Annotated in this window: 56 protein-coding genes and 4 tRNA genes (1 of these 60 only partly in view); 37 read left to right on the plus strand and 23 right to left on the minus strand. The window is 64.4% G+C overall.

The window, feature by feature from the left end; translation table 11 throughout:
• Positions 1-119 (plus strand): integrase core domain-containing protein (locus E3T50_RS12115; protein ID WP_166784290.1); only part of this gene is annotated, 119 nt, incomplete at its 5' end.
• Here E3T50_RS12115 and E3T50_RS16860 read toward each other — a convergent pair.
• The 4 genes from E3T50_RS16860 to E3T50_RS16790 form a co-directional block, all read right to left on the minus strand.
• A complete protein-coding gene (locus E3T50_RS16860) occupies positions 116-514 on the minus strand; it encodes an FUSC family protein (RefSeq protein WP_338145361.1) in 399 nt (132 codons plus the stop codon). The genes E3T50_RS12115 and E3T50_RS16860 overlap by 4 nt on opposite strands.
• A 212-nt stretch (positions 515-726) precedes the next feature.
• Positions 727-1,173 carry a hypothetical protein gene (locus E3T50_RS16865; protein WP_338145362.1) on the minus strand — a complete coding sequence of 149 codons (447 nt, stop codon included), beginning with the start codon at positions 1,171-1,173 and terminating at the stop codon, positions 727-729.
• A 163-nt stretch (positions 1,174-1,336) separates the two neighbouring features.
• Positions 1,337-1,786, minus strand: coding sequence for a LysR substrate-binding domain-containing protein (locus E3T50_RS16785; RefSeq protein WP_277612668.1), 450 nt, complete (start codon positions 1,784-1,786; stop codon positions 1,337-1,339).
• Positions 1,699-2,082 (minus strand): LysR family transcriptional regulator, encoded by a 384-nt coding sequence (locus tag E3T50_RS16790; RefSeq protein WP_277612667.1) that lies wholly within the window; start codon positions 2,080-2,082, stop codon positions 1,699-1,701. Before E3T50_RS16790 ends, E3T50_RS16785 begins: the two co-directional genes overlap by 88 nt.
• Before the next feature lie 134 nt (positions 2,083-2,216).
• On the opposite strand from E3T50_RS16790, the gene E3T50_RS12130 reads away from it, so the two are divergent.
• On the plus strand, positions 2,217-3,689 hold the full coding sequence (locus E3T50_RS12130; RefSeq protein ID WP_241990901.1) for an amino acid ABC transporter substrate-binding protein/permease: 1,473 nt from the start codon (positions 2,217-2,219) through the stop codon (positions 3,687-3,689).
• Positions 3,686-4,450 (plus strand): amino acid ABC transporter ATP-binding protein, encoded by a 765-nt coding sequence (locus tag E3T50_RS12135; protein WP_134552208.1) that lies wholly within the window; start codon positions 3,686-3,688, stop codon positions 4,448-4,450. Before E3T50_RS12130 ends, E3T50_RS12135 begins: the two co-directional genes overlap by 4 nt.
• A gap of 25 nt (positions 4,451-4,475) precedes the next feature.
• On the opposite strand, the gene E3T50_RS12140 is transcribed toward E3T50_RS12135, so the two are convergent.
• The 4 genes from E3T50_RS12140 to E3T50_RS12155 all read right to left on the minus strand — a co-directional run bounded on the left by E3T50_RS12140 (position 4,476) and on the right by E3T50_RS12155 (position 8,923).
• Positions 4,476-5,519 carry an FUSC family protein gene (locus tag E3T50_RS12140; protein ID WP_134552210.1) on the minus strand — a complete coding sequence of 348 codons (1,044 nt, stop codon included), beginning with the start codon at positions 5,517-5,519 and terminating at the stop codon, positions 4,476-4,478.
• Between the two features lie 195 nt (positions 5,520-5,714).
• Complete coding sequence (locus E3T50_RS12145) at positions 5,715-7,373, minus strand: tripartite tricarboxylate transporter permease (protein WP_134552212.1); 1,659 nt, start codon at positions 7,371-7,373, stop codon at positions 5,715-5,717.
• On the minus strand, positions 7,374-7,901 hold the full coding sequence (locus E3T50_RS12150) for a tripartite tricarboxylate transporter TctB family protein (RefSeq protein WP_134552213.1): 528 nt from the start codon (positions 7,899-7,901) through the stop codon (positions 7,374-7,376).
• Positions 7,902-7,903: 2 nt separating this feature from the next.
• Complete coding sequence (locus tag E3T50_RS12155) at positions 7,904-8,923, minus strand: Bug family tripartite tricarboxylate transporter substrate binding protein (protein ID WP_134552215.1); 1,020 nt, start codon at positions 8,921-8,923, stop codon at positions 7,904-7,906.
• A 196-nt stretch (positions 8,924-9,119) separates the two neighbouring features.
• Between E3T50_RS12155 and E3T50_RS12160 the strand changes: the two genes are divergently transcribed.
• Positions 9,120-10,811, plus strand: coding sequence for a sensor histidine kinase (locus E3T50_RS12160; protein ID WP_134552217.1), 1,692 nt, complete (start codon positions 9,120-9,122; stop codon positions 10,809-10,811).
• A complete protein-coding gene (locus E3T50_RS12165; RefSeq protein WP_134552219.1) occupies positions 10,804-11,490 on the plus strand; it encodes a response regulator in 687 nt (228 codons plus the stop codon). Before E3T50_RS12160 ends, E3T50_RS12165 begins: the two co-directional genes overlap by 8 nt.
• Here E3T50_RS12165 and sepH read toward each other — a convergent pair whose 3' ends face one another.
• Positions 11,491-12,630, minus strand: a complete 1,140-nt coding sequence (gene sepH, locus E3T50_RS12170; RefSeq protein WP_134552221.1) for a septation protein SepH — start codon at positions 12,628-12,630, stop codon at positions 11,491-11,493. It abuts the gene before it with no gap.
• Positions 12,631-12,830: 200 nt separating this feature from the next.
• Here sepH and E3T50_RS12175 point away from each other — a divergent pair, with 200 nt between their 5' ends.
• Complete coding sequence (locus E3T50_RS12175; protein WP_092112645.1) at positions 12,831-13,124, plus strand: DUF4193 domain-containing protein; 294 nt, start codon at positions 12,831-12,833, stop codon at positions 13,122-13,124.
• A 31-nt stretch (positions 13,125-13,155) separates the two neighbouring features.
• Here the strand turns inward: E3T50_RS12175 and E3T50_RS12180 are convergent, their stop codons facing one another.
• The gene (locus E3T50_RS12180) at positions 13,156-13,608 is read right to left on the minus strand and encodes a DUF3093 domain-containing protein (protein ID WP_134459089.1); all 453 of its coding nucleotides are present in this window, start codon (positions 13,606-13,608) and stop codon (positions 13,156-13,158) included.
• A gap of 38 nt (positions 13,609-13,646) precedes the next feature.
• On the opposite strand from E3T50_RS12180, the gene dut reads away from it, so the two are divergent.
• From dut to dxs, 5 genes are all read left to right on the plus strand, one after another.
• Entirely contained in the window at positions 13,647-14,168 is a 522-nt protein-coding gene (gene dut / locus E3T50_RS12185) for a dUTP diphosphatase (RefSeq protein WP_134552223.1), read from the plus strand.
• A gap of 35 nt (positions 14,169-14,203) precedes the next feature.
• Positions 14,204-14,794, plus strand: coding sequence for a DUF3710 domain-containing protein (locus E3T50_RS12190; RefSeq protein ID WP_134459432.1), 591 nt, complete (start codon positions 14,204-14,206; stop codon positions 14,792-14,794).
• A gap of 7 nt (positions 14,795-14,801) precedes the next feature.
• Positions 14,802-15,623: a DUF3159 domain-containing protein gene (locus E3T50_RS12195; RefSeq protein WP_134552225.1), complete on the plus strand. Its 822-nt coding sequence runs from the start codon at positions 14,802-14,804 to the stop codon at positions 15,621-15,623.
• A gap of 210 nt (positions 15,624-15,833) precedes the next feature.
• On the plus strand, positions 15,834-18,680 hold the full coding sequence (locus E3T50_RS12200) for an aconitate hydratase (protein WP_134552227.1): 2,847 nt from the start codon (positions 15,834-15,836) through the stop codon (positions 18,678-18,680).
• Positions 18,681-18,795: 115 nt separating this feature from the next.
• Positions 18,796-20,745 carry a 1-deoxy-D-xylulose-5-phosphate synthase gene (gene dxs / locus E3T50_RS12205; RefSeq protein ID WP_134552229.1) on the plus strand — a complete coding sequence of 650 codons (1,950 nt, stop codon included), beginning with the start codon at positions 18,796-18,798 and terminating at the stop codon, positions 20,743-20,745.
• A 61-nt stretch (positions 20,746-20,806) separates the two neighbouring features.
• On the opposite strand, the gene E3T50_RS12210 is transcribed toward dxs, so the two are convergent.
• The 4 genes from E3T50_RS12210 to E3T50_RS12225 form a co-directional block, all read right to left on the minus strand.
• Entirely contained in the window at positions 20,807-22,972 is a 2,166-nt protein-coding gene (locus E3T50_RS12210; protein WP_134552231.1) for a 3-hydroxyacyl-CoA dehydrogenase NAD-binding domain-containing protein, read from the minus strand.
• Positions 22,969-24,174: a thiolase family protein gene (locus E3T50_RS12215; protein WP_134552233.1), complete on the minus strand. Its 1,206-nt coding sequence runs from the start codon at positions 24,172-24,174 to the stop codon at positions 22,969-22,971. Before E3T50_RS12215 ends, E3T50_RS12210 begins: the two co-directional genes overlap by 4 nt.
• 118 nt (positions 24,175-24,292) lie before the next feature.
• Positions 24,293-25,519: an HRDC domain-containing protein gene (locus E3T50_RS12220; protein WP_134552234.1), complete on the minus strand. Its 1,227-nt coding sequence runs from the start codon at positions 25,517-25,519 to the stop codon at positions 24,293-24,295.
• Positions 25,512-26,102, minus strand: a complete 591-nt coding sequence (locus E3T50_RS12225) for a DUF3000 domain-containing protein (protein ID WP_134552236.1) — start codon at positions 26,100-26,102, stop codon at positions 25,512-25,514. Before E3T50_RS12225 ends, E3T50_RS12220 begins: the two co-directional genes overlap by 8 nt.
• 34 nt (positions 26,103-26,136) lie before the next feature.
• Between E3T50_RS12225 and E3T50_RS12230 the strand changes: the two genes are divergently transcribed.
• Positions 26,137-27,411, plus strand: a complete 1,275-nt coding sequence (locus E3T50_RS12230; RefSeq protein WP_134552238.1) for an alpha/beta hydrolase family protein — start codon at positions 26,137-26,139, stop codon at positions 27,409-27,411.
• Here E3T50_RS12230 and E3T50_RS12235 read toward each other — a convergent pair.
• On the minus strand, positions 27,408-27,839 hold the full coding sequence (locus E3T50_RS12235; protein ID WP_134459109.1) for a SufE family protein: 432 nt from the start codon (positions 27,837-27,839) through the stop codon (positions 27,408-27,410). The two genes, E3T50_RS12230 and E3T50_RS12235, sit on opposite strands and share 4 nt — an antisense overlap.
• Positions 27,836-28,741 (minus strand): sulfurtransferase, encoded by a 906-nt coding sequence (locus tag E3T50_RS12240; RefSeq protein ID WP_134552240.1) that lies wholly within the window; start codon positions 28,739-28,741, stop codon positions 27,836-27,838. Before E3T50_RS12240 ends, E3T50_RS12235 begins: the two co-directional genes overlap by 4 nt.
• Before the next feature lie 139 nt (positions 28,742-28,880).
• Here E3T50_RS12240 and zapE point away from each other — a divergent pair, with 139 nt between their 5' ends.
• Together zapE and E3T50_RS12250 are read left to right on the plus strand one after the other, a co-directional pair.
• A complete protein-coding gene (zapE, locus tag E3T50_RS12245) occupies positions 28,881-29,933 on the plus strand; it encodes a cell division protein ZapE (protein ID WP_134552242.1) in 1,053 nt (350 codons plus the stop codon).
• A 157-nt stretch (positions 29,934-30,090) separates the two neighbouring features.
• Entirely contained in the window at positions 30,091-31,311 is a 1,221-nt protein-coding gene (locus E3T50_RS12250; protein ID WP_134552244.1) for an ammonium transporter, read from the plus strand.
• A 136-nt stretch (positions 31,312-31,447) separates the two neighbouring features.
• Here the strand turns inward: E3T50_RS12250 and E3T50_RS12255 are convergent, their stop codons facing one another.
• Positions 31,448-32,629 (minus strand): MarP family serine protease, encoded by a 1,182-nt coding sequence (locus E3T50_RS12255; RefSeq protein ID WP_134552246.1) that lies wholly within the window; start codon positions 32,627-32,629, stop codon positions 31,448-31,450.
• Positions 32,630-32,861: 232 nt separating this feature from the next.
• Between E3T50_RS12255 and E3T50_RS12260 the strand changes: the two genes are divergently transcribed.
• Together E3T50_RS12260 and E3T50_RS12265 are read left to right on the plus strand one after the other, a co-directional pair.
• Positions 32,862-33,593, plus strand: coding sequence for a YqjF family protein (locus E3T50_RS12260; RefSeq protein WP_134552248.1), 732 nt, complete (start codon positions 32,862-32,864; stop codon positions 33,591-33,593).
• A gap of 67 nt (positions 33,594-33,660) precedes the next feature.
• Entirely contained in the window at positions 33,661-34,230 is a 570-nt protein-coding gene (locus E3T50_RS12265; protein ID WP_134552250.1) for a hypothetical protein, read from the plus strand.
• Positions 34,231-34,292: 62 nt separating this feature from the next.
• Here E3T50_RS12265 and E3T50_RS12270 read toward each other — a convergent pair whose 3' ends face one another.
• From E3T50_RS12270 to E3T50_RS12280, 3 genes are all read right to left on the minus strand, one after another.
• On the minus strand, positions 34,293-34,943 hold the full coding sequence (locus E3T50_RS12270; RefSeq protein WP_134552252.1) for an SDR family oxidoreductase: 651 nt from the start codon (positions 34,941-34,943) through the stop codon (positions 34,293-34,295).
• Between the two features lie 35 nt (positions 34,944-34,978).
• Positions 34,979-35,692, minus strand: a complete 714-nt coding sequence (locus E3T50_RS12275) for a M50 family metallopeptidase (RefSeq protein WP_134552254.1) — start codon at positions 35,690-35,692, stop codon at positions 34,979-34,981.
• Positions 35,693-35,869: 177 nt separating this feature from the next.
• Positions 35,870-35,945 (minus strand) — tRNA-Val (locus E3T50_RS12280).
• A 407-nt stretch (positions 35,946-36,352) separates the two neighbouring features.
• On the opposite strand from E3T50_RS12280, the gene E3T50_RS12285 reads away from it, so the two are divergent.
• From E3T50_RS12285 to E3T50_RS12365, 17 genes are all read left to right on the plus strand, one after another.
• Positions 36,353-36,424, plus strand: a tRNA-Gly gene (locus tag E3T50_RS12285).
• Between the two features lie 58 nt (positions 36,425-36,482).
• A tRNA-Cys gene (locus tag E3T50_RS12290) sits at positions 36,483-36,556 on the plus strand.
• Positions 36,557-36,598: 42 nt separating this feature from the next.
• Positions 36,599-36,670: transfer RNA gene (locus E3T50_RS12295), tRNA-Val, on the plus strand.
• Between the two features lie 111 nt (positions 36,671-36,781).
• Positions 36,782-36,973, plus strand: coding sequence for a DUF1918 domain-containing protein (locus E3T50_RS12300; RefSeq protein ID WP_134459127.1), 192 nt, complete (start codon positions 36,782-36,784; stop codon positions 36,971-36,973).
• A gap of 225 nt (positions 36,974-37,198) precedes the next feature.
• Positions 37,199-39,133, plus strand: coding sequence for a threonine--tRNA ligase (gene thrS / locus E3T50_RS12305; protein WP_241990906.1), 1,935 nt, complete (start codon positions 37,199-37,201; stop codon positions 39,131-39,133).
• 1 nt (position 39,134) lies between these two features.
• Entirely contained in the window at positions 39,135-39,743 is a 609-nt protein-coding gene (locus E3T50_RS12310) for an HIT family protein (RefSeq protein ID WP_134552258.1), read from the plus strand.
• Between the two features lie 95 nt (positions 39,744-39,838).
• Complete coding sequence (gene pdxS / locus E3T50_RS12315; RefSeq protein WP_134459133.1) at positions 39,839-40,741, plus strand: pyridoxal 5'-phosphate synthase lyase subunit PdxS; 903 nt, start codon at positions 39,839-39,841, stop codon at positions 40,739-40,741.
• A gap of 17 nt (positions 40,742-40,758) precedes the next feature.
• On the plus strand, positions 40,759-41,394 hold the full coding sequence (gene pdxT, locus E3T50_RS12320; protein ID WP_420898730.1) for a pyridoxal 5'-phosphate synthase glutaminase subunit PdxT: 636 nt from the start codon (positions 40,759-40,761) through the stop codon (positions 41,392-41,394).
• An 86-nt stretch (positions 41,395-41,480) separates the two neighbouring features.
• Positions 41,481-42,035, plus strand: a complete 555-nt coding sequence (locus tag E3T50_RS12325) for a DUF1697 domain-containing protein (protein ID WP_134552260.1) — start codon at positions 41,481-41,483, stop codon at positions 42,033-42,035.
• Between the two features lie 108 nt (positions 42,036-42,143).
• Complete coding sequence (locus E3T50_RS12330; protein ID WP_134459137.1) at positions 42,144-42,908, plus strand: YebC/PmpR family DNA-binding transcriptional regulator; 765 nt, start codon at positions 42,144-42,146, stop codon at positions 42,906-42,908.
• 4 nt (positions 42,909-42,912) lie between these two features.
• Positions 42,913-43,554: a crossover junction endodeoxyribonuclease RuvC gene (gene ruvC, locus E3T50_RS12335; protein WP_134552262.1), complete on the plus strand. Its 642-nt coding sequence runs from the start codon at positions 42,913-42,915 to the stop codon at positions 43,552-43,554.
• Positions 43,551-44,216, plus strand: a complete 666-nt coding sequence (ruvA, locus tag E3T50_RS12340; protein WP_134552264.1) for a Holliday junction branch migration protein RuvA — start codon at positions 43,551-43,553, stop codon at positions 44,214-44,216. Before ruvC ends, ruvA begins: the two co-directional genes overlap by 4 nt.
• Positions 44,213-45,262: a Holliday junction branch migration DNA helicase RuvB gene (ruvB, locus tag E3T50_RS12345; RefSeq protein WP_134459143.1), complete on the plus strand. Its 1,050-nt coding sequence runs from the start codon at positions 44,213-44,215 to the stop codon at positions 45,260-45,262. Before ruvA ends, ruvB begins: the two co-directional genes overlap by 4 nt.
• Before the next feature lie 114 nt (positions 45,263-45,376).
• Positions 45,377-45,763: a preprotein translocase subunit YajC gene (gene yajC / locus E3T50_RS12350; RefSeq protein ID WP_134552266.1), complete on the plus strand. Its 387-nt coding sequence runs from the start codon at positions 45,377-45,379 to the stop codon at positions 45,761-45,763.
• Between the two features lie 116 nt (positions 45,764-45,879).
• Entirely contained in the window at positions 45,880-47,601 is a 1,722-nt protein-coding gene (gene secD / locus E3T50_RS12355; RefSeq protein WP_134552268.1) for a protein translocase subunit SecD, read from the plus strand.
• Positions 47,601-48,614: a protein translocase subunit SecF gene (gene secF / locus E3T50_RS12360; protein WP_134552270.1), complete on the plus strand. Its 1,014-nt coding sequence runs from the start codon at positions 47,601-47,603 to the stop codon at positions 48,612-48,614. Before secD ends, secF begins: the two co-directional genes overlap by 1 nt.
• 172 nt (positions 48,615-48,786) lie before the next feature.
• Positions 48,787-51,042 carry a RelA/SpoT family protein gene (locus tag E3T50_RS12365; protein ID WP_134552272.1) on the plus strand — a complete coding sequence of 752 codons (2,256 nt, stop codon included), beginning with the start codon at positions 48,787-48,789 and terminating at the stop codon, positions 51,040-51,042.
• On the opposite strand, the gene E3T50_RS12370 is transcribed toward E3T50_RS12365, so the two are convergent.
• The 3 genes from E3T50_RS12370 to E3T50_RS12380 all read right to left on the minus strand — a co-directional run bounded on the left by E3T50_RS12370 (position 51,039) and on the right by E3T50_RS12380 (position 54,007).
• Complete coding sequence (locus tag E3T50_RS12370) at positions 51,039-51,644, minus strand: type IV toxin-antitoxin system AbiEi family antitoxin (RefSeq protein ID WP_166784292.1); 606 nt, start codon at positions 51,642-51,644, stop codon at positions 51,039-51,041. The two genes, E3T50_RS12365 and E3T50_RS12370, sit on opposite strands and share 4 nt — an antisense overlap.
• A 198-nt stretch (positions 51,645-51,842) precedes the next feature.
• On the minus strand, positions 51,843-53,075 hold the full coding sequence (locus E3T50_RS12375; protein ID WP_174844756.1) for a DUF349 domain-containing protein: 1,233 nt from the start codon (positions 53,073-53,075) through the stop codon (positions 51,843-51,845).
• A gap of 110 nt (positions 53,076-53,185) precedes the next feature.
• The gene (locus E3T50_RS12380; RefSeq protein WP_134552276.1) at positions 53,186-54,007 is read right to left on the minus strand and encodes a peptidylprolyl isomerase; all 822 of its coding nucleotides are present in this window, start codon (positions 54,005-54,007) and stop codon (positions 53,186-53,188) included.
• Positions 54,008-54,115: 108 nt separating this feature from the next.
• Here E3T50_RS12380 and E3T50_RS12385 point away from each other — a divergent pair, with 108 nt between their 5' ends.
• The 4 genes from E3T50_RS12385 to E3T50_RS12400 all read left to right on the plus strand — a co-directional run.
• Positions 54,116-55,456 carry a replication-associated recombination protein A gene (locus E3T50_RS12385; RefSeq protein ID WP_134459157.1) on the plus strand — a complete coding sequence of 447 codons (1,341 nt, stop codon included), beginning with the start codon at positions 54,116-54,118 and terminating at the stop codon, positions 55,454-55,456.
• 278 nt (positions 55,457-55,734) lie between these two features.
• Positions 55,735-56,364 carry a 30S ribosomal protein S4 gene (gene rpsD, locus E3T50_RS12390; protein ID WP_092107727.1) on the plus strand — a complete coding sequence of 210 codons (630 nt, stop codon included), beginning with the start codon at positions 55,735-55,737 and terminating at the stop codon, positions 56,362-56,364.
• Between the two features lie 135 nt (positions 56,365-56,499).
• Entirely contained in the window at positions 56,500-56,871 is a 372-nt protein-coding gene (locus E3T50_RS12395) for a DUF948 domain-containing protein (protein WP_134552278.1), read from the plus strand.
• Positions 56,872-57,003: 132 nt separating this feature from the next.
• Positions 57,004-57,018: the 5' end (the start) of a hypothetical protein gene (locus E3T50_RS12400; protein WP_241990903.1), read on the plus strand. The gene runs 234 nt beyond the window's last position; only the first 15 of its 249 coding nucleotides appear in the window; the start codon lies at positions 57,004-57,006; its stop codon lies beyond the right edge, outside the window.

Genomic DNA, 57,018 nt, shown 5'->3' on the forward strand with positions numbered 1-57,018 from the left:
CCCGAGCAGCAACGTACCTGGACTGGATTCATAGCTACAATCACCACAGACCCCATACCGGCATCGGCGGCAAATCACCCATCGACCGCGTTCACAACGTCAGTGGGAAGAACAACTAGGCAGACGGCGGGGTTGTCCACCGGTGCGATGCAGCTCCGGGGAGACGGTCGCGGATCAACAGGACGACGGTGATCCCGACCATGGCACCAATGAGGGTCTCCAAACCGCGGTCAGCGAGCAGGGACATCGGGTCGACCGGGTTGGCGAGTTGGGTCATCAGCAGTATCACGGGCGTGAAAAAAACGAGGGCGAGACCGTAATGGCGCACCATGAATAGTTCCGCCGGGAACTGCAAGACCATGACGAGGATAACCAGCACGGTCGTACCGGGATGCAGCAGCAGGACACCAGCCGTCAAGCCCAGACCGGCATCGGTCCCGAGTACGCGATGGATGCCTTGCTCCACCCGGCTGGGAAGATCGGCACCGGCGAGGGGAACGGCCGCAGCGGCCATGGCCCACTAGGCGTGGCCGATTCCCAGTAGTTGGCCGAGAGCACCGGCGGCTGCAACCGCGACGACATAACGAGTGGCGTGCACGCCTGCCCTGGGGAGCCATGGTCCGGAGCGCGGTTCGGCAGTGCGTCTCGCCGTGGAATCCCAGGTGCGGTTCCTGAACCAGCCGGCGAACCCGACCAGCAGGGAAAAGAGTGCGGATGCGGCGCAGATCAGCGCGGCAGCCCACAGTGGGATGACCGTGGGAATCGACGCGCAGGCCCCCAACGCAAAAAAATGCCGAAGAATGGCCCGGCGGGTCTGAGCTTTATTTTGTCGGCCACGAGTGAACCGAGTCCGGCCAGGAACGCCTCGATGGAGACCAGCCCCCAGGCCTGAATGTGAGTGATGGACAGTGCCACACCGACAGTCACCCCGGTCAGCAGTACTGCCCCAGACTGGGCCTGGTGCACCAATCGCAGCTGATGGGCTTCACCACGGCCGTACTTGCCCGTGAACGCGCCAAAAACGGCATAGATGGTCAACTCGGGGTGGCCAAAAATCAGCAGGACCAGTACCGGGACTGTGACACCCAGACCGACGCGAAGTGCCGGCCAGTGATCATTGACCGCGGGTGGGACACTGACGAGTGCGCGCACGTAGAGCAGTACCGGGCGCACGGGGTCTCACGGCCTTTCGAACAGAACGATGGTGGCGCGGCGTAGACAGCAGAACCCGGTTGGCTGGTTTCACGCCCGAATGCTGCGCTCACCCCAGTCTGTACCGCTTTGCCTGGCCGGTCCAAGACTTGAATTCAACCAGTCGATAACCAGACATTATCAATCAGCCCTCGGTGTCGCGCGCTTCGGGCACGACCGACGGAAGCCCCCGATCGAACAGCTCACCCAGGGAAAGCCGCGCTGCAACGGCCGCGAACGCCCGTGCGGTCACCGAACCAGGCGACGCCGGACTTATTGCCGCAGCGACGCGCGCGGTGGCGACGGGATCGACGAGTGGCACAATGCGGGTCCGCGATGACGGTGTGATGGTTTGCACCCACGAATGTGGCACGATGCTGGCCCATTGTTCCGTCTTCATGTGTGCGTGGAGGGACGCGATCGAATCCGTCTCTACCTGGGGCTCCATTCGAATCTGGTTCTGGCTGAAGGCATCGTCGATCACTTGTCTGCTGCGCATTTCCGTCGTCAACACAGCGAGGGGGAGCGCAGACGCCTGACGCGAGTCGAGGCCTTCGGTACGATGCCCAGCCGCAACACGCCGGTCACTCCGGATTGGACGGCCTGGACCTCCGCCTTGAAAGCGTCATGCTCCGCGAGGATTCGTTTGGCCCAAATCACCAAACGTTCACCCTCCGGCGTCAGCCCTTCAAAGGCATGACCACGATTGATCAGAGAAACATTGAGCTCCCGTTCCAATAAGTTGATTGCCGCAGAGAGGGCAGGCTGGGAAACGTTCCACTCGGCGGCCGCACGAGCGAAGTGCCGTTCCCGGGCCACAGCGACAAAATATTCGAGCTGGCGAAAACGCACAGGCTCTCCTTTCACTTTGGTAATCAGTGCGGCGTGCACCCCAAGGTAGGCTCGTTTCGACAGGGTGTGCCGCAACCGCCCTGGGGTAGATCAGCGTCGATCGGCGCGAAACAACTCTCTGGTCGCCAGGCCAAGCAGATCGCACGACAAGAAATGGTTCTCCTTTGCGCAAAATGAATATGTCCCGGGCGGGAAAGCTCTCGGTTGCCGTCACGGCGCTGCTGGCTCTCGCCGGCGGATTCGTCGGCGTCAGCGCCGCGACCGCGAGCCAGCCGAACAGCCACGTCCAGCCCCAGACAGCGGTCACCGGCGAAACCTACGTTATCGGCACCGACACTACCTTCGCACCGTTCGAGTACCGCAAAGACGGCGAACTGACCGGCATCGACATGGACTTGATTCGTGACATCGCTGCGAATCAGGGCTTCAACGTGGAGATCAAATCGCTCGGCTTCGACGCCGCGCTGCAGGCCTTGCAGTCGAACCAGGTCGACGGCGTCATCGCCGGCATGTCGATCACCGACGAGCGCAAGCTGGTTTTCGACTTCTCCGACCCGTACTTCGACTCCGGCGTGCAGATGGCTGTCGCCGACACCAACACCGAAATCACCGGCTACGCCGACCTGGCCGGCGAGACCGTCGTCGCTAAGCGGGGCAGTGAGGGCGAAACCTTCGCCAACTCGATCAAAGACGAGTACGGCTTCACCGTTAAGGCCCTCGCCGACTCGGCCACGATGTACGACGACGTCAAGGCCGGCAATTCTGTCGCCGTCTTCGATGACTACCCGGTGCTCGCCTACGGCATCAACCAGAACAACGGGCTCAAGTCGGTCACCGAGAAGGAACAGGGCAGCTCCTACGGCTTCGCTGTCAACAAGGGCCAGAACCCCGAGCTGCTGGCTGCCTTCAACACCGGTCTGGCCGAGCTGAAAAGCAACGGTGATTACCAGTCCATTCTCGACAAGTATCTGGAGCAGCCGGCGCCCGTCGCGGCATCCGGTTTCTTCGGGCTGTTGTCCGACAGTCTGCCTGCCCTCATGAAGGGCCTCGGCCTGACCCTCCTCGCGACCGGGCTGTCGATTCTGGTCGCCCTCGTCTTGGGCGTGCTGTTCGGGTTCTGCAAGGTCTCCGAGAGTCGTGTGCTGCGCGGCTTGGCGAGCATCTACGTGAGTATCTTTCGGGGCACCCCGCTGCTCGTGCAAGCATTCTTCTTCTACTTCGGCCTGCCGCAGCTCACCGGGCAGCCGATCGACGTACTCACCGCCGGTGTACTGACCCTGAGCCTCAATGCCGGTGCCTACATGACCGAGATCGTGCGCGGCGGTATCCAGTCGGTCGACCCGGGCCAGACCGAGGCTGGCCGCAGCCTCGGCCTCGGCTACGTCACGACGATGCGACGCGTCGTGCTGCCGCAGGCCGTGAAGATCATGACACCGTCATTCATCAACCAGTTCGTGATGACGCTGAAGGACACCTCTCTCCTGGCGGTGATCGGCTTCGCCGAGCTCACCTACCAGGGCCAGCAGATTTACGCCGCGAACTTTCGCACCGGTGAGACCCTGCTGATCGTGGCCGCGCTGTACTTCATCGTCATCAATTTGCTCACCATGCTCTCCAACCAGCTCGACAAGAGGTTCAACAAATGAGCAAGAACAGCGCCGGCAGCAGAATTCCCGCCGGCAGTAAAGTCAGCGTCAGGGGACTGCGCAAGTCGTTTGGCTCCAACGAGGTGCTCAAGGGACTGGACGTCGAGATCAGCGAGGGCGAGGTCGTCTGTGTCATCGGTCCGTCCGGTTCGGGCAAGTCCACGTTTCTGCGCTGCCTGAACAAACTCGACGAGCTCAGCGCTGGCACGGTCATCGTCGACGGATTCAACCTCAGCGATAAGACGGTCGACCTCAACGAGGTGCGCCAGCACATCGGCATGGTTTTTCAGCACTTCAACCTGTTCCCGCACATGACGGTACTGCAGAACATCATGCTGGCCCCGGTTGAGTTGAAGAAGCAATCCACAGCAACTGCCCGCGCCAGTGCTCTCAAACTGCTTGACCGGGTGGGTCTCGCCGAGAAAGCCGATGCCCGCCCTGCCCAGCTCTCCGGCGGCCAGAAACAGCGCGTCGCCATCGCCCGGTCGCTGGCCGTGAACCCTGACATCATGCTCTTCGACGAGGCCACAAGCGCCCTCGACCCGGAGATGGTCGGGGAAGTGCTGCAGGTCATCCGTGATCTCGCCGCCGAGGGCATGACCATGGTCGTGGTCACCCACGAGATGGGTTTCGCCCGCGAGGTCGCGGACCGGGTCATCTTCATGGCCGACGGCGTCATCGTCGAAGAGGGCACCCCGGCCGAGCTGTTCGGCAACCCGCAACAGGAACGCACCCAGGACTTCCTCTCGAAAGTGCTCTAAACGCGACCGACACGGGCGGTCAAGCTCAGGCGCGGTCGCCGACGATCTCCTCGCGCACCCGGCGCAGGTCTTCCATGAGTGAGCCGATCAGAATCCAGTGGTCCGGGTGCGGCGTCACGATGCGCAGCGGCGCGGTCAGAGCGGGCATTTCGGGTGCGGGCGGCTCCGGAAACGCCCGCAGGTCACCCTCCGCGCGGGCGAGGAGCTCCAGGTCGTGAGCGGCCCGCGCCAGCTCCCGTGAGAAGGCCTGAACGGTTGGCTCGAACTGCAGGGATGGGTCATAGTGGTCGTGCAGTGCACGAGTCATGCCGATTGCGCGAGTCACCAGAGTCGGCAGTCGTTCGATCATGTCGTGGTCGGCGTCGAGGGCCTTTCGCAGCTTGGCCTTGCGCGGGTTGAGCATGAGGCTCTCCTCTGCCTGCGCGATGGCCTTCTCCGCCGACGCGAGCATGGGGCGCAGCAGCCGGGCCTTGATCATCAACTCCATCAGGTCGATCGGGTTCTGTGGGGTGCGCAGCGCCCGGGCGATGCGGTCGAAGGTATCGGCCAGTTCACGAGCCAGTAGGCCGACGGCGTCGCGGGCGGGCGCAATCAGTACCGGGGGAACGATGAGGGCATTGATGACGAGGGCGATTCCCGCGCCGATGAACGTCTCGAAGATTCGATCGAGGGCGTACCCGGGTGTCGTGGCACCGAGGGCGAGTACGAGCATGGCACTGATGGGAATCTGGCTCGCGGAGGACGGGGACAGGCGCAGTGCCCAGGCAACGAGCAGGCTGACCATAATCGTGCCGAGCACGACCCAGCTGGACTCGCCGAGGAAGAAACCGATCGTGGAAGCGATGATGACACCGCCGATGACGCCCGCGGTGCGTTCGATCGCTCGCCCGAGGGTCTGGTTGACGCTTGGCTGCACCACGAGCAGGGCAGCGATCGCAGCAAAGATCGGCAGGTCGCTCGGTAACAGCAGCTGGGAGGCGACCCAGGCCAGGGCGACGGCGACGGCCACCTTGACGACCTGCAGCAGCGGGAGTCGTTTGGAGATGCGCAGGGCCGAGGTTAGTTTCACTGGTCAAGGGTAACCCCGGGCCGGGTAAGTCAAGCGGATGCCGGCGCATCCGCTTTCACGGTCTGCCCAATCGGCACGCCGAGAAACCGGGCCTAGTCCTGCCCGGCCCGGCCGGAGCCCTGCTGCGTTTTCGCGGCCCGAGTCCGGGCGGCGGCCGTGGCCGGGTCCTCGGACGTGGCTAACCCGATCGATGCACTACCTTCCGCGCCGCCCGGCGCTGGGTCGAACCACTCGAATCACCCGGGCGCTTCCGTCCGACGTCTGGGTTCCGAAGGCATCGAACTGCACGGTGGACCCTGCGTCGCTGGCGTAGCCATCGGTGTCATCCATGCCGCCGCCTGTCAGGGGGCCGTCGGTAGGTCCGCCGCGTCCGAAACGACGACGCAGGGCCTTGACCAGCGGCGGGCCGATCAGGAACAGCACGATCACGATGTAGACCACGACGGCAACCGGTTCGCTCACAAGCGCAGCGGGGTCGCCAGCGCTGATCTGCAGTGCGCGGCGCAGCTGGCGTTCCATCTCCGGGCCGAGGATAGCGCCGACGATGATCGGCAGCACCGGAAAACCGAAGCGCCTGGCCATGTAGCCCAGGGCGCCGAGCAGGAGCAGAATGCCGATGTTGAAGGTTTGCATTCCTGCCGCGTAGGCGCCGAGGGTTGCGAAGAACAGAATCCCCGCGTAGAGGTAGGGGCGTGGAATGCGCAGCAGCTTCGCCCAGAGCGGTGCCAGAGGCAGGTTGAGCGCGAGCAGCAGGGTGTTGCCGATGAACAGGCTCGCGATCAGGGTCCACACCAGAACAGGTTCGGTCTGGAACAGTAGCGGACCGGGGTGGATGCCGTACTGGTTGAACGCGAGGATCATCACGGCGGCTGTCGCCGTGGTGGGAAGACCGAGGGTCAGCAGCGGCACGAGCGTTCCGGCGGCCGAGGCGTTGTTGGCTGCTTCCGGCCCGGCTACGCCCTCGATGGCGCCGTGCCCAAACTGCTCGGGATGCTTGGACAGCTTCTTTTCCGTCACATAGGAAAGGAAGGTCGGGATCTCGGCGCCGCCGGCCGGGATGGCCCCGAACGGAAAGCCGATGACCGTGCCGCGCAGCCACGGCTTCCAGGAGCGCTTCCAGTCGTCCTTGCCCATCCAAGGCACACCCACCGGGATGGTTGCGGGGGTACCGTGCCGCAGGTGCGCAGCAATCCACAACGCTTCACCGACCGCGAACAGGGCGACGGCGATGACGACGACGTCGATGCCGCCGGAGAGCAGCGGCTGGCCGAACGTCAGTCGTGGCTGCCCGGTCGTGCCGTCGAGGCCGACCAAGCCGATGGTGAGGCCGATGAACAGCGAGGCGAGCCCGCGAATGCGGCTCGAGCCGAGCACGGTGCTCACCGCGATGAAAGCGAAAACCATCATGGCGAAGTACGAGGGGGCCCCGAGCCCGATAGCGATCGCCACCACGAACGGGGCGACGAAGACGAGGGCACCCGTGGCCAGGGTTCCGGCAACGAAGGAGCCGATCGCCGCCGTTGCGAGCGCTTGGGCGCCGCGGCCGGCCTTGGCCATTTTGTTACCCTCGAGCGCTGTGACGACCGAGGAAGATTCACCGGGGGTGTTGAGCAGAATCGACGTCGTCGACCCGCCGTACATGCCCCCGTAGTAGATGCCGGCGAACATGATCAGCGATCCGGTCACATCAAGCGCGTAGGTGAGTGGCAGCAGCAGGGCCACGGTCATGGCCGGTCCGATGCCGGGTAACACGCCGACGGCGGTGCCGAGCAGCACACCGATGAGGGCGAACAGAAGGTTCTGCAGGGTCAGCGCGTTGCTGAACCCCTCCATCAGCAGGGCGAGGTTGTCCATTTAGAGAATTCCCGTCAACAGGCCGGCCGGCAGGTTGATGCCGAGGCCTAATACGAAGCCGTAGAACGTGCCAACGGCGAGAAGAATGCCGATCACGAGCGCCCAGACGAAGCGGCGGGAGCCGAGCAGGAGGGCGGATCCGTAGAACAGCAGCGCACTGCCGATCACGAATCCGAGAAAGTCCATCGACAGGGCGAAGACGAGAATCAGTCCGCCGAGGCCGAAGACGGTCGGCCAGTGGGCCTGCTGAGAAAGGTCGATGTCCTCGCCGTCCTCGGCATCGGCGTGGCCGCCCCGCAGCACAGAGATCGCCAGGGCGATGGCACACAGGCCCAGGCCGATCGCGATGATCGTGGGAACGACCCGCGGTCCCATCACACCGGCATTGATGGCGGTATGACGGATGTTCGCGGTATCGACCGCGATCACGATCGCGATCACGGCGAGGAGGGCGGCGACGCCGAGCTCGGAGCGACCCTGGAGTCGGGCGCGCAGCCCGGGAGCTGCTGCTGTGCTGGGGGCGCTCATGCTTAGACCAGACCCAGGGTTTTCAGCACGTCGGCGACGCGGGCGTCCTGCTCGGTGAGGAAGGTGCTGAAGTCGTCGCCGGTCATGAAGGCGTCGGTCCAGCTGTTCTCCGTCAGGACCTGCTTCCACTCCGGGCTGTCGTGCATCTTCGTTACGGCATCGACGAGGCGAGCGATTTCGGCATCCGTCAGGCCTGGTGCGGCCAAGAGGCCGCGCCAGTTGGTGAAGACCAGGTCGATGCCCTCTTCGGTGAGGGTGGGGGCGTCAATGACCGGAACGCGCTCCTCGCTCGTGACGGCGAGCACGCGCAGGCCGCCCGACTTCACCTGTTCGAGGAACTCCCCATAACCGGAGGCCCCGAACTGCAGCTTGCCGCCGAGAATGGCCGGCAGTAGTTCGCCGCCGCCGTCATAGGGCACGTAGTTGACGGCTGTGGGGTCGATGCCGACGGCATCGGCGAGCTGCATGGGCAGCAGGTGGTCAGGGCCTCCCGGGGAGGAGCCGCCGCCGACGGCGAAGGAAGCCGGGTCGGCCTTCCAGGCGGTGACGAGATCGTCAATGGTCTTGTAGGGAGAGTCGGCGGCGACGAAGATCGCGCCGGCTTCTTCGATGAGGCCGGCGATCGGGGTCGCGTCGGCAACCTTGGCATCGCCCTCGTTGGTGTACGCGGCGCCGACGACGCCGAGCCCCATCATGAGCATGAAGTTGGCGTTGCCGGTCTCGGTGAGGGTGCGGGCCAGGCCCACGGTTCCGCCGGCGCCGGCCAGGTTGGTGACCTCGGTGCCGGAGGCCAGCCCGAGGTCGTCCATCACCTTGACCGCTGCGCGACCGGTCACGTCGTAGCCACTGCCGGGAGCGTTGGGAATCATCACCTGAAGGTTTTGGATCGGGCCCTCGTCGGTGGCCTCGGTGGTCGTGGCGCTGGTGACCCCGCAGGCGCTGAGGGCGAGTGCGACGGCACCGGCGAGAACGACGGTCCCCGCCGTGCGGCGCGTGCGCGTGGTGCGTGCTGTGATTGGCATGCTCAAATCCTCTTCGATTTTTGGCGAGCCTCTTTGCTGGCCGAATTCATCCTGCGTGGTGGGTCGGCCGGGCACAACTTGTGACTCTAGTGAACGTTGTGTAGTTTGCGGTTGCGCGCGGGGGGATTGGACAATTTCGGTTTGGCTTCACGATGAGGGAGTATCTCTTATGGCCAGAGCCGACCGAAGGGACCCGATGCCGAAACGCGAGGCGTCGTCCCGCCTGCCGACGGCGCGCCCGCGTGGGTCGGGCATCCGTTCGAGCCGCCTCAGCCTGACCCGTCAACTGTTGCTGTTTCAGTTGAGCTTGATCGCCCTCGTCCTGGTCGCCGTCACGGCCATCTCAATCGAGCAGACCCGCAGCAGCTTTGAAAGCGGCGCCCAGCGACGCATGCTGACGGTCGCCGAATACACGGCTGCCAATCCGCTCGTGCGTAGCCTGCTCGACACCGCGGCTGTGCCCCAGCAATACTCCGTTCCGGTCGAGGCTCTCCGCACCACAACCGGGGTCGACCAACTGATCGTGACGGATGCGGCCGGCCGCATCATCGCCGCACCGGCCGATCCGCGGCTGCTCACGACCGACCTGGCCATCGGGGCCACGCCAGGCGCGTCCGATGCGGCGTGGGCCGGCGTCGCGCCGATCGGCGCTCAGGACTACGTGGTCGCGCAGGTGCCGGTGCTGTCCAACTCCGGCAAGGTCGTGGGCTCGGTTGTCGCTGCCCGCCGGTTTCCGGCCGTAGCCGAACTGCTCAAGGCCGCGGCGCCGAACCTGCTCACCTTTCTCGGCGTGGCCGGGGTGCTCGGCGTCGCCGGATCGTTGCTGCTGGCGGCCCGGGTGAAACGGCAGACCCTCGGCCTGGAGCCGGAACAGATCGGCCGGCTGGTCGAGCACCGCGACGCCATGATCCACGGAATTCGGGAGGGGGTGATCTCCGTCGACACCGACGGACTCATCACGCTCGCCAACGACAGCGCACGAACCCTGCTCGGACTGCCCGCTGACGCGGAAGGACGGGCAATCGATGCGGTCGGCCTCGATGACGAGGCGGTGCGCGCGCTGCGCCAACAGGAGGTCGGCGACATCGATACCGTGTTCGTGAATCGGGGAGTGCTGCTCGTGCTCAATCGGACGCTCATTCACCCGCCCAGGTCGCGGACCGAGGTCGTCACCACCCTGCGCGACCGCACCGAACTGGTCACTCTGCAGCACGATCTCGGCAGCAGCCGGCAGGCTACCGATACGTTGCGCGCCCAAACCCACGAGTTCGCGAACCGGTTGCACACTATTTCAATGCTCATACAGCTCGGCGACACCGACGCGGCGGTGGAATACGTCGACGCCGTCACGCGCGACCGCACCGACCTCGACAACTCGGTGCTCACCCGCCTGCAAGAGCCGGCGGTCGCCGCGCTCGTGATCGCCAAGACCTCGCTTGCACGCGAACGCGGCGCCACGCTCGTGCTCACGGCCGAATCGACTCTGGCCAGGGTCGACGCTGACCTCTCCGCCGACCTCGTCACTGTGATCGGAAACCTGGTCGACAACGCCCTCGACGCCGTCACCGGAGCCCGGGAACGCGGGGTACGGCTCGACGTGCGATCCATTCCCGGTGCCGCTGCCGGTGCCGTGCGGGTGACGGTGAGTGATTCCGGGCCGGGCATCGATATCGCACTGATCGACCGGGTGTTCGAGGTTGGCGTGACGAGCAAATCGGCGCTGGGCGATACCGACGCCCACGGCTACGGACTCGCTATCGTGCGCCTCGTTGCAACGCGTCGCGGGGGATCGGTCGACTACCGGGCCGAGAACGGTGCCGTGTTCGAGGCCGTGCTCCCGATCGACGCGGCCCGGTCAGCCGAGGAGAAGGAGCACACCCGTGTGTGACGTACTCATCGTCGACGACGATTTCATGGTGGCGCGCGCGCACGAACGCATTGTGGCGCAGCAGAGCGGTTTCACCGTGGTCGGCGTTGCGGCGTCCGGGTCTGACGCGCTCGCCCAGATTGCCGACAAAGCCCCGCAGCTCGTGCTTCTCGACATGTACCTGCCCGATATGACCGGCCTCGACGTGATCCGCCGGGCGCGAGCAGCGGGGCGTGATGTGGACTTTCTCGTGCTCAGCGCCGCGCGCGAGGCCGAAATGGTCACCGCAGCGTTGCAAGGCGGCATCGTGAGCTACCTGCTGAAACCGTTCAAGATCACCGAACTGCAGTCGCGGCTGGTCGGGTACGCCGAACGACGTCGACTGCTCGGCCAAAGCGGCGACCTCAGCCAGAGCGATCTTGACCAGGCGCTGGGTCGCGCATCCGCTTGGCCGGGCACGGCGACTGTCTTCACCCTGCCGAAAGGTCTCAGTAAAGAGACGGCGGCGCTGGCTGCTGCGGCTTTGGCGGGCAGCGAACCCGACCTGGCCGCGTCGGAGTGCGCTGAACTGCTCGGCCTGTCGCGAGTCGTGGCCCGCAAATACCTCGAGTACTTCGTCGATTCCGGGCAGGCCACGGTCAGTCTGCGGTACGGGCAGACCGGCCGCCCGCAGCGTCGCTACGTCTGGCTGGCCGGCTAGTTAGCCGAGATCGTCGTCGGTACGGGCGCCGAACACGATCTCGTCCCAGCTCGGCATCGACGCCCGGCCACGCTTGGGTGTCGACCGTGCGTGGTTGCTGCGCTCCAGCGCGCGGGCGGCTTGGTTGGCCCAGGCATTACCGGTCGGCTCGGAGGTGGTGGCGGGGGCCGCACCGGACTCATCGGTGACGGCGACATCGGCCGGAGCCGCCCGACGCGGCCTCAGCTTGGCCTCTGCCATGGGTGGTTGTCCCGAAGCGGATGCCGTCGGCGTGGCCGCCGACTCCCCGCTCGACGACGCCTCCCGTTCGCCGCGTCGACGACGCAAGGATTCCAGGAGGTCGGCGGTCTCGCTCATGTTCGAGGCAGGCTCAGCTGCACGCTTGATGGCCGCTTTCGACACGGCATCATCCCGGCTCAGCGAGCGCGAGTATGGAATGGCTTCGATGTGCGGGCTGGTGTCGTTCAAAATCTCGTCCGCGAGCGATTCCTTGAAGTTGAAGGCATTGCTGTCGAAGCGCGACACGTCGGCGGCGCTCGTTTCGGCTCCGACGGCACGCAGCCGGGGGAGGAGGGAGCCCCGGAGCTCGCCCTGCTGTGACAGCGCGACGGCTTCACTCCCCACCGGAGTCAACGCGTTCTTCTTGGGTTCAAAGCCCCAGCGAGCGTCATGGTCGATTTCGTCGGCGGTGAAGGACAACTTGACGATCCAGCCGCCGCCGGGCTCTTTCCAGCTCGCCCAGCGCTCACCGGTTGCGCCGAGTGAGGCGAGGCGTTCCCGAATCACACTGCCGAAGTTGACGTTCTCGTCGATCGGGTCGGGATCGATGGCGGTATGCACCGGAACGCTCAACGCCGAAGAGACGATGTATTCCCGCTCGGCCACGACCGGACCCTCGAAACGGCGCACATACTCGAGCGATGCCCCGGTGACCGCAGCGACGTCCTCGGCGGACATGCCGGAGCGGATGTGCGCCTGCACTTCCCGCGGGGACAGCTTGGGCGCGTTGACACGTTCCGTCTGGGTTTGGCGAAGCCGGGACTGGAGAACCTCGTCGATGGCGATGCGAAATCGATCGCCATCTTCGGACGCTGCGAGCAGCGCACCGTTCTCAACCCCAATAACCTTCAATTCCTGCATGAAGACAAGCCCTCTCGCGATTACCGTTGGCTGCAAGACTGCCACGGGTTGGTGCCTTTTCGCGGGAATACGCCGGGCGTGCCGCAAGTTGTTTCTTCGTGTCCGAATGAAAAGGTTGGCGGACAGTTTGCAATTCCGTCTGGATTGTTGGAAACTGTGGCCGCCGATTTCGTTTTTCGGCGTAACTGAAATGGATGGGCATGGCAACCGATTACGACGCACCCCGAAAGACTGAAGACGACTCTGAGTCGATCGAGGCTCTCAAGGAACGTGTGCCAGACAAGATGTCCGGCAGCGTTGATGTCGACGACTCCGACAACCCCGGTGGGTTCGACCTTCCGGGCGCCGACCTGTCCGACCTGGATCTCGATGTGGTCGTCCTGCCCGCGCAGGCCGACGAGTTCACCTGCGTGAATTGCTTCCTCGTGAAGCACCGCTCGCAGATGGGCCACGAAACCAAGCTCGGCACCGTCTGCCTGGAGTGCGACTCCTAGTACTGCACGACTAGCACCAGCACGATCCGCTTTACCCCACGTTGGCCGTTCGCGATGCATTGATCGCGGCGGCCAACTCCGTTGGGTGGCGGCTGGATATGATCCAGTACGGTGCGGGGTCGGTCGCATCCACGATCGGCACACGCACAACCGGGTCGATCCAGCCGCGGATCAGCAGCCAGGCCCTGGCATCCAATCGGGGACCGCGCTCCTGAGTGGCTTCGGTCTTCACGAACGTCGTCGCCTCGCCCAGCAACCCGGTCGAGATTGTGGCGGGACCGGCGATCAACTCGCCGTTCTGCACGCGCACGACCGGCGCGGCGAGCACGAGCAGCAGTAGACATCCCCCATACAAAACAGCGGCCGTGATGATGCCCGCAAACAGGGAGATGGGCACGAGCACGAGAATGCTCGCTGGTATCACGAGGGCGGTCACGAGGAAGGCCCAGGCGTTGGGCCACAGTTTTTCGCGGTAATCAGGCATGGCTCTATTCGATCAGATATCTGCACTACCCTCGACACGTGACAGAAAGCGTCGAAGTACTGATCCAGGCATCCATCCTCCCGAACTACGCACACCCCGGGGATGCCGGGGCTGACCTGCATGCCGCCGAGGCGGTCGTGCTCGCCCCGGGAACCCGTGCACTTGTCGGTACCGGCGTGTCGATCGCCCTTCCCGATGGTTTCGCGGCGTTCGTGGTTCCCCGCAGCGGCCTGGCCGTCAAGCACGGCATCACCATTGTGAATGCTCCCGGAACAGTGGATGCCGGCTACCGCGGCGAGATCAAGGTCTCCCTGTTGAATACGGATCTAAGCGAACCTTTCAGCATTGCCGTCGGCGATCGTATCGCCCAGCTCATTGTGATGCCCGTCGCCCGTGCCTCCTTCATAACCGTCGACAAGCTGCCCGGCAGCCAGCGTGGCGAGGGCGGATTCGGCTCGACCGGCGTTCTACCACGTGCCGCAAACAGCACGCATGACAGCGCACACGATGATGCACCAGTGCCGGGCGCAAGCGCCCCGCAGACAGGAGATAACCGGTGAGTGACCTCACGAACCTGGGGGAGAACCCCGAAATCATGCCGAAGTCGGCGCCCGCAGACCGCGAGACCGAGGGACCGCTCGACGAGTCGGAGGCCAACCCGGTGCGGCCATACGTCGACCTGGGCGGAATCAAGATTCTTCCTCGCGAGGGTCTGCACCTGCGTCTCGAAATTGAAGAGGGCAGCAAGCGTGTCGTGGCTATCGGCCTCGACTTCGCTGGTTCGACCCTGCAGGTGCAGCCGTTCGCCGCGCCGCGCTCGAGCGGTCTGTGGCACGAGATTCGCGACCAGATCGCCGACCAGATCGGTAAGCAGGGCGGCACCACGACCCCTCGTGAAGGCCCGTTCGGCCCCGAACTGGTCGCCGAGATCCCCGTCGCGGCCGGCCAGGAAGCCGGTGGTGTCACCCGCCTCGCTCGCTTCATCGGTGTCGACGGCCCGCGCTGGTTCCTGCGCGGCGTGATTGCCGGTGAAGGCGCGATCGACCCCGAGGCCGCAGCGCAGATCGAAGATCTGTTCCGCAGCATCGTCGTTGTGCGCGGCGCCACGCCGATGCCGCCGCGCGACCTGATTCCCCTGCGCATGCCGGCCACGCCGGCCGGCGCGACCGAGACCACCGCGGTCTAAACAGGCCATGAGCGACACCCCCGGTCACCACAACCAGCCCGACCAGCCCGATCTGCCAGAGCAGCCAGCCGAGCGCGACCAGCCGGCCGCGGTCCAGCCGAAGGCCTCCGAGATCTTCGCCGATTCGATGGCCGGAGCGGCCCGCCGCGCCGGGTTCGGCGCAGCGACCGAAGGGGAACCGATCAGCGGCCAGGCCCTGCTGACGGCGATGGGCGGCATTCGCGGTCTGGTCGAAGCGGTGCTGCCCGGGCTGGTCTTCCTGATCACCTACTCCCTCACCATCGACCCGTCGACCGATGTGGCGATGGACCCGGTCGGCACCCTGCTGCCGTCGCTCGTGGCTCCGCTCGTGATCGGTGTGATCTTCGTGGCCCTGCGCGCCATCACCAAACAGACCATGACCCCGGCGCTGGGCGGCCTCGTCGGAACGGCCATCAGCGTCGCCCTCGCGCTGATCTCCGGCAAGCCTTCCGATTTCTTCCTGGTCGGCCTGTGGACCAACGCCGGCTATGGCGCCGCGCTGCTCGTATCGGTGCTCGTGCGCTGGCCCCTCATCGGCGTGGCCGTCGGATTCCTGATGGGCGATGGCGTCGCCTGGCGCCTCGATGCGTCCAAGCGGCGCGTACTGACCATTCTGACCCTGTGCTGGACCGGCCTCTTTCTCGGCCGCCTCGCCGTGCAACTGCCGCTCTACCTGGCCGACAACGTCGAACTCCTGGCCTCGATGAAACTGCTCATGGGTATCCCGCTCTATGCACCGCTGCTAGTTGTCTCGTGGCTGATGGTGCGTTCGGTCTATCGCAAAGCGGATGCCGCCGGCGCGGTCTGAGAGACAAATCGGGAGCGCTTCCAGGCCTGCTAGAGTTATCTTGACGTCAAGATAGTTGTGCGGTGATGCTTTGCGGCGCGACTCGATGGAAAAGGTCAGTCCCCGGCATCCGCTGGTAAGGCTTGCCTTGCTGGCACGAGGCTGCGCCAGCGCACAAGAATTGAGGATTGCCGCCGGTACCCCGTCGGCTCCCACAACGGAGAGGGCACTGTGTCGGATTCAACAAATACCGCGGTAAATAGCTTCGGAGCCAAAGACACCCTGCGCGTCGGTTCGACGGACTATGAGGTCTTTCGCCTGGACGTGGTCGACGGCTACGAAAAGCTGCCATACAGCCTCAAGGTGCTGCTGGAGAACCTGCTCCGCACCGAAGACGGAGCCAACATCACCGCCGCGCACATTCGTGCCCTTGGCGCGTGGGTACCCACCGCGGAGCCCGACACCGAGATCCAATACACGCCGGCTCGCGTCGTCATGCAGGACTTCACCGGCGTTCCCTGCATCGTCGACCTCGCTACCATGCGTGAAGCCCTCGTCGAGCTCGGCGGCGACGCCAAGAAGATCAACCCGCTCGCCCCGACCGAAATGGTCATCGACCACTCCGTCGTCGCCGACCTCTTCGGTACGAGCGACTCGTTCGAGCGCAACGTCGAGATTGAATACGAGCGCAACGGTGAGCGGTACCAGTTCCTCCGCTGGGGCCAGACCGCGTTCGACGACTTCAAGGTCGTGCCGCCGGGAACCGGCATCGTGCACCAGGTCAACATCGAATACCTCGCCCGCGTCACCATGACCCGCGAGGTCAACGGCGTGCTCCAGGCCTACCCCGACACCTGCGTCGGCACCGACTCGCACACGACCATGGTCAACGGACTCGGCGTGCTCGGCTGGGGCGTCGGCGGAATCGAAGCTGAGGCAGCGATGCTCGGCCAGTCGGTATCCATGCTCATCCCCAAGGTGGTCGGCTTCAAGCTCTCCGGCATCATCCCGGCCGGCGTCACCGCCACGGACGTCGTGCTCACCATCACGCAGATGCTCCGAGCGCACGGCGTCGTCGGAAAATTCGTCGAGTTCTACGGATCGGGCGTTGCCTCCGTGCCGCTGGCCAACCGCGCCACCATTGGCAACATGAGCCCCGAGTTCGGCTCGACAGCCGCCATGTTCCCGATCGACGATGTCACCCTTGGCTACCTGCGCCTGACCGGGCGCAGTGACGAGCAGGTCGCGCTCGTCGAGGCCTACTCCAAACTGCAGGGCCTCTGGCACAACCCCGACCAGGAGCCGATCTTCAGCGAATACCTCGAGCTCGACCTCTCCACGGTCGTTCCCTCGATCGCCGGACCGAAGCGCCCGCAGGACCGCATCATCCTCTCCGAGGCCAAGACCCAGTTCGAGCGCGACCTGGACAACTACGCCAATGCCCCCGTCTCCCTCGTGGACGCGGCAATAGAGGGTACGTTCCCCGCCTCCGACCCGATCGGCCTCACGTCACAGGACGAAGAGACCGCGCACAACCGCGCGTTTGAAAGTGGCCTGTACCGTCAGGCCAGCCACCCGACGGTATCCCACCCGCAGCCGACCGACGTCACGCTGGCGGACGGGCGTGAGTTCACGATCGACAACGGTTCCGTTGCGATCGCCGCGATCACCTCCTGCACCAACACGTCGAACCCGAGCGTCATGCTCGCGGCCGGCCTGCTGGCCCGCAACGCGAGCCTGAAGGGACTCAAGAGCAAGCCGTGGGTCAAGACCACGCTCGCCCCCGGCTCCAAGGTCGTCACCGAGTACTACGCGAAGGCCGGCCTGAACGGCTACCTCGAAGACCTCGGCTTCTATCTCGTCGGCTATGGCTGCACAACCTGCATCGGCAACTCGGGCCCGCTCGAAGATGAAATCTCCACCGCCGTGCAGGAGAACGACCTGGCCGTCACGGCCGTGCTCTCCGGAAACCGCAACTTCGAGGGACGCATCAACCCCGACGTGAAGATGAACTATTTGGCCAGCCCGCCACTCGTCATCGCCTACGCACTCGCCGGCACGATGAACTTCGACTTCGACACGGACGCCCTCGGCCAGGACACCGAGGGTAATGACGTGTTCCTCAAGGACATCTGGCCCGACGCCGACGAGGTGCAGAAGACCATCGACGAGTCCATCGACTCGAACATGTTCGAGACCCAGTACGCCGGCGTCTTCGACGGCGACGAGCGCTGGCAGTCGCTCGAAACTCCTGTCGGCGATACCTTCGCCTGGGACGCCGAGTCCACCTACGTGCGAAAGCCTCCCTACTTCGACGGCATGAGCCTGGAAACCAGCCCGGTCGTCGACATCTCCGGTGCTCGCGTGCTCGCCAAGCTCGGCGACTCCGTCACCACCGACCACATCAGCCCTGCCGGTTCGATCAAGGCTGATGGGCCCGCCGGCCGGTACCTGGCCGAGCATGGCATCGAACGTGGCGACTACAACTCCTACGGCTCGCGTCGCGGCAATCACGAGGTCATGATTCGCGGTACGTTCGCGAACATCCGACTGCGCAACCAGCTCCTCGACAACGTCGAGGGTGGCTTCACCCGCGACTTCAGCGTTGCCGGAGGCCCGAAGGCCGACATCTACGATGCCAGCCAGAACTACCAGGCCGCCAAGACCCCCCTCGTCATCTTCGGTGGCAAGGAGTACGGTTCGGGGTCCAGTCGGGACTGGGCAGCCAAGGGCACGAGCCTTCTCGGTGTCAAGGCCGTCATCGTGGAGAGCTTCGAGCGCATCCACCGCTCGAACCTCATCGGCATGGGCGTTGTGCCGCTGCAATTCCCGGTGGGTCAGAGCGCCGATTCGCTCGGCCTCGATGGTACCGAGATCGTTTCGGTCTCGGGTATCACCGAGCTGAACAACGGCAAGACCCCGAAGACCGTGCGCGTGACCTGCACTCCGAGTGAATTCTCGGCGGCAGGCAAGGCGCCGGTCGAGTTCGATGCCATCGTGCGCATCGACACCCCGGGCGAAGCCGAGTACTACCGCAACGGCGGCATCCTGCAGTACGTGCTGCGCTCGCTCGTCTAAGCCGGCACCTCGCGCGACCAACACGATACCGGCGCGTAGACTCGATCCATTCGGGTCTACGCGCCGGTTTTCGTGTGGACAGTATCGATGAATAGTGACGTGAAAGGTGTGACGGATGATCCTTCTGGAGACGATTCACGGTCCCCGGGACCTCGATGGTCTCTCGAAAGAGCAGCTGCCCCAGCTGGCCGCCGAGATCCGCTCCTTTCTGGTGCGGGAGATTTCCAAGACCGGTGGGCATTTGGGGCCAAACCTTGGCGTCGTCGAGCTGACCATCGCCATCCACCGGGTCTTTCACTCGCCGGTCGACGCGATCGTCTTCGACACCGGTCACCAGTCCTACGTGCACAAGCTGCTCACCGGGCGCCAGGATTTCAGCAAACTCCGCCAGTCCGACGGGCTCGCCGGCTACCCGCAGCGCTCCGAATCCGAGCACGACATCGTCGAGAGTTCGCACGCCTCCAGCTCGCTGTCCTGGGCTGACGGCATCTCCCGTGCTTTCGAGATGACCGGCCAGAATGATCGCCACGTCGTCGCCGTCGTCGGTGATGGCGCGCTGACCGGGGGAATGACCTGGGAAGCGCTCAACAACATCAGCGACGACAACACCCGCAAGCTCATCATCGTAGTCAACGACAACGGGCGTTCCTACGCACCGACCATCGGCGGCATGGCGCGTTTCCTCAACACCATCCGCACGAGGGCCAGCTACCGGGATGCGTACCTCACGAGCAAGGACGTGTTCGATCGCCTGGGTGCGCCCGGACGGGCCGTCTGGCGCGGTGTGCGTGGTGGCATGCACGGCTTCCTCTCCCGGGTTACCAACAATGAGGCGTTGTACTCCAACCTCGACATCAAATACATCGGCCCGATCGATGGCCATGATGTGCACGCGATGGAAGAGGCCCTCGCCCAGGCCAAGGGCTACGGTGCGCCGGTCATCGTGCACGCCATCACCCAAAAAGGCAAGGGCTACGACCCGGCCGTGCAGGACGTCGCCGACCAGTTCCACGCGGTCGGGCAGATCGACCCGGAAACCGGTGAATCCGTCGAAGAGCCGGGCGCGGCATCCTGGACCTCGGTCTTCGCCGACGAGCTGCTGAAACTGGCGATCGAGAACGAACGCATCGTGGCCATCACCGCCGCCATGCTGCGGCCGACCGGGCTGCACAAGATGGCCGAACGTTTTCCCTCCCGCGTGCACGACGTGGGAATCGCCGAACAGCACGCCGTGACCAGCGCGGCCGGGCTCGCCTTCGGCGGTCTGCACCCCGTCGTCGCGCTCTATGCGACGTTCATCAATCGAGCCTTCGACCAGGTGCTCATGGATGTCGCCCTCCACAAGGCCGGCGTCACCTTCGTGCTGGACCGTGCCGGGGTCACCGGCCCCGACGGCCCCAGCCATCACGGCATGTGGGACCTTGCAATCTTGCAGGTCGTACCCAACATTCGTCTGGCGGCGCCGCGCGACTCCGTACGCCTGCGCGAAGAACTGGCCGAGGCCGTCCAGGTTGACGACGGACCAACCGTCCTGCGCTACCCCAAAGGCACCGTCGGGCTGGAGTTCGACGCTATACGCCGCCTCGACGACGGCGTTGACGTGCTCCAGGAAGCGACCCAGCAGGACGTCCTCATCGTCACCGTCGGCCCGATGGCGGCGATGGGCCTCGACGTGGCCGACCGGCTCGCCGCGCAGGGCATCGGTGCGACGGTCGTCGACCCGCGCTGGGTCGTACCCGTGCCGCGGAGCATCATCACCCTCGCGGCCGCGCACCGCATCGTCGTCACACTCGAAGACGGAATTCGGGTCGGTGGTATCGGCACGCGCATCCGTCAAGACCTGCGCGAGGCTGGCGTCGACACGGCAGTGACCGAGCTGGGCCTACCCGATCAATTCCTCGACCACGGCAGCCGCGCCCAGATTCTTGAGCGGGCCGGCCTGACCCCGCAGGCGATCGCCCGCGACGTGGTCGCCATGGTACTCGGCAGCAAGATTCCCAACGCCCGGCCGCTGCCCGCCGATCACAGCGACACCGGCGCCATCCAGGTAACCCGCCGCGACTAGGTCCGGGTCCTAAACGCGGGCGCATGATAGATCATGGGCCCGCGTGCACCAGGTGGCCGGTTTAGCGGGTGACCGTCGGCACCGGCGCACCGATGCCGCGGATCGGTGGCGTGTGGAACGTGCCGCCGATCACTCGCGCACTCGCGCCGACGCGATCGAGGTACGGGGTGATGCCGCCCATCTGGAACGGCCAGCCGGATCCGAGGATCATGCAGAGGTCGATGTCCTCGGCCGCGTGCACGACGCCTGTCTCCAGCATCCGCTTGATCTCGTCGACCAGGCCATCTTCGACTCGCTGCAGAATCTGCTCGGCCGTCATCGGCGTGCTGCCTCCGGCGACAATTTTCAGCGCCCCCTTGTCGAAACCGGTGCGGCGACCCTTGGCGTCGCGTTCGAGGATCTTGCCGTGCTCGGCGAGCTTGTGCAGGTTGTCACTCTCGAAGAACCGGTCGGGGTACGCCGTGTGGTGCGTGTCGAGCACGTGTGCGCCCACGGTGAGGCCGACAAGCTCGAGCAGCTCGAACGGGGTCATCGGCAGCCCGAACGGCGCCACGGCGGCTTCGACGACCTCGAACGGCGTTCCGGTGTCGACGGCATGCATCGCTTCGCCGAGCAACCTGGCGAGCACGCGGTTGACCACGAAGCCGGGGGTGTCCCGGGTGATGACGGCGTTCTTGCGCAGCTTGCCGGCGATGACCATTGCCGTGGCGAGCGTCACCTCGTCGGTTTGCGGGGTGTTCACCACCTCGATGAGCGGCATGACGGCAACCGGGTTGAAGAAGTGAAACCCGACCAGGCGCTCCGGGTGCGTGAGCTTCGCACCGATCTGTTCGACTGAGAGCGACGAGGTGTTCGTGGCCAGAATCGCCTCGGGCGAGATGAACTTCTCGATCTCGGCGAACACCGACTGCTTGACCCCCAGTTCTTCGAAGACGGCCTCGATCACCCAGTCGGCGTCCGAGAACAACGACTTGTCGATCGTGCCGGTAACGAGTGCGCGCAAGCGGTTTGCCTCATCGGGGGAGATGCGGTTCTTGGTCTGGAGCGCGGCGATCTCGTCGTGAATGTACGCCACACCCTTATCGACGCGGGCCTGATCGAGGTCGGTGATGACGACGGGCACCTTCAGGCGCCGCACGAACAGCAGCGCGAACTGGCTCGCCATGAGGCCGGCGCCGATCACGCCGACCTTGGTGATCGGCCGGGCAAGTTTCTTGTCCGGCGCTCCGGCCGGCCGCTTGGCGCGCTTCTGCACGAGGTTGAAGGCGTAGATACTCGCCTGCAGCTGATCGCCGGCGATGAGGCCGGCCAGGGCCTCATCCTCGCGCTGGAAACCTTCGGCGCGAGTGCCGCTCTTGGCGGCCTGCAGCAGGTCGAGTGCCACATACGGTGACTGGGCGACCTCGCCGATGCGGTTGACGAGTATCTTGCGGGCGATGCCGACGGCCACGTCCCACTTGACGAGGCGCTCGATCTTGCCGGGCGCATTGGGCCGCGACACCTTCGCGCTGCCCGCGATGACGCCGTCGGCCCAGTCGATGGAGTCTTCGAGGAACCGCGCCGACGTGAACATGACATCCGCGATACCGAGCGCAAGGGCATCCGCTCCAGTAAGGGTGCGGTTGTTCTTGAGGGGGTTCTCGATGATGACCTTCAATGCATTCTCGATGCCGATCAGGTTGGGCAGCAGGTACGAGCCGCCCCAGCCGGGGATCAGACCGAGGAAAACCTCAGGAAGAGCGATCGCGGGCACGGCCGCGTCCACCGTGCGGTAGTTCGCGTTCAGGGCAATCTCGAGTCCGCCACCGAGCGCGAGCCCGTTGATGAACACGAACGACGGAACGCCCAGGGTGTCGAGCTTGCCGAGCGCGTGGTGGCCGAGCTGGCTGAGCAGCTTGCCCGCCGCGAGCGAGGGTATCTCGGCAACCTTGCTCAGGTCAGCTCCGGCGGCGAGGATGAACGGCTTACCGGTCACGGCCACGCCGTGAATCTCGCCGCGCGCGGCGCGAGCGGTGAGCTCGTCCATGGTGGCGGCGAACTCGAGCAGAGTGACCGGGCCGAGCGTGTTCGGTCGCGTGTGGTCGCGCCCGTTGTCGAGGGTCACCAGGGCCAGGGTGCGACCGGCGCGTAGCGGTACGTCTCGAACGTAGGAGTGCGTGACGACCTCGTCGCCGGAGATCGCCACGAGCGGGCTGAAGTCGAGGGAACTGTACTCGGTGGTCGTCATCGCTTGGCTGCCTTCTTGTTGAAGTGCGGGTTTTCCCAAATCACGGAACCGCCCTGGCCGAGGCCGATGCACATGGCGGTAAGACCGTAGCGCACCTCGGGGTGCGATTCGAACTGGCGGGCAAGCTGGTTCATCAGGCGAACGCCGGAGGAGGCGAGCGGATGCCCCAGCGCGATCGCCCCGCCGTACTCGTTGACGCGCGGGTCTTCATCATCAATGCCGAAGTGATCGAGGAAGGAGATGACCTGCACAGCGAAGGCCTCGTTGAGTTCGAACAGGCCGATGTCGGTGATCGACAGGCCGGCCTTGCGCAGCGCCTTCTCGGTGGATGGTACGGGGCCGAGGCCCATGACCTCCGGTTCTACTCCGGCAAAAGCGAAACTGGTCATGGTCATCTTCACGCCGAGGCCAAGTTCCTTGGCCGTGGCGCCGCTGGCCAGCAGACAGGCGGAGGCGCCATCGTTGAGGCCGGAAGCATTGCCGGCCGTGACCCGGCCGTGCGAACGGAACGGGGTGCGCAGGGTGCTCAGTCCCTCGAGCGTGGTGTCGGGGCGCGGTGCTTCGTCGCGGGTGGCGAGGCCCCAGCCGGATTCGCTGCGCGTGGCAACGGGAATCAGGTCGGGCTGAATGTTTCCCGCGGAGTAAGCCGCGGCCACCTTCTGCTGGCTTCGCAGCGCGAACCGGTCGGAGCGTTCCTTGGTGTACGACGGGAACCGGTCGTGAATGCGTTCGGCGGTCGCGCCCATGTTGAGGGCGTCTTCACTGACCAGCCGCTCGGACAGGAACCGCGGGTTCGGGTCGGCCCCGAAACCCATCGGGTGGCGGCCCATGTGCTCGACGCCGCCGGCGATGGCGAGATCGTAGGCACCGAAACCAATCGATGACCCCATCATGGTGACGGCAGTCATTGCCCCGGCGCACATGCGGTCAATCGCGAAACCCGGAACCGATTTCGGCAGACCGGCCAGCAGTGCCGCCGTGCGACCGAGCGTCAGACCCTGGTCACCGGTCTGTGTAGTCGCTGCGATCGCCACGTCATCGATGCGTTCCGGGGGAACGCCCGGGTTGCGTTCCATCAGCCCGATGAGGGCTTTGACCACGAGGTCATCGGCGCGGGTGTTCCAGTACATGCCTTTTTCGCCGGCGCGGCCGAATGGGGTTCGAACCCCGTCCACAAAAACGACTTCTGCTCTCTCGGCCACAATGCCTCCCATACGTATTTAGATCCGAACCCGGATCAGTATCTGATCCGGATTGGTCATTTAGGTCTGGTCCGATCCTAGGGTGGCAAGAATTGCCACCCGAATCGTTTGCCGGTTTCTACGACTCCAGATCCAACGCCGGGTCAATAATTTGTGGAACTTCTATAAATGCATCCGCTATTAATTGTGCAGTCAAGTCAATTTGCCAGCGTCGCGCCCCGAGATCGGCCAGGGCCAGCCCCACGGATGCCGCATCCGCGGGCTCCGGCGGTGACCAGGCCACCCGGCGAAGGTAGTCCGGAGTCAGCAGATTCTCCAGCGGAATCTCCCGTTCGTCCGTGACGCTCTGCAGAGCGACGCGGGCTGCCTTGTACCGCACGTCGGCCTCCGGATTTCGGTCGGCCCAGGCCCGCGGCGGAGGCAGGGTGTCATTGCTCGCCTTGAGCGCGGGCAGATCGATGGTCGCCCGGCCGCGTTGGATGGCAGCCCACCAGCGGTCGAGCTCACTGCGGCTCGCCCGACCGTTGAACTCGCGCAGGTCAGAAAGGGCTTGACGGGTCGCGGGGAGCACGCGGGCGGCGGCGAGCAGCGACGCGTCCGGAACGAGCCGTCCGGGGGAGACATCGACCTCGCGGGCAAATTCGTCGCGGGCCAGCCACAGCTCGCGGGCGACGACCAGATTGCGTTGGCTGTGCAGCGAGTGGATGCCCGACAGGCGCCGCCACGGATCAACGCGGGCAGCCTTGGCCTCCTTGGCCAGGGTTGCAGCGAATTCCTGGTCGGCAATGTCGGTCTTGTTCGATTCCAGCAGCAGGTCGACCATGCGGTCGCGCAGATCGGGCAGCAGCTCGACGTCGAGGGCTGCGTAGACCAGCCACGATTCGGGCAGCGGCCGGGTAGACCAGTTCGCGGCGGAGTGCTCCTTGGCGAGGTGGATGCCGAGCAGCTCTTCCACCACGGTACCGAGGCCGACCCGCGGAATGCCGAGCAGCCGGGCAGCGAGCTCGGTGTCGAAGATGCGTGTGGGGTCGAGCCCGACTTCCCGCAGGCAGGCGAGGTCCTGGCTGGCCGCATGCAGAATCCATTCCGCATCGGCGAGGGCATCGTTCAACTCGCTGAAGTCGCCGATTGGCGGCGGGTCGAAGAGAAACGTGCCGGCGCCGCGGCGATAAATTTGAATGAGATAAGCGCGTTGCGAATAGGTGAAACCGGATGCCCGTTCCGCGTCGACCCCGACCGGCCCGTGTCCGGCGGCCAGGGTGGCCGTCGCGGCGAGGTAGGCCTCACGAGTATCGATGACCAGGTGTTGAACGAGGGCGGGCCGATTGGATTGCGATTCAGCCACGGGCTGCTCGGCGTGCTGACAACATGCTGACTCCTTCCCCAGCCGGAGGGAGTCCGGCGAGCATGCACAGCAGCTCGCCCCACCCCTCGACGTGGGCGGTGAGATTGTGATCCAGGGGTGTCCACGACGCGCGCAGCTCAATCTGCGCACCATCTCCCTGTTTGACGAGTTCGCCAAAGCCTGACGAGATAATTTTAGTCGCCGTTCCGGAGGCCGCGGTGTACTCCGCCTTTCGGGAGTCCAGGGCATCGACCAGCCACTGCCAGGTGACCTCGGCCAGAAACGGGTCGAGCCCGATTTCCACCTCGAGCGGTGCTTGCGCGAAGCAGACCACGCGGAAGGCTCCGTTCCAGCCGTCGGGCTCATCGGGGTCGTACAACAGAATGAACCGGCCGGTACCCAGACCTGAGTCGCTGCCGTGCCGCACCGGAGCAATATTCGCGGCCAGGGCGATCGAGTACGGCGCGAGCTGGGTGGGCGCGGCAATCTCGGTGACGACTAATTCGGCCCGGCTTGTGGCGCGGCGAATGGCGGTCACTGCCGCGACAAACTCTGCGGGGAGCGATTGATCTGTTTCGGCCACGTCTGCAGACTAGAGTTTTTTCTGGGTGTTGTTCGTGAGGCACGCCGACCAGTCGGAGGTGCACGTGCACGATCCACAGCCCCCAAACGGGCGTCATACCGCTCGCTGGCGCAGTACTCAGCGCTCAGTTCTGGCACCAATCCTGGGCTTCACCGGCATCGTGATCGTTGGCTCCGCCGTGGCCCTCGTCGGTGCGGCCGGTGTGCTCGCCGCGGTCATGGCGAAGACCATCGTCACACCGCCAGCCGCACGCGCCGACGACACCCGGGTGTTCGCAGTCGACCTCGCCGAGCGCTTGGTCACCCTGCAACGCCACCGCGATTCCGTCCTCCCCGGCGAGTACAGTTTCTTCTTCAGCGCGGGTACCGGCCATGCCCGGGTCGGTGAGATCACCACGCGCACGGCGACCACCGTCACCCGGCGCATCCTCGGTGTCGACTATGGCGACCTCGCGTCCGCCCGTCGCGGCCGGTTCAGCGGCTGGCTCTACACGAGTCCCGCCGATCTCGGTTTCGGGTGGACCGAGGTCACCATTGCGACACCCGTCGGTTTGGCACCCGCCTGGTTCTTTCCAGCGGATGGCACGACAGTATCCGCAGGCAAGTGGGTGATCGAGGTGCACGGCCGGGCGGTGCGCCGCGAGGAGGCATTGCGGGCGGTGCCGGTGTTTCACGCGGCCGGCTACACATCGTTGCTCGTCTCCTATCGCAATGACGGCGATGCCCCGGCCAGCGCTGACGGCCGCTACGGCCTCGGTGACACCGAATGGCCCGATGTGGAGGCCGCGATCGACTACGCTGCCAGCCACGGGGCGAGGAGCATCGTGCTGATGGGCTGGTCGATGGGCGGTGCCGTGGTCTTGCAGGCGCTGACCCGCAGCCGACACGCAGACCTGATCGTTGGCCTCGTGCTGGAATCTCCGGTGATCGATTGGGCCGACGTCGTCCGAGCGCAGGCGTTGGACCGCAGGCTGCCGGCGCTCATCGCGCGCGGTGCTCTCGCTGTGATGGGGGCGCCCTGGGCCAAACGCGTCACCGGACAGGCCACGCCGATCGATTTTGCCCGGCTCGATTATGTCGCCAGGGCCAGTGAACTGCAGCGGCCGATTCTGCTGTTACACAGCGACAATGATGGTTTCGTGCCAGCCACCGGGTCGCGCCGACTCGCCGACCGGCGGCCCGACATTGTCACTTTCGTGGCGTTCAGCGAGGCCCGCCACACCAAACTGTGGAACTACGACCCGGATCGCTGGAATGGCGAGATCGCGGCCTGGCTCGCTGCACTGCCGACCGGCTTGCCGAAGCGCTAGGCGAGTCGCTCCCGGAGCTGACGTTTGGCCCGGCCGAGCATGGCGCTCATGCCCCGCAAGCGCAGCGGCGAGACGGCCTCGCTCAGGCCGATGGACTGCGGATAGTCGTCGGGAACGGCGAACACTTGCTGGGCGCTCAGCCCGTCGAGCCCCTGGGCGAGGATCGACGCGAACCCGCGGGTGGTGGGCGACTCGCGCGGGGCCGTCGCGTGCAGGTGGAACGCGCCCTCGGCATCCAGGTTGACGAAGATGAATACCGGCGACTGGCATTCGACCACGCGCTCGAGCAGGTCGGGATGGTCCTGGTACTCCTGCGGAAGTTCCGGCAGGTCGTTGGCGAACTCAAGCAGCAAGAGCAGGCGATCCTTCTGCTCGAGGGCAAGGAAATCCTCCTGGATTTCCGCCAGCTGGGAGGGAAGAACGCTCATCGGCGCGGCACCGGAGCGGCACCGGGTGCGGTACCGACCGCAATCGGCACGGCGACGGCGTTGCCCCATTCGGTCCAGGATCCGTCGTAGTTGCGCACATTGTCGAAGCCGAGCAGGTGGGTCAGCACAAACCAGGTGTGACTGGACCGCTCGCCGATGCGGCAGTAGGCGATCACGTTGTCGCCGTCGGCCAGACCAGCCTCCCCGCGATAGATGTCGTCCAGTTCGGTGCGCGTCTTGAAAGTGGAGTCGGTGGCTGCGGCCCGGGCCCACGGCACCGACGCGGCGGTAGGAATGTGGCCGCCGCGGAGGGCGCCCTCCTCGGGGTAGGCGGGCATCGTCGTGCGGGCCCCGCTATATTCTTCGTCGGAGCGCACATCGATGAGCGGATTGCCGAAGTGGGCGAGAACGTCGCTCTTGAAGGCGCGAATCGGGGCGTCGTTGCGCGGGGTCTCCGGGTAATCCGTGGGGGTGACGGGGGAGACGTCCGTTGTCAGTTCACGCTCCTCGGCGAGCCACTTCGTGCGTCCGCCGTCGAGCAGGCGAACATCGTCGTGGCCGAACAGGGTGAAAACCCACAGGGCGTATGCGGCCCACCAGTTGCTCTTGTCGCCGTAGATGACAACCGTGCTGTCGCGAGCGATGCCCTTGCTGCACATGAGGGCGGCGAAGGCTGCGCCCTCGATGTAGTCACGGTTGACTTTGTCGTTGAGGTCGGTGTGCCAGTCGATTTTTACCGAGCCGGGGATGTGTCCCACTTCGTAGAGCAAGACGTCTTCGTCGGATTCGACCACGACCAGTCCCGCGTCGGTGCGGTGTTCCGCCAGCCATTCGGTGGAAACCAGCTTGGATGGGTGGGCGTAGGCGGCAAACTTTTCGGTCGTGTCGATCGGGGCAGACATGTAACCTCCACGTGGGCAGCGGATGCATGCGGATTCGGGTTGACCGCGGATTAGGCTTATCTGTGCCCACCCCACAAATCTACGCGGTGTCGGCAGCCGACGCATTCGCAGCTCTACCCACGAGAACGGGCATTTCAGCATGGCACCAGAGGCCCATCAGAAGGCAAACCACGCAGTTCCGCAACTGGCCGACCGCACCCCGAGCATCACGGGCCGGGAAATCGTCGCAGAACTGGTACCGCCTCCCCAGTTTGAGCACGCCTCGTTCGAGAACTACCGACCCGATCATGACTACCCCTCCCAGGTCGAAGCCGTTGAAAAGCTGAAGGAATTCGTGACCCCGCGGCCGGCCGGATTCTTCTCCCGACGCCGGCAGGCCAAAGACGACCTGCCCGGCATCTACCTCGACGGTGGGTTCGGTGTCGGCAAGACGCACCTGCTCGCGGCACTCTGGCATGCCGCGACCGGCCCGAAATACTTCGGCACCTTCATCGAGTACACCGCGCTCGTGGGCGCCCTCGGCTATCAGGAGACCATCAAGGAGCTGCGCAGCGCAAAGCTCATCTGCATCGACGAGTTCGAGCTCGACGATCCGGGCGACACCATGGTGATGACCCGACTGCTCGGCGAACTCGTAGCTACCGGAACGCGCGTCGCCGCCACGTCGAACACCCCGCCCAACTCGCTCGGCGAGGGCCGGTTTGCCGCGCAGGACTTTCTGCGCGAGATCTCGGCCATGAGCGCCAACTTCGAGACCCTGCGCATTGACGGCCTCGATTACCGTCGCCGCAATGTCACCGGTCAGGCCGTCTCGGTTGAGCCGGAGGCGCGTGAGCACCTGGTCAACACGTTGCTAAAGCGTGGTTCCAAAGTGACCGAGGATGATTTCGGTGCCCTGATTCGTCATCTCGGCACCGTGCATCCGTCGAAATACGTCAAGGTCATTCGCGACGTGGAGGTGATTGCGCTGCGCGGCGTTTTCCTGCTGACCGACCAGTCCGACGCCCTGCGTCTGGTGGCGTTCATCGACCGCGTCTACGACGCCGAGATTCCGATCGTCGCTAGCGGGCGCCCGCTCAACGAGGTGTTCGACGACGAGATGATGGCTGGCGGGTATCGCAAGAAGTACCAGCGGTCCCAGTCGCGCATGGTTGCCCTCACTACGGGAGAGTTGCCGCCGCACACCGATTGACCCTGACATCTGGCGTTAACAATTCGCCAGCGCTCGTAACTGGCACGAAACACGTCAGAAGGTTTGTTGTAACAGCCACCTCAGATAATTGACTCGTATCCGAGGTGGCTCGCCTCGTGCTACGCCCAGCACATTTGAGACTCGTGAGGACAATTCTATGGAAACCGGAAGCATTGCGTGGGGGCTGACCGCCACCGCACTCGTGTTGTTCATGACACCAGGTGTCGCCTTCTTCTACGGCGGACTGGTCAAGGCCAAGAGCGTCATCAGCATGATGATGATGAGCTTTGGTGCACTGGGCCTCATCAGCGTCCTGTGGATCCTGTACGGCTACAACATGAGCACCGTGAACGGTCCGACCGAATTTGCCGGCAATCCGTTCTCCGACTTCGGTCTTGGCAAGCTCGCCATGGGAGAAACGGGCAGCACCGACCTGCTCGGTGCCACGTACGGTGCCACATTCGCCATCATCACCGTCGCCCTCATCAGCGGCGCTGTCGCAGACCGGGCGAAGTTCGGATCCTGGATGATCTTCGCGGGTATCTGGGCAACCCTCGTCTACTTCCCGGTCGCAGCCTGGGTCTGGGGTGGCGGCTGGATCATGAAGCTCGGTGAGACGTTGGGCCTCCCCGGCGTCATCGACTATGCCGGTGGTACCGCGGTGCACATCAATGCCGGTGCTGCAGCTCTCGCGCTGGCCCTGGTCCTCGGCAAGCGCGTCGGGTTCCAGAAGGGCATGACCAAACCGCACAACGTACCGCTCGTGCTCATCGGTGCCTCGATTCTCTGGTTCGGCTGGTTCGGTTTCAACGCCGGTGCTGAATGGCTCAATGGCCTCGCCAATGTCGGCATCATCGTTATCAACACCCTGGGTGCCACGGCAGCGGCCATCCTCGCCTGGATGCTCGTTGAGAAGTTCAAGGACGGCAAAGCCACCTCGGTGGGCGCCGCATCGGGCGCTGTTGCCGGCCTCGTCGCCATCACCCCGGCCTGCGCCAACCTGGAACCGGGTTGGGCACTCCTGCTCGGCGGGCTCTCCGGTGCCGTTTGCGCTCTCGCCGTTGAACTCAAGTTCAAGCTCGGCTTCGACGACTCGCTCGATGTCGTCGGCATCCACCTGGTCGGTGGCATCATCGGCACTCTCTACCTCGGCTTTTTCGCCATCAACACCGGGCTCTTCACCGGCGGCGACCTCGGTCAGCTCGCTGTGCAGGCGATTGCAGGCTTTTCGGTTCTCTTCTACTCCTTCATCATTGCCTACCTGCTCGGTTTCGCGATCGAGAGGACCATCGGATTCCGCATCAAGAACGAAGACGAACTGGCCGGAATCGACACGAGCGTGCACGGCGAAGAGGGCTACGCCCTCGAGCGTGTCTGAGCCCTGAACGTCTGAGCCCTGAACGTCTGGCCCTGGACGTCTAGGCGTCTGAGTCTTGGGTGTCCAGGCTCTGGGCGTGCAAGCTCTGGGCATTCAGGCTCGTGAACGACAGCTGGAGGCGAGTGGATGCCCCGGCTCAGCCGCGAACGCAGGTTCCCGGGGAGACGGGGTTGGAAAGGCCGGGCGCCTGGCTGATTACTGGCTGAATTTCCTGGAGTGTGAGGGCATAGCCGACATTGTCGGTGTTCGAGGCCTTCGCGAAGATGACGCCGACCACCTGGCCGGATTCGCTCAGCAGCGGTCCGCCTGATTCGCCCTGCTGTACGTCGGAAGCCACGGTGTATACCTGACGTGGCGTCGGGTCCTGGCCGTAAATGTCGGCAACGCTGATGGTGCCGATCGAGATGACCTGGGCTGGATCGGAGACGTAAGGTCCGCCGAACGGGTACCCGTCGGCGACCGCGCCGCTGCCCGCAGCGAGATCCACTCCGGCGGTCAGCGGCGCTGCGCCCAGACCGGGAACCGAAACAATGGCGATGTCGTCGACCGGGTCGAAGTAGACGATCTCACCGGCCAGGGCTTCGCCCGCCGGGGTTTCCACGACGGGCTGGTCCACACCCGCGACGACGTGCGCATTGGTGATGACGCGGTCGTCTGACACGACGAAGCCGCTGCCGGACTGGCTCTGTCCACAGGCGTAGGCCGTTCCGGTGATGCGCACGACCGACTGAGCGGCCACGGCCAGCGCCGGACTGCTCGTATCGGCCTGGGCGGCATTCGGTGTCGGGCCGGTGAAAGCGTCGACGATGCGCGGCAGTCCCTGCTGCACGGCCACGGAGCGCAGCTCGGCCATGAGAGCCTTGACCGGATCGGGGGTCAACGAGTCGATACCGGACACGACGGTCGACGAGGCGATGGCGGGGGAGAGGAACGGAACGCCGAGAGCGCCAATGCTGAACGCCACCATCGACGCCACAAGGGCTGAGGCGACGGCGGCGAATACCGCGCCCAGCACGCGGTTGATGGCGCCGAGGGGGGAGCGCTTCTTTCTGCGCCCCACCATTCCTCCCGCGGAGGCGCCCAGCGAATGTCCGACGAGCACGAGCACTATCGCCACGCCGATGGTGGCTGGTGTGCGCCATTGCGCCGCAGGTACCCAGCCGCCCACCAGGGGAACCACGAAGAAGGCGGCGACTCCGCCGACCACAGCGCCGACGATGCCGGTGAGGCTCTGCAGCAGTCCGCTACGGTAGCCGTTGACGAGGGCAATAAACAAGACCAAGATCAGAAGGAGGTCGAGAACGGTCGAGCCCGGCATCCTTCTCCCTCATTCACTATTTCATGTGTTGCTTCAAAACGATGTGTCTTTTCCATGTTTACACAGGCCGCCTCCGGGATTGCTGGGCAGACAGGGCTTCCGGCCCTCATTCCCGGGTGATCAACAGGCGTAGACACTGCCCCAGCGAGTACCGTGAGGCACACCCAGCGAAAATTCCCAGCGACAATTGCCAGCGACAATTGCCAGTGAAAATTTCCCGTGAAAGGAACCCGTGACGAACGCCGAGGCCTATCCCATTTCGGCGGTCGCACCGCCCCTGGCGGGGCGGGCGTCGGCCAGCCAGCGCTGGTCGCACCTGGTGTTTCTGCATTGGCGCGTCGATGCCGCGCTGGTGGCGCCGCTCCTGCCGAACGGCCTCGTACCCGATGAATACGACGGGTCGGCCTGGGTCGGCCTGATTCCGTTCGTGCTGGATCGCGCGACAATTCTCGGTAGCCCGCCGATACCGTACTTTGGCTCCTTCGTTGAAGTGAATGTGCGCCTCTATGCCGTTGATCCGCAGGGCCGTCGCGGTGTCGTGTTTGTATCGCTGGAGGCCAGTCGTCTCGCGGCTGTACTCGCCGCCCGCGGTCTGTTCTCGCTGCCCTATGTCTGGTCGCGTACCGGTCTCACGGTTGATTCCGGCCAGTACCGGTACACATCGACGCGCCACGGGGACCGCACCAAGTACACAGCGGTCGTGGCCCGACCGGGTTCAGTCGCCGTCGTCGATGATCCGTTGGCAGATTTTCTCACCGCACGATGGGCGTTGTTCACGAGTATCCGTGGTCGCACGGTGCATTTACGCAACCACCATGAGCCGTGGCCGTTGTACCGTGCCGAACTTGTGAGCATCGACGACACGCTGCTGGCTGGTGCAGGTTTCGCCGGCCTCGCCGCTCGCGCTCCGGAATCGGTGCTCTACTCGCCCGGCGTCACGACCTGGTTCGGCCGGGGAAACTGACGCCAGCACTCAGGGAGATCTGAAAAAATCAAGATCACAGACACATTCACACAAGGAACAGGACACCATGGGAATTCTTGACTTTCTGCTGGGCCGCAAGGAACAATCACCCACAGACGAACGATCAAACCGGCCGACCCGCGCCCCGGAGCGCAGCGAGGATGAGATCGCGGTCGAGCGTTACCAGTACCTGCTGCGCACGGCTCCGCCGGAAACCATTGAACAGGTGCACACCGAGGCCTTCTCGAAGCTGACCGACGAGCAGCGCGACATTCTCTTTCGCCAGCTGACCGAGAACGTCGAACCGAGCGAGCGCCCGGTGGATGCCGCACCGGCCACGCTTGCCCAGGCCGCGACCCGGGCCGAACTGCGCCAGCCTGGCACGCTCACCCGTTCGTTCGGCAACCAGAACGGAATGGGCTTCGGCAGCATGATGGGCAGCTCATTGCTCGGCACCGTAGCCGGATTTGTCATCGGTTCGGCACTGGTAAGCGCCTTTATGCCAATGGACGGCGGGGGTGCGGATGCCGGCGCTGACGCTAACACCGAAACCAACGCCGACCCCGCGAGCGATGCGGGTGCCGACTCCGGTGGAGATTTCGGTGGCGGCGACTTCGGTGGAGATTTCGGCTTCTGAGCCTGAGCCTGAGCCTGAGCCTGAGCGCTGCTGGGCCGGGGCGCTGCTGAGCCTGTTAGCGGTTAGCGGATAGCGGCTATGGCCTCGCCGATCGGCACGTCACCGTCGGTGAATTCGATGAACGCCCCCACCGTATTGTTGTCAATCAGCACGGCGGCGGCAACGAGCGCCACGTTCTCGCGTGAGGTATCCCCACGTGCGTCGGAACCCACGGTGATAAAGCCCGTCGCGGCGTTCAGAGTCAATGTGCTCGGTCCGAGAATGGTCCAGTTCAGTGCGGTGCCGCGCAGATAATCATCGGCGGCGGCCTTGGCCTCGTAGTAGGCGAACATGCCGTCCTCGGGGGAGGCTCCGTGATCGGCACGTGACCCCTGGTACGACACCATCACGTAACGGTTCACGCCGGCTTGCGCGGCAGCGTCCATTGAGCGGATGGCCGCGTCCCGGTCAACGGCGTAGGTGCGCTCTGCGCCGCCTCCGCCGGCGCCGGCCGACCAGACCACAGCGTCGTGCCCGGCCAGAGCGGTCGCCATCTGATCTACGGAAAGATTCTGGACATCCGCCAGAACCGGTGTCGCACCGGTCGCCGTGACATCGGCGAAGTGGTCGGGGTTGCGGATTAATGAACTCACTTCGTGGCCATCGGTTGTGAGCAGGCGGGCCAGGTGGAGGGCAACTTTTCCGTGCCCGCCGATGATCGCAATCTTTGTCATGTTCCAACCCTGCCACGGTTGGCCGTATCTGGCACTTAGATTTGGTCAAAGGTGAGCAGCCGTGCGCTCAGCGCCAAGCAGAGCAGCTGCACGCCGAGGAAGACGGCGACCCAGAAAATCCCGGGAACGTGCGTGAGCCTGGCCAACTGGTCGGCATCCGACGAGGAGCCAGCCCGCCGCGACCGGGGTCGCTGCAATTCGAGGGACGTGCGCAGTGCACCGAACAACAGAAACGCAGTGACCAAAAGGGCAAACACGCCCTGCACGAGCGGTGACCCAAACCAGGAGACACCGAACACGACGGCGCCGGTCACGGCAACCGACCACAGACCGAACCAGTTGCGAATCTGCACGAGCAGCAGGGCCAGGAGGGCAAGGAGTGCCCACAGCAGGCCCACGTCATAGCCCAGGCTGAGTAGCCAGGCTGCACCGAGGCCGAGCAGCGCGGCGGCCGGGTAGCCGGCCAATAGGGTAAGGATCATGCCCGGCCCACTCGGGCGCCCGCGGCTCACGGTGAGCCCGGAGGTGTCCGAATGCAAGCGGATGCCGCCGAGTCGGCGTCCGCTCAGCACCGCGATGACGCCGTGCCCGCCTTCGTGCACAATCGTGATCACGTGCCGGGCGAGGCGCCATGCCGGGGTGAACAAGACGATCGCGCCGGCTGCGGCCACGGTCAGCCAGGCCGTGAGTGGCGCCAGCGCGGCATGCGGTGTTGTGATTCGTTGCCAGATGTCGAGAAGCACGTCCATGCCTCTCAGACTAGGTGTGCAGCTCTCAGCTGTACGCTCACGGCGGCGTGCGCGGATCGCACCAGCCGGGGCAATCGCCGCGGCCCGCGAACTGCCGGGTTCCGGCACGAAGCCGGCTGCGGCGGGCGGGGCGGTGAGGGGGGCATAAAAAACCCCCGCATAAACGGGGGGTTTTCTTGGTGGGCGATGCGGGACTTGAACCCACGACCTCTTCCGTGTGAAGGAAGCGCGCTACCAGCTGCGCCAATCGCCCAAACTTCTGCGCTCGGCAACCGAAGTTGCTGTTGCGACTTTTGATACTAGCCCAGACTGGTGCGTCGTCGCACATCGACGCCGCGCACCGGTGTGGCGCGCGCTGCAAGCAACCGCGAACTGACTTTCGCGCGACACAGCGCGGAAGCCTCTGAGTGATCGAGTGATCGAGTGATCGAGTGATCGAGTGATCGAGTGATCGAGTGATCGAGTGATCGAGTGATCCGAGTGATCCGAGAGACCAAGTGCGAATGGCAATGATCGGCACGAAGTAGAAACGGATCTCGGCGCCAACTGGGCCGCGCAACGGCCCGGCATTCCTTGGGGCAACACGCCGTAAACGGCTCGGTTTGGTTTCCGTCTAGCTATTCGGCTAGAGTCTCCAAGTACGCAGAAATGCGAACAGTTGCGGATGTGGCGCAGTGGTAGCGCATCACCTTGCCAAGGTGAGGGTCGCGAGTTCGAATCTCGTCATCCGCTCGAATGATCTGGAATCGGCCGCAAGGCCGGTTCCAATTCGTTTGGTATGAACCCAACTGGTGGATTGGCCGAGAGGCGAGGCAGCGGCCTGCAAAGCCGTTAACACGGGTTCGAATCCCGTATCCACCTCCATTCTCTGTGAACATTCTGAGAGTACGCAGTTCCCAGAAATTTGGGCGATTGGCGCAGCGGTAGCGCGCTTCCCTGACACGGAAGAGGTCACTGGTTCGATCCCAGTATCGCCCACAGTAAAAGCCCCGGTAAAACGGGGTTTTTTTGTACCCAAAAACCGCCGCAGCCGGTGCCCTTGCGCGGCATCGGCTGCCCGCGTAGTTTTGCGCGCAGGAGGTGAGTGCAATGCACGCAACAATAGGAGATCGAATTGTCATTCGTGGCAAAACGGTGGAGCGACCGGATCGTCGAGGCGAGATTCTCGAGGTTCGCGGAATCGACGGCGGTCCACCGTACCTCGTCGCGTTCGACGACCGACACGAGAGCATCGTGTACCCCGGCGCCGATTTCGTCATCGAACACACAGAATCCGTCTAGGCGCAGGGCTCAGCCTGGCCGACACCGGGCTGAGCCCTCGCACTCCCTGATGCCTCACCCGCCAACGCCCGAAAATGTTGCTTGCGGCCGACGGACCTCTCCAACGTCCCGTCGGCCGACGAACAGTGACGCGCTCGCCGCTAAAGTTGACGGGTAGGCAAACAATAGGGAGTAATACACGTGGCTGACGGCTTTGCGCTTTTCACCGACCGATCCATTGTCGCGATGCGCGTCAACGGCGAGTTGAAAGACCTGGCAACCACCGTGTTGCCAACGGATGCCGTCGAACCGGTCAGCATAGATTCTCCCGACGGCCTCAGTATTCTGCGCCACTCAGCCGCTCACGTCCTGGCCCAGGCGGTGCAGACGGTGAACCCGACCGCCAAGCTCGGTATCGGCCCGCCCATCACCGACGGGTTCTACTACGACTTCGACGTCGAGGTGCCGTTCACCCCTGACGACGTGAAGTCACTCGAAAAGGCCATGGATCGCATCATCCGTCAAGGCCAACGCTTCGTGCGTCGCGTAGTGACCGACGACGAAGCCCGCGCTGAACTGGCCGCTGAGCCGTACAAGCTCGAACTCATCGGCCTCAAGGGTGGTTCGAGCACCGAGGACAACGAGTCGGTCGAGGTCGGCGGCGCTGAACTGACCATCTACGACAACGTTGACCCGAAGACGGGGGAGACGCTCTGGAAAGATCTCTGCCGCGGCCCGCACCTGCCCAACACCCGCATGATCGGCAACGGCTATTCGCTCACCCGCCTGGCCGCCGCATACTGGCGTGGCTCCGAGAAGAACCCGCAGCTGCAGCGCATCTACGGCACCGCCTGGCCCAGCAAAGACGAACTGCGCGCCTACCAGACCCGTCAGGAAGAGGCGGCCAAGCGCGATCACCGCAAACTCGGTGCCGAACTCGACCTGTTCAGCTTTCCCGAGGAGATCGGTTCCGGCCTGGCAGTATTCCATCCCAAGGGCGGCATCATCCGGCAGGAGATGGAGAGCTACTCCCGCAAGCGCCACGTTGAGGCCGGCTACGACTTCGTCTATTCGCCGCACATCACCAAGTCGACCCTGTTCGAAACATCGGGCCACCTCGACTGGTACCGCGAGGGCATGTTCCCCCCGATGCACCTCGACGAGGAACGTGACGAGACCGGCCATGTCACCCGCCAGGGCGTCGACTACTACCTGAAACCGATGAACTGCCCGTTCCACAACCTCATCTTCAAGTCCAGCGGTCGCAGCTACCGCGAGCTGCCGATGCGCCTGTTCGAATTCGGGTCGGTCTACCGCTATGAGAAGTCCGGCGTGCTCAACGGGCTCACCCGGGTGCGCGGCATGACCCAGGACGATGCCCACATCTACACGACCAAGGAAGGCATGAAGGAGGAGCTCACGAGTACCCTCAACTTCGTGCTGCAGTTGCTCGCCGACTACGGCCTCGAGGACTACTACCTCGAGCTGTCCACCAAAGACCCGAAAAAGTTCGTCGGCAGTGACGACGCCTGGGACGAAGCCACCGAGACGCTCCGTGAGGTCGCCGAGGCATCCGGTCTCGATCTGGTCGCCGACCCGGGCGGGGCAGCGTTCTACGGCCCCAAGATCTCGGTGCAGGCCCGCGACGCCATCGGGCGCACCTGGCAGATGTCGACCATTCAGCTTGACTTCAACCTGCCAGAACGGTTCGACCTCGAATACACCGCGAACGACGGCAGCCGCCAGCGCCCGGTCATGATCCACCGCGCCCTGTTCGGCTCGATCGAGCGCTTCTTCGCCGTGCTCACCGAGCACTACGCCGGGGCGTTCCCGGTCTGGCTGGCGCCGATGCAGGTCGTCGGCATCCCCGTCTCCGAGCAGTACGGCCCGTACCTCGATGACGTGATCGCCACCCTGAGGAAAGCCGGCGTGCGCGCGGAGGTCGACCATTCCGACGACCGCATGCAGAAGAAGATCCGCACCCACACCAAGGCGAAGGTGCCCTACCAGCTCATCGTCGGCGAAGACGACCAGGCCAACGGCGCGGTGAGCTTTCGCTACCGCGACGGCACGCAGCAAAACGGCGTGCCGATCGCCGATGCCGTGCGTCTCATCGTGGAATCCATCGAGATCCGCGCCCAGGTCATCACGAGCCCGGTAGCGGCCGAAGTACAGGCATAGCATGACGGGAATTCCGGACGATCGGCTGCGTGGCTCGGACGCTGTCGACGCTGGCGCGACCGAAACCGCTGCCGAGTTCGCCGCGGTTCCAGATGCCTTCCAACGGCTCTGGACGCCGCATCGGATGGTCTACATCCAAGACGGGCAGCAGCCGCACCCCGATGACTGCCCGTTCTGCATTGCGCCGACACTGGACGACGAGAAGGCTCTGATCGTGGCGCGCGGTACCCACGCTTACGTAATCCTCAACCTGTTTCCCTACAACAGCGGCCACGTGCTCGTCTGCCCATATCGGCATGTCGCCACCTACGACCAGGCCACGTCGGAAGAGATCGCCGAGATCGGCGAACTCACCCAGGTCGCGATGCGGGTGCTCACCGAGGTGTCGAACTGTGACGGATTCAACATCGGTATGAATCAGGGGCGCATCGCCGGGGCCGGCATCGCCGAGCACCTGCACCAGCACATCGTGCCCCGCTGGGCACTCGACTCCAATTTCTTTCCCATCATCGCTGGCACCAAGGCCATTCCGCGTCTGCTCGGCGACGTGCGTCGGGAGATCGCCGAGGGCTGGCCCGGCGCCACAACCGCGCCTGCAGGCACCCTCTAATTCCTCTCCCACCGGGCGGCGTGCCGGTGCGCCCGGTCACTTCCCTTCGACCCCTCTGACCAGACCATCACCGTGCAAGGAATAGGATGGTGGTTATGACTGAATCAACCTCCGCCGAGCAATTCGGATCGAGCCGCGTCAAGCGTGGACTCGCCGAAATGCTCAAGGGCGGCGTCATCATGGACGTCGTCACCGCTGCCCAGGCTCGTATTGCTGAAGACGCCGGCGCTGTCGCCGTCATGGCTCTCGAACGCGTTCCCGCCGACATCCGCGCACAGGGCGGCGTGGCCCGCATGAGCGACCCCGACCTCATCGACAGCATCATCGCCGAGGTCAATATTCCGGTCATGGCGAAGACTCGTATCGGCCACTTCGTGGAAGCCCAAATCCTCGAGGTGCTCGGCGTCGACTACATCGACGAGTCCGAGGTGCTCAGCCCGGCCGACTATGTGAACCACATCGACAAGTGGAACTTCACCATCCCCTTCGTCTGTGGCGCTACTACCCTCGGTGAGGCGCTCCGCCGCATCACCGAGGGTGCGGCCATGATTCGCTCCAAGGGCGAGGCCGGTACCGGCGATGTCTCCGAAGCCACCAAGCACATTCGCACCATCAACGGTGAGATCAAGCGCCTCTCCTCGATGAGCCGCGACGAACTGTACGTCGCCGCCAAGGAGCTGCAGGCACCGTACGAGCTCGTCGCCGAGATCGCCTCCACCGGAAAGCTGCCCGTCGTGTTGTTCACAGCCGGGGGCGTGGCCACCCCGGCCGACGCCGCCATGATGATGCAGCTCGGCGCTGACGGCGTGTTCGTCGGCTCCGGCATCTTCAAGGCGGGCAACCCCGAGCAGCGCGCTGCGGCAATCGTCAAGGCCGTCACGTTCTACGACGATGCCAAGGTTATCGCGGGTGTCTCGCGCGGCCTCGGAGAGGCCATGGTCGGCATCAACGTGTCCGACATCCCCGCACCGCACCGCCTCGCCACCCGCGGCTGGTAGCCGGGCCGTTCGTGGCGATTCTGTCCGTCGGCACCCGACCTGCTGAAACCGCTGTACCGACAGGGCTGCGGATCGGGGTGCTCGCCCTGCAGGGGGATTTTCGCGAGCACGCGCAGGTGCTGCGCGATCTTGGAGCGAGCGTCGACCTGGTGCGCCGTCCGGAAGAACTCGACCGCCTCGACGGTCTGGTCATTCCGGGCGGCGAATCGAGCGTCATGGACAAACTGGCCCGCACGTTCGGCCTCGCCGAGCCGTTGCGGGCTGCTATCCGGGGCGGCCTGCCGGTCTATGGCACCTGCGCGGGCCTGATAATGCTCGCCGACACGATTCTCGACGGCATGAACGGGCAGCAGAGTCTCGGCGGACTCGACATCGCGGTGCGCCGCAACGCCTTCGGCTCGCAGACGGCATCCTTTGAGACCGACCTCGACATTCCAGCGCTCGGGGTGAAGCCGGTGCACGCCGTGTTCATTCGGGCTCCCGTCGTGGAGACGCTCGGTCCGCGGGCGACCGCGCTGGCCACCCTCGACGACGGCCGCTGCGTCGCCGTGGAGCAGGGCAACCTACTCGGCACGTCCTTTCACCCGGAGATCACCGGCGAGTACCGTTTCCACCGGTATTTCCTGCAGAAACTAGTCGTCGCAGCCCGGTGATCGAGCGGCCGGCTGTGGGCCCAATTGTGCCCGGCGCGGGAGTGTAGCTAGGGTTCAGACATGACTCAGAATTCAAGTGGTCAACGATGACCCGTTATGTAGCACTGCTTCGTGGCATCAATGTCAACGGCATAACCATTGCCATGACAGATCTTGCCGCCACCTTCCATGACCTCGGCTACACCGACGTGAAAACGGTGCTGGCGAGTGGCAATGTCCTCTTCAGCATCGACAGCCCGCTCGTCGACAAAGCGGATGCCGTGGCACTCAAGGCTCGCATTGAAGCAGCACTGACCGCCCGGTTCGAATACGAGGCGTGGATCGTGCTCGTCGATGCCGAATCGCTCGATCGGATTGTGCGCGCGTACCCGTTCGACGCGGGCCGTGACGGCTGGCATTCCTATGTCATGTTTTCGTCCGACCCTGGTCATCTCAGTGAGCTCGCCGGCCACGCGAAGGAACTCGATGCCGCCGACGAGCGCATCGAACTCGGCCACGGCGTGCTCTACTGGGAGGTTCGCAAGGCCGTGGGCATCAAGAGCGCCTTCAGCAAGAAAAGCGCCAAGATCAAATACCGCGACACGACAACGACCCGCAACCTGAACACCCTACATAAGCTGCTGGAAGTTACACCGGGATAGACTAATCCGGCACCTAATGTGCACCGACCACGCGCTGCCGCCGCATCTGTAACCAGGGCTGGCACCCGCCGCACCACGAGAACGATCACGCACAACAACGGGAGATGTATGTCCGGGCATTCCAAATGGGCCACCACCAAGCACCAGAAGGCGGTCACCGACTCGCGTCGGGCGAAGGCGTTCGCCAAGCTCATCAAGAACATCGAGGTTGCGGCCCGACTCGGCGGCGCTGACCTCTCGGGCAACCCCACCCTGGTCGACGCCATTCAGAAGGCCAAGAAGACTTCGGTCCCCAACGACAACATCGACCGTGCGGTGAAGCGCGGTGCCGGGTTGTCGGGCGAGCAGGTCGACTACACGACGATCATGTACGAGGGTTATGCCACGCATGGCGTCGCAATCATGATCGAGTGCCTTACCGACAACAAGAACCGCGCCGCGGCCGAGGTGCGCACCACGATGGCTCGCAACGGCGGAGCCATGGCTGACCCCGGCAGTGTGGCCTACAACTTTCACCGCAAGGGCGTCGTCGTGGTCAAGCGCCTGCCGACGATCACCGAAGACGACATCATGCTCGCCGTTCTCGACGCCGGTGCCGAAGAAGTCATCGATGAGGGTGAGACCTTCGAGATCTTTTCTGACGCGAGTGACCTCGTCGCCACCCGCACCGCGTTGCAGGCTGCCGGAATCGACTACGAGTCGGCCGATATCGCCTTCGTGCCGTCGCTCAAGATCGAGGTCGACGCCGAAACCGCCCGCAAGGTCTTCCACCTGATCGACGCGATGGAAGACCTCGACGACGTGCAAAACGTGTACTCCAACTACGACCTGTCGGCCGAGGTACAGGCCGCACTGGCCGCCGAGTCCGCGTAGTCCGATGGCGGTCCGGGTTCTCGGCATCGACCCGGGCCTCACCCGTTGCGGTGTGGGCGTGGTCGACGTCGAGGGCAATCGCTCGGCCCGCCTGGTTGACGTGACCGTGCTGCGCAGTGCGCCCGACCTGCCCCTCGAACAGCGGCTGCTGCTGCTGTCCCGGGGACTCGAAGAGATGCTCGACCGACACCGGCCGCAGTTCATCGCCATCGAGCGGGTCTTCGCGCAGCTCAACGTGAGCACCGTCATGGGCACCGCCCAGATCAGCGGGGTCGCCCTGCTGCTCGCCGCGCAACGCGGCCTACCGGTCACCCTGCACACCCCGAGCGAGGTGAAGGCCGCCATCACCGGGTACGGTTCCGCAGACAAGAAGCAGGTCGGCACCATGGTCGCCCGCATTCTCGGGCTGACCGAGATTCCCAAACCAGCCGACGCAGCGGATGCCCTTGCCCTCGCGATCTGTCATGCCTGGCGCACCGGGGCATCGGGCGGCACCCTTCCGACCGTCGCCTCGGTCGCCACCAACAGGCTCACCGCTGGCGCGCTCACCCCTGGAGCACTGACCCCCGCCCAGAAAGCGTGGCGCGCCGCCGAACGGGGTTCGGTGCCAGCAGCGTCGGCGGTGCCCCGTAGTCTTAAGCGGTGATCTCTTCCGTACGTGGCCTCGTCCTTTCAACCGCAGGCTCAACCGTCGTGATCGAGGTCGGGGGAGTCGGCCTCGGCGTGCAGGTGACGCCGGCCACCGCACTCGGCGTGCGCATCGATGAAGAAGCCAGGCTGGTGACGACCCTCATCGTGCGCGAAGACTCGCTCACACTGTACGGCTTTGTAACCGCTGACGAACTCGCGGTTTTCGAGCTGCTCGTCGGTGTCACCGGTGTGGGCCCCAAATCGGCCCTCGGCGTGCTCGCGGTGCTCACCCCGAATCAGATCGCCCAGGCCGTCGCGGGCGAAGACGACGGCGCATTCCGTAAGGTCAGCGGCATCGGGCCGAAGACCGCGAAACTCATCGTGCTCTCCCTGACCGGCAAACTCGCGGTCACGGCTGCGAGCACGCCAGCCCGCCGACCCGGGGCCACCTCGGTCGCCGCGAGCGTGCAGGCGGCACTGATCGGCCTCGGCTGGTCGGAGCGCGTCGCAGCCGAGGCCGTCGATGAGACCCTCACTGACCTGGCGGATGCTGCGGGCGAGGATACCGCGCCGCCAACGGTCGCCGCCGTGCTCCGATTGGCCCTCGGCCGCTTAGGCCCGGCGGCGCACCACGCCACGGGCTCGGCCGCTGCGGCCACGGGAACGGGTCGCTCATGAACCCCGACGCCGGCTTTGAGCACCCCGCCGTTGAACTGACTAACCCGTCGCTGGAGAGCGAATCCGAGCTTGCCTTCGAGGGCGCCCTGCGCCCGGCGAGCTTGGCCGAATTCGTCGGCCAGAAGAAGGTGCGCGGGCAGTTGCAGCTGCTGCTGACCGCCGCGACGATGCAGAATCGCACACCCGACCACATCCTTCTGGCGGGCCCACCCGGCCTCGGCAAGACCACCCTCGCCATGATCGTCGCGTATGAGGGCAACCGCCCGCTGCGCATGTCGAGCGGCCCGGCCATTCAACACGCCGGCGATCTCGCGGCAGTGCTGTCGTCCCTGGTACCAGGGGAAGTGCTGTTCATCGATGAAATCCATCGCATGGCACGGTCGGCTGAAGAGATGCTCTACCTCGCCATGGAAGACTTCCGCATCGACATCATGGTCGGCAAGGGCGCCGGTGCTACCTCCGTTCCGCTCGACCTCGCGCCCTTCACCCTGGTCGGCGCCACTACCCGGTCAGGTCTGCTGCCGAACCCCTTGCGCGACCGATTCGGTTTCACTGCCCACCTCGAGTTCTACGCCGACAGCGAGCTCGAACAAGTGCTCGCCCGTGCCGCGCAGTTGATCGACCTGCCGATAAAAAAAGATGCCCTCGCCGAGATCGCCGGGCGGTGCCGCGGCACTCCACGCATCGCGAACCGCCTGTTACGCCGCGTGCGCGACTACGCGCTCGTGCACGGGGGAGCGGCCGACATCGCCGCGGTGCACGCGGCCCTCGAACTGTATGACGTCGATGCGATCGGTCTCGACCGCCTCGACCGCGAAGTCATGAAGATCATTTTGACCCGGTTCGGAGGCGGGCCGGTGGGGCTCAACACCCTGGCCGTATCGGTCGGTGAAGAGTCCGAAACGGTGGAGGCGGTCGTAGAGCCGTTCCTGGTGCGGATAGGCTTCCTCACGCGTACCCCGCGAGGGCGGGTTGCCACCAGCGCAGCGTGGCAACATTTCGGTCTGACCCCTCCTCAGGGCAGTGCCACCCTTCTTGATCTATAATTCAATTTGGTCCACCTGTCTATAGCCTTAGTTCAGAAGGCACCGGCCCGCACAAACGGGCCGTCAATACAAGCTTCGGCCACCCGTGCCGCAATCGAAAGGTAATACAGTTTTATGGATTCATTGACTCTCGTCATGTTGGCCGTTTTGGCCGTTCTCGTCTTCTTCATGTTCCGCAACGGCCGCAAGCGCAAGAAAGACCAGGAAGCCCTGCAGGCCACCATGGTTCCCGGCGCCGACGTCATGACCAACTTCGGCATGTACGGCACGATCATCGCCATCGATGAAGAGGCCAACAAGGTCGAGCTGCAGATCGCCCCCGGCGTCGTTGTCGAAATCCACCGTCAGACCATCGCCCGCGTGGTGGAACCGGTCGTCGCCGACGATCTCGATGACTCCAGTGTCGATAACACCGACTCGCTCACCGAGCCAGATTTCGGCCAGCGGGTTTCCGAGGGCGACGCCGACAGCACCGAACAGCCCAAAAAGGGTGACGCGTAGTTTCATTCGTTCACGCAATACTTGCTGAGCATCACAGGTAACACAACGCACGTACTGCATCACGCGGCGCGCCCACGCATTCTGGCGTGGGCGCCAACAGAAAGCTGAGTTCATAGGTGGCTAAGTCGTCTCCGGTCAAGAAGGCCTGGCGTTCCCTGACCTGGCTTGGCGTGCTTATCGTCGGCCTGATCGCCCTCAACGCTTTCGGCGTATTCACCCAGAACGGATCGTGGACGCCGAAACTGGCACTCGACCTCGAGGGCGGAACACAGATCATCCTTGCCCCTCAGGTCGAGAGTGGCGCGACAGTGACCTCGGAGCAGCTCACCGAGGCCGTGGGCATCATTCGCCAGCGCGTCAACTCCTCGGGAGTCTCCGAGGCGGAGGTCAACACCCAGGGCGGTCGGAACATCGTCGTGTCGATCCCCGGTACCCCCGATGACGCCACCCTGGAACGCATCAAGTCGTCTGCCAAGCTCGAGTTCCGTGCGGTGCTCGTGGCGGGCCAACCGTCCGGCCAGACCATGGGCGCTGACGGTACCGCAACGCCTGCACCGCAGGCTCCTGTCGATCCGAGCCTGTCGACCACGCCCGCCGTCGAACCGACCAACGCGAGCGATTTGAACTACGTCACGCCCGCACTCCAGGCCGAGTACGACGCCTTCGACTGCGGCAAAATCAACACGACCAATGTGGCGCCGGCCAACCAGCCCCTGATCACCTGCGAAGCCGATGGCTCGGTCAAGTACATCCTCGGCCCGGTCGAGGTCGACGGATCGACGATCGCCAACGCGACCAACGGCCAGCGCACCACGCAGAGCGGCGCGACCACGGGCGAGTGGGCGGTCAACATCGTCTTCAACGGCACGGGAACGTCGAAATTCGCTGATGTCACAACACGACTGTTCAACCTCACCGGTGTGCAGAACCAGTTTGCGATCGTGCTCGACGGCCGAGTCATTTCGGCGCCGGCCACCCAGGGCGCCATCCTTGACGGCAAGCCGCAGATCACCGGTTCATTCGACCAGGACAGTTCCAAGGCCCTGGCCGACCAGCTGAAGTTCGGTGCTCTTCCCATCAGCTTCACCGTGCAAAGCCAGGACACCATCTCGGCGACGCTCGGTTCGACGCAACTTTTGAATGGGCTCATCGCCGGCCTGATCGGTTTGATCCTCGTTGTCATGTACTCGCTCGCGCAGTACCGTCTTCTCGGTTTGATCACGATTGCGTCCCTCGGCGTGGCAGCGGTGATCACCTACCTCCTGATCACCATCCTGTCCTGGCGCGAGGGCTACCGCCTGTCCCTGGCCGGTGTCGCCGGTTTGATCGTGGCCATCGGTATCACCGCCGACTCGTTCATCGTCTACTTCGAACGCGTGCGCGACGAGCTGCGTGATGGCCGCGGGCTGGAGTCCTCGGTCGAGGCTGGCTGGAAGCGGGCCTTCCGCACCATCGTCGCCTCCGACGTTGTCAACTTCCTCGCGGCAGCCGTATTGTTCGTGCTCGCCGTCGGCAACGTGCGCGGGTTCGCACTGACCCTGGGTCTCACCACGGTCGTCGACCTCCTCGTGGTCGGCTTGTTCACGCACCCGATGCTTCAGCTGGTCGCTCAGACGAAGTTCTTCAACGAGGGCCACAAATTCAGCGGGCTCGATCCGCGAGCGCTCGGTGCCGTTTACCGGGGACGCGCTCGATTCGAGCCCTCGGCGGCTGTCCCGGGGACCAAGGCCTCATCCTCCAGCAAAGAGGCGGCCAAACGGCAAACCATCGCCGAACGGAAGGCGTCGGAACTCGTTGGAACCAGCACTGATCGATCGACAGACAGGAAGGATTCCTGATGGCCAGTTTCTCGCAGTTCGGAAATGACCTCTACACGGGTGCGCGTTCGCTCAATATCGTCGGGCGTCGCAAACTGTGGTATCTCATCGCCGGTGGCATGATCCTCATTGCCCTCGTCGGTCCGTTCCTGCTGCGCGGTGGCTTCGTCTTCGGTATCGAATTCACCGGGGGTAGCGAGTTCGTCGTTTCGCAGACGACGAGCCAGTCAGAGACCACGGCAACGGACGCGGTCGCGAGCGTCGTCCCCGAAGCCGTCGCGAAGGTTTCCACCGTCGGTTCTGACGGTGTCCGGGTGCAGACTGATCAGCTGTCGGAAGGGCAGACGTCGGGAGTGCGTGACGCTCTCGCTGCGGCCTATGACGTGCCGGTCACGGAAGTCGCGACCTCCTTCATCGGGGCGACCTGGGGGCAGGACATCACCGGACAGGCACTTCGGGCCCTCGTGGTTTTCCTGATACTCGCCGGCATCATCATGGCCGTGTACTTCCGAACGTGGAAGATGTCGGTGGCGGCCATGGTGGCGCTGCTGCACGACCTCGTCATCACGGCCGGTTTCTACGGAATCACGGGTTTTGAAATCACGCCGGCGGCAGTGATCGGTTTCCTCACTATTCTGGGCTATTCGCTGTACGACACCGTTGTGGTCTTCGACAAGATTCGCGAGAACACCAATCTGGACGGTTCAGGCTCGAGCCGGACCTTCTCCGAGTCGGTCAACCTCGCCGTCAACCAGACGCTCGTGCGCTCGATCAACACCTCGGTCGTGGCGGCCCTGCCCGTGGCATCCATTTTGTTCATCGGTGCGTTCGTTCTGGGTGCCGGCACCCTGCGCGACATCTCGCTCGCGTTGCTCATCGGAGTTCTGGTCGGTACCTACTCGACCATATTCATTGCGACACCGCTCTACGCCCAGCTGCGAAACGGTGAGGATGCCATTCGCAAACACGACAAGAAGGCCCTCGCCGCGCGTGCCAAGGCCTCGTCTCCAGCCGCGGAGAGCCTCACCGCCTAGTCGCAGGCACCCGCACGACGCGAAGCGGCCAGCCCCGGCGGGCTGGCCGCTTCTGGGTACGGCCGGTATTGTATCGCTGGGGGCGTAAGGATGGCTGCCGCAGAACCGGCATAATTGACAGTACGCAAGCACAGCCCGCGTGTTCTGCCGGGCGTGAAGCCGAGGTGAGACTATGACGGACACGACGACCCCCTCCCCGGCATCGCTGCGCCGTCTGGTTCCGCGCATCTTCTCCCGGGCGCAGCCTGCCGGTGCTGTGGATCGTTTGATCAAGACCGTTCGGCTGAACCACCCCAAGGTCGATCTGTCGGTCATCGAACGCGCGTATACCGCCGCCGAGCGAGCTCACGACGGGCAGTTGCGTCGCAGCGGCGAGCCGTACATCACCCACCCCGTCGCCGTGGCTCAGATCTTGGCTGATCTTGGAATCGGCACCAAAACCATCGCTGCCGCCCTGCTGCACGACACCGTGGAAGACACCGATTACACGCTCGACGCCCTGCGCGCCGATTTCGGCGATGAAATCGCCATGCTCGTTGACGGGGTCACCAAGCTCGACAAGGTGAAATACGGCGACTCGACTCAGGCCGAGACCGTACGCAAGATGATCGTCGCAATGTCCAAAGACATTCGGGTGCTCATCATCAAACTCGCCGACCGGCTGCATAATGCGCGCACCTGGGGTTTCGTGCCCAACGAATCCGCCGTGCGCAAGGCCACTGAGACCCTGGAAATCTACGCGCCCCTCGCGCACCGCCTGGGCATCCAGACGATCAAATGGGAACTCGAAGACCTGTCCTTCGCCGTGCTGTATCCCAAGTTGTATGCCGAGATCGAAAGCCTGGTCAAGCAGCGCACGCCGCAGCGCGAGGAGTTCGTTCAGCAGGTCATCGACACGATCAGCGACGACCTCAAATCGGCGCGCATTCGTGGCAAGGTCGCCGGTCGACCCAAGCAGTATTACTCGATCTACCAGAAAATGGTCGTGCGTGGCCGTGAGTTCGATGAGATCTACGACCTCGTCGGTATTCGCGTTTTGGTGAACTCCGTGCGGGACTGCTACGCGGTGCTGGGTTCCATCCACGCTCGGTGGACTCCACTGCCCGGCCGGTTCAAGGACTACATCGCCACGCCGAAGTTCAACCTGTACCAGTCGCTGCACACGACGGTGCTCGGGCCGAGCGGTCGCGCCGTAGAAATTCAGATTCGCACCACCGAGATGCACGAGCGCGCCGAATTCGGCGTCGCCGCGCACTGGAAGTACAAGGAACAGGTCAACGGCAAGAGTGCCGGCGGTGCCGGGCCCCAGAGCGACACCGACATGGCCTGGCTCGCCCACATTTCTGACTGGCAGGCTGAAACGGCCGACCCGGGCGAGTTCCTCGACTCTTTGCGCTATGAGATCGGCGCCAAAGAGGTCTACGTCTTCACGCCTAAGGGCCGCGTCATTGGCCTCCCCTCCGGTGCTACGCCGGTCGACTTCGCCTACGCGGTGCACACCGAGGTCGGCCACCGAACCATGGGCGCCAAGGTCAACGGCCGCTTGGTACCGCTCGAGAGTGAGGTCGTCACGGGCGACGTTGTCGAGGTGTTCACCTCGAAGAACCCTGACTCCGGCCCGAGCAAGGACTGGCTCAACTTCGTCAAGAGCCCCCGGGCACGCAACAAGATTCGGCAGTGGTTTACCAAGGAACGACGCGACGAGGCCATTGAACAGGGCCGCGACGCGATCGCGCGGGCCATGCGCAAGCAGAACCTTCCGCTGCAGAAGCTGATGAATCAGGACTCTTTCGCGGAGGTTGCGGCTCTCCTCAAGTACGAAGATGTGTCGGCGCTGTATGCGGCCGTCGGTGAGGGGCATGTCTCAACCCAGTCCGTGCTCGAAAAGGTCGTCTCCTCGGTGCAGAGCATCGAAGACAACGACAGTAACGATTATCCGATTGCAGCCCGGGGTCGGCCGCAAACCTCCCGCAACGGGGACTCGGGAGTGCTCGTGCGCGGCGCGCCGGACATTCTGGTCAAGCTCGCCCGCTGCTGCACTCCGGTGCCCGGAGATAAAATCGTCGGCTTCGTCACCCGCGGCGCCGGCGTCTCGGTACACCAGGCGGTCTGCCACAACGTGCAATCATTGCTCAAAGAACCCGAACGTATGATCGAGGTCGAGTGGGCCCCCACCTCGAAGAGCCTGTTCCTCGTGCACATTCAGATCGAAGCCCTCGACCGCTCTGGACTGCTCTCCGACGTCACCCGCGTGCTGTCGGAGCACCACGTGAACATTCTTTCGGCCACCGTCAACACCTCAAGAGACCGCCTGGCGATCAGCCGCTTCGTATTCGAGATGGGGGACACCACCCACCTCGACCGCGTGCTGAACGCCGTGCGTCGCATCGATGCTGTCTATGACGTCTACCGGGTCAGCGACGGCTAACCGACATTGGTCGTGCTGCCCGGTTCGCTCTGCTGACGGAGCGCGGACAGGGCGACGCTGACGGCCGCGAATCGGGCGACGGCGTTTGTGCTGTGAGCCGGGCTGCCGCGCTTGCACAGGCTCACAGCGGTCGATACATCGGGAAACTCGCCGTAGTGCAGCAGGCGGGCCAGCAGGGCGGTCAGGTTGAACGTTGCTATCGACGTCGGTGTATAGCGGGCAAGATCGACGGCGGTACGCAGGGGAGTGGTGACCCTCACTCCCGAAATGGTGCGCACGTCATCGGGAGTCCGCACAATTTCGCGTACCCGAACCCGCGGTGACCACAGTGCGGTCGTCCGCGCGCCGATCAGCACACAGAATTGGTGGCGGCGCGGCTCTGGAGCCACGCCGTAAATCCACGCGGCGGTGAGCTGTTCGGCGATGGCGCGGGGCGGGACCAGCTGGCTGGCGGCGAGGGCCCGATTGGAGCATCCGTCTATTTCATCGATCACGCACCAGGAATCGGCGACTTGAAAGACCTGCCCGTCCAGACGGGCGCCGCAGAGCTCTGCGAGCGGCAAGTCGCTGAGCGTGAACGCTCGTCCCCAATGCTGTGCCATGCCACCAGAATTGCGCTGAACCAGATCCAGACTCCCCAAGGAGCCTGGATCTGTGGATAAAGCGGTTACGCATCGAAGGTGCATAACTTCGCGGGGTTCTGCTGCCGTGCTGGTTTCTAAGCCACTTTGGTTACTGAGCCGTGCTGGTTACTGAACCGTGCTGATTGCTGAGCCATGCTGGTTACGGAGCTGCGCTGGCTACTGGCCGATGGCCTTGAGCCAGGTCTTACGGGCTTCGAGTGCTTCGGTCGCGTCCTTGATGGCACGGGCATCCCGCCCCTTCTGGGCCGTGGCCAGTTCAGCCTCGAGTTTGGCGATCGCATCGTTCAGCTGGCCGGCGAGGCCCTCGGTGCGGGCCTTGGTCTCCGGGTTGTTGCGCTTCCAATGGTCGTCATCGAGCTTGCGCACCACCGCTTCCACCTTGCGAAGGCGATCCTCGATCGGCTTGACCTGGTCACGGGGAACCTTGCCAATGAGGTCCCACTTGCGCTGGATCGTGGTGAGCGTGTCGCGCGCGGCGTTGCGGTCGGTGGCACTGAGCAGGGTCTCGGCCTCGGTCACCAGTGCGAGCTTCTGCACCAGGTTGGCGGAGAACTCCTCGTTGTCCTGAGCTTCAACCTCGCTCTTGACCGAGTAGAGCACGTCACCAGCGGCCTTGAACTTCGCCCACATGGCGTCGTCCTGCTTCTTGCCGCTGCGACCGGCTTTCTTCCACTCGTCGAGCAGGGCGCGATACGCCGAGACGCCATCGGCGCCCCGCGGGGCGAGACCCTCGGCCTGTTCGATCAAATGTTGCTTCTTCGTGCGCACGTCTTTGTGAGCGCTGTCGAGCTCAGCGAAGAACGCTTTGCGGTTTTGCTCGATGGTGGTGCGTGCGGCCCGAAAACGCTTCCATAGGTCGTTGGCCTCACCCTTGGGAATGCGGGGAGCGTCGTGCTGGTGCGCCTGCCATTTGGCGAACAAGGCGTCGAGAGCAGCGCTGGTCTGCTTCCACTGTGTCTTGGCCGGGTCTTCGGCGGCCAGGCGCTCGGCCTCGGTCACAATCTCGGCCCGCTCGGCGACGGCGGCAGCGGATGCGGCCTTCGTCTCGATGCTCTGCTGCTCGGTCAGCTCACTGACGGCTCCGCCGAGGGCGCCGAGCCGCTCGGCCAGCGCGGCCAGGTTTCCGACCGCGTTGGCGTTGGCGACCGCAACGGTCAAGTTGGCGACCGACTTGGCAATGTCCGCGGCCGGAGCGCCACCCTTCGCTCGCTGCTCGAGCAGGGTGACCTGACCATTGAGCTCAACATATTTGCGTTCGAAGTAGGCGAGGGCCTCTTCCGGAGTGGCATCCGGATACTGGCCGACAGCGCGTTCACCCTCTGCCTCGCGCACGTACACCGTGCCGGTTTCGTCTACGCGACCCCATGGTTGCTGATCTGTCGTAGTCAAGAGCGTCACCTTTGCTGAGTTGTTGTGTGTGGATCCGCGGGAGTAAGGAGTGCGGAACCAGGAAATACCGGTATAAGCCTATTGCAATAGCGCAGGGGGATCGATCGATCCTACTGAACTGTTATCCCCGTGATCGAAGTCGGCACCTTGGGGGCACCGTCCCCGGAACCATCCGCGGTGCCAGCGTCGGTGACCGTGGCCGTGAGCTCATCGAGACCACTGGTGACGTGCCCCAGTACCGTATAACCGCCGCCAGCGTCCGAGGGAATGGTGGTGTCGTCGTACACGACGAAGAACTGGCTGCCCATACTGAAGCCGTTCCCACCCTGCCGCGCCATCGCGAGCGTACCGGCCGGGTAGACGTTGTCGGTGGGGGCGTTCTCGACCGGACCGTAGCTGTAGCCGGGGCCGTGCGTGGCGTCCGGACTCGTGTTCCCGGCGTCGGGATCGCCGCACTGCAGCACAAAGAACCCGCCAGTGGTGAGCCGGTGACAACTGACTCCGTCGTAGAAGCCGCTCTGGGCGAGACTGATAGTGGACGAGACCCCCTGCGGGGCCAGCGCGCCGTCGAGCTCGATGCCGAGCTTGACATCGTTGAGAGTGAGCGTTCCGGTCCAGGTGCGGCCCTCAGCGAGGGTGCTCGCCGGCACGTCGCCGAGGTTCTCACCGGCGGCTGCCGTGGCAGCGGGCGTCGCGGCAGGGGTGGCGCTTGCCTTGTCGGTCGCGGCGGGGGTGCCAGGACCGCCGTTGAAGTAGAACACCTGGGCGACCACGATCACGGTCAGTACGACGAGCAGTCCGCCGCCGGCGATCAGGTTGTCACGCACGCGCCGCTTCTGCTGGTACTCGTGCACGGCCCGTCTGGCCTGATAGGAACGGACACGTCCGCGCTCTTCACGTGCTGCACGCTCAAGCTTGTAATTCGAAGCCACTTGGAACCCCTCCAAGGCCGTCGGGGTTGGCGACGACCGAACAAAACGTGATCCAGGCACTAACGCGCCCAACCTCGTAGAACTCTACGCACAAACTACGCTGGAAGAATGTCCGATGCTCAACCAGGTCTGCGCAGTGGTGCGACCCCCCTCGCCGTACGAATGCGCCCGAAAACCCTGGACGAGGTCGCCGGCCAGCGTCACCTGCTGACACCGGGCTCGCCACTCGTGAGCCTCGCGAGCGACAAGACGGGGGAACGCGGCAGCGTGTCGGTCATTCTCTGGGGACCGCCCGGCACCGGAAAAACCACGCTCGCGCAGGCCATCGCGCACAGCTCCGGGCGACGGTTCGTTGAGTTATCCGCCGTGACGGCCGGCGTGCGTGATGTGCGTCAGGTGATGGAAGATGCCCGCACCAATCGCGATTTGTACGGTCTGGCGACGGTATTGTTTCTCGACGAGATCCACCGCTTCTCCAAGGCCCAGCAAGACACCTTGCTGCCCGGGGTCGAAAACGGCGTCGTCATCCTGGTCGCCGCGACGACCGAAAACCCATCGTTCTCGATCATTTCCCCCCTGTTGTCTCGTTCCCTGTTGCTCACCCTCGAAGTTCTCAGCGACGACGACCTCGGCATCGTCGTCGATCGTGCCGTCACCGATGCGCGCGGCTTGGCCGACCGGTTCGAACTCGAACCCGAGGCCCGCGGCGCGATCATCCGACTCGCCTCTGGTGATGCCCGGCGGGCACTGACCGCGCTGGAGGCGGCATCCGTTTCGGCCGAATCAACGCTCGAAGCGGGAGCGACCGGTAAGCCAGTGATCACGACCGATATTGTCTCCCTCGCCGTTGATCGTGCCCTGCTGCGCTACGACCGCAACGGTGACGAGCACTACGACGTGATCAGCGCGTTCATCAAATCGGTGCGCGGCAGTGACGTCGACGCCGCGCTGCACTACCTGGCGCGCATGATCGAGGCCGGCGAAGACCCGCGTTACATTTGCCGCCGCATCATCGTCCTCGCCTCCGAAGACATCGGCATGGCCGACCCGCAATCGCTCCTCATCGCCGTCGCCGCCGCCGACGCCGTGCAACTGATCGGCATGCCGGAGGGCCGGATACCGTTGGCCCAGGCCGTCGTGCACCTCGCAACCGCACCCAAGTCCAACGCCGCATACATGGCCCTCGACGCGGCAATCGCCGACGTGCGGGCCGGCAAGATGGGCCGCGTACCCAAAGGCATGCGCGACGCGCACTACCCCGGTGCCAAACGACTCGGTCACGGCAAGGGTTACCTGTATCCGCACGACGATGCGCTCGGCGTGGTCACCCAGCAGTACCCGCCAACGGAGCTGAAAACCACCCGCTATTACGAGCCGACCGAGCACGGCCACGAGCGCGACATCTCCGCTCGCCTCCTGAAAATCCGCCGCATCGTCCGCGACGAATAATTCTCCGCCCTCCGCTCTGGACTTGCCGCGATGGCGGGTTTTCCGCGGGGTTGCGGATTGGATGTTGGAGCGAGGAGCGGATGAAGCGGTGTGCTAACATTGTCCCTGTCTACAACTGGTTTCGGCATGCGGCTGCGTCCGTTTCCAGCTTGGAGGGGAAACGTTCTGTAGCCGAACATCCCATGGCACCCAATCCTCTGATCTCCCATGACGTTTGTGCTGTAGTGATACGCACTCGCCCTGGTATCCCTGTTATTGAGTCCGATTGAAAGGAAACCGTGTCTACCAAGTCACGTACCCGCAGTAAAACTCGCCTCTCGCGCGCCCTGGGCATCGCCCTCACGCCGAAGGCAGCCCGCTTCCTGGAGAAGCGCCCCTATGCACCCGGTGAGCACGGCCGCACCAAGCGCAAGACCGATTCGGACTACGCCGTTCGTCTGCGCGAAAAGCAGCGTTTACGCGCCCAGTACGGCATCCGCGAAGCCCAGCTCAAGATTGCCTTCGAGCAGGCTCGTCGTCGTCAGGGACTGACCGGTGAGAACCTCGTTGAGATCCTCGAGACCCGTCTCGACGCTCTCCTCGTCCGTTCCGCGATTGCGCGCACCACGGCTCAGGCTCGTCAGATGATCGTGCACCGTCACATCCTCGTTGACGGAGAACTCGTCGACCGGCCCTCCTTCCGCGTGAAGCCGGGCCAGCTCATGCACGTCAAGGCTCGCAGCGAGGGCATGGAGCCCTTCCAGGTTGCAGCAGCCGGCGGACACGTCGACCTGCTCCCCAAGCTCCCGCCGTACCTCGAGGTTGAGCTCGACAAGCTTCAGGCCCGCCTCGTGCGCGCCCCGAAGCGCATCGAGATTCCCGTGACGTGTGAAGTTCAGCTCGTCGTCGAGTACTACGCAGCTCGATAGCTAGCAATTCGACTGGTTCTCAATAACCTTCGGGCTGTTCGCAACCGGTACGCTGAAGAGCGGATCACCCCAGGGTGATCCGCTCTTTTGTATACCCGGGCTCCGCAGGAGCCGATCGAGCGAAGTGGAGTCACCGTGTCAGGTGGAGATATTGCCGGACTCATCGCTGCCGGCGTGTTCGCGATTTTGGTCGCCGTCATCGCCATTCCGCTGGTCAAGCTGGGGCGGGTCTTCGATAAGACGACCGCGGCCATCCAGGAACTCACCGAGGGAATCACCCCGATGCTCGCGGAAACGACAGAGACGATCCGCTCAACCAACCAGCAGCTCGCCCGGGTCGATACCATCACGAGCAACGTTGCGGATGTCACCGGGAACGTCTCAGCGCTTGTCGCGTTAGTCGCGGCGACGGTCGGCGGGCCGCTGATCAAGCTCGCCGGGTTCTCGGCCGGGGTAGTGGCGGCCTTTCGCGCCGGGCGGCCGCGGTCCGGGCGCAACCGGGATTGACCGGCTACTCTGGAGACGGCGTTGATATTCCCGCGCCCGACTTATCGATAGCCAAGGCTAGCGGTACCCGGCCTCAGTCGATGCGGTTCTATTGACTCGGTCAGAGGCCGCGCAGATTCAGGGAGAAGTGCCATGAAGAATGTCATC

The sequence above is a fragment of the Cryobacterium gelidum genome (assembly GCF_004403985.1).
GTDB lineage: Bacteria > Actinomycetota > Actinomycetes > Actinomycetales > Microbacteriaceae > Cryobacterium > Cryobacterium gelidum.

Coding starts and splice junctions, on each gene's coding strand:
- E3T50_RS12155 (WP_134552215.1), bottom strand. CDS start 8,923: ATGCCAATCACAGCACGCACCACGCGCACGCGCCGCACGGCGGGGACC.
- E3T50_RS12325 (WP_134552260.1), top strand. CDS start 41,481: ATGACCCGTTATGTAGCACTGCTTCGTGGCATCAATGTCAACGGCATA.
- E3T50_RS12150 (WP_134552213.1), bottom strand. CDS start 7,901: ATGAGCGCCCCCAGCACAGCAGCAGCTCCCGGGCTGCGCGCCCGACTC.
- zapE (WP_134552242.1), top strand. CDS start 28,881: ATGGCACCAGAGGCCCATCAGAAGGCAAACCACGCAGTTCCGCAACTG.
- E3T50_RS12300 (WP_134459127.1), top strand. CDS start 36,782: ATGCACGCAACAATAGGAGATCGAATTGTCATTCGTGGCAAAACGGTG.
- E3T50_RS12330 (WP_134459137.1), top strand. CDS start 42,144: ATGTCCGGGCATTCCAAATGGGCCACCACCAAGCACCAGAAGGCGGTC.
- ruvB (WP_134459143.1), top strand. CDS start 44,213: ATGAACCCCGACGCCGGCTTTGAGCACCCCGCCGTTGAACTGACTAAC.
- E3T50_RS12195 (WP_134552225.1), top strand. CDS start 14,802: ATGAGCGACACCCCCGGTCACCACAACCAGCCCGACCAGCCCGATCTG.
- dxs (WP_134552229.1), top strand. CDS start 18,796: ATGATCCTTCTGGAGACGATTCACGGTCCCCGGGACCTCGATGGTCTC.
- sepH (WP_134552221.1), bottom strand. CDS start 12,630: ATGCAGGAATTGAAGGTTATTGGGGTTGAGAACGGTGCGCTGCTCGCA.
- E3T50_RS12175 (WP_092112645.1), top strand. CDS start 12,831: ATGGCAACCGATTACGACGCACCCCGAAAGACTGAAGACGACTCTGAG.
- E3T50_RS12250 (WP_134552244.1), top strand. CDS start 30,091: ATGGAAACCGGAAGCATTGCGTGGGGGCTGACCGCCACCGCACTCGTG.
- E3T50_RS12240 (WP_134552240.1), bottom strand. CDS start 28,741: ATGTCTGCCCCGATCGACACGACCGAAAAGTTTGCCGCCTACGCCCAC.
- ruvC (WP_134552262.1), top strand. CDS start 42,913: ATGGCGGTCCGGGTTCTCGGCATCGACCCGGGCCTCACCCGTTGCGGT.
- E3T50_RS12135 (WP_134552208.1), top strand. CDS start 3,686: ATGAGCAAGAACAGCGCCGGCAGCAGAATTCCCGCCGGCAGTAAAGTC.
- thrS (WP_241990906.1), top strand. CDS start 37,199: ATGCGCGTCAACGGCGAGTTGAAAGACCTGGCAACCACCGTGTTGCCA.
- E3T50_RS12210 (WP_134552231.1), bottom strand. CDS start 22,972: ATGACGACCACCGAGTACAGTTCCCTCGACTTCAGCCCGCTCGTGGCG.
- E3T50_RS12385 (WP_134459157.1), top strand. CDS start 54,116: ATGTCCGATGCTCAACCAGGTCTGCGCAGTGGTGCGACCCCCCTCGCC.
- E3T50_RS12275 (WP_134552254.1), bottom strand. CDS start 35,692: ATGGACGTGCTTCTCGACATCTGGCAACGAATCACAACACCGCATGCC.
- E3T50_RS12370 (WP_166784292.1), bottom strand. CDS start 51,644: ATGGCACAGCATTGGGGACGAGCGTTCACGCTCAGCGACTTGCCGCTC.
- E3T50_RS12190 (WP_134459432.1), top strand. CDS start 14,204: ATGCCGAAGTCGGCGCCCGCAGACCGCGAGACCGAGGGACCGCTCGAC.
- E3T50_RS12160 (WP_134552217.1), top strand. CDS start 9,120: ATGCCGAAACGCGAGGCGTCGTCCCGCCTGCCGACGGCGCGCCCGCGT.
- yajC (WP_134552266.1), top strand. CDS start 45,377: ATGGATTCATTGACTCTCGTCATGTTGGCCGTTTTGGCCGTTCTCGTC.
- E3T50_RS12180 (WP_134459089.1), bottom strand. CDS start 13,608: ATGCCTGATTACCGCGAAAAACTGTGGCCCAACGCCTGGGCCTTCCTC.
- E3T50_RS12145 (WP_134552212.1), bottom strand. CDS start 7,373: ATGGACAACCTCGCCCTGCTGATGGAGGGGTTCAGCAACGCGCTGACC.
- E3T50_RS12235 (WP_134459109.1), bottom strand. CDS start 27,839: ATGAGCGTTCTTCCCTCCCAGCTGGCGGAAATCCAGGAGGATTTCCTT.
- E3T50_RS12365 (WP_134552272.1), top strand. CDS start 48,787: ATGACGGACACGACGACCCCCTCCCCGGCATCGCTGCGCCGTCTGGTT.
- E3T50_RS16860 (WP_338145361.1), bottom strand. CDS start 514: ATGGCCGCTGCGGCCGTTCCCCTCGCCGGTGCCGATCTTCCCAGCCGG.
- E3T50_RS12270 (WP_134552252.1), bottom strand. CDS start 34,943: ATGACAAAGATTGCGATCATCGGCGGGCACGGAAAAGTTGCCCTCCAC.
- E3T50_RS12130 (WP_241990901.1), top strand. CDS start 2,217: ATGAATATGTCCCGGGCGGGAAAGCTCTCGGTTGCCGTCACGGCGCTG.
- pdxS (WP_134459133.1), top strand. CDS start 39,839: ATGACTGAATCAACCTCCGCCGAGCAATTCGGATCGAGCCGCGTCAAG.
- secF (WP_134552270.1), top strand. CDS start 47,601: ATGGCCAGTTTCTCGCAGTTCGGAAATGACCTCTACACGGGTGCGCGT.
- E3T50_RS12265 (WP_134552250.1), top strand. CDS start 33,661: ATGGGAATTCTTGACTTTCTGCTGGGCCGCAAGGAACAATCACCCACA.
- E3T50_RS12310 (WP_134552258.1), top strand. CDS start 39,135: ATGACGGGAATTCCGGACGATCGGCTGCGTGGCTCGGACGCTGTCGAC.
- E3T50_RS12255 (WP_134552246.1), bottom strand. CDS start 32,629: ATGCCGGGCTCGACCGTTCTCGACCTCCTTCTGATCTTGGTCTTGTTT.